Below are 53262 nucleotides of genomic sequence, written 5' to 3'. Positions count from 1 at the left end.
GATTGTTCGCGAACGGTCGGCATTCCGGCCTTCCAGCCAAAGCGGCCCAACATCGGCTGATCGAATTCGGTCGACCATACGATCTGGGCGCGCCCGGAAATACCATCGCCATCGGTGTCATCGGGGTCTTCGGCGCGCAGGATGTCGCTTGCCGGGATCGCCTCGATCAGGCCAAGCCCGATCATCGGTGGCGCGACACGCGGGCTAAGCTGCAAATCGTGCCGCAAGGCCCCATAGCCGGGCCCCGCGACACGATAGGTCGGGCGGCGCAGGGATACGGTGTCGCCGCCCGACAGATCGACTGCGATTTCCTCGTAGTCGATGTGCATTTGTCCTTCGGGTGCATGACCGGGCAGGGCCAGATCCTGAAGCTGGCCGCCCAGCATTGGGTCGGGCCGGGTGCGGTCGACCTGGCCATCCAGCGCCGCAAGGTAGCGTTCGATTTCGGTCATTTCGTCCTGCGGCGCGGCGGGAACCGACAGGCGCAGGAACATGGAAACGCGGCTGTCATCGGACGCCTCGGGGGGATGGCCGCGGCCGTCCTTCAGGTGGCACCGCTGGCACGAGCGCGCGTTGAACAAGGGCCCCAGCCCATCCGAGGCCAGAGTGGAGGACGGCGACGAGACCCAGAGCTTGCGGAACAGCCCGTTGCCCAGCTTGAAATTCAATTCACCCTCGAACGAGATATTGGCCGAGGACTGCGAAAAGGCGTCGGCATCGCTGCGGGCGCGGACGGTCGCGGCGCCGCCCTGATTGGCCTCGAAGGCTTCGGGCGTCGTGAAGTCGGTGGCGCGGGCCGTGGCGGCATCAATCCGGGCCGTTTCGGCCTGTGTGCGCGGCAGCACGTTCAGGTGATGGTCCGCCAGGTCGGGCGGCGCGGCCCCTGCGCTGGAACTGACAAGAACGGCAAAAAGGCAGAGGCTGCGGTACATCGGCGGGACCTTTGGTTGTCCGGGGCCGCGCGACACCGCCCCGGAGCTGGCTTTACTGGAAAACGGCGTTGGGATTGTCGAGGCTGTCCGACCCTTCAAAGCCGATCTGGTCCAGCCCAAGCGCCGTGACCGCGCGTTCGATCGACCGGGTCTGGGTGACCAGCGCATCGACTGCCGACAGGATCAGCTCTTCTCCGGCCTTGTTGCCGCGTTCCAGCATCTGGTCATAGGAAAAGCCGGCTTCGGCGGCGGCCTTGATCTGGCCCAGTTCGACCATCGTCTGGTTCAGGTTGGCGCGCAGTTCGGCGTCGACCTCGGGCGCGACCTCGGCCACCAGCGAAGACAGGCTTTCACCCGACACGGTGCTGCCGTCGGCGCGGACATATTCGCCGAAATAGACGTTGCGGATGCCCATGCCGTCGTAAAAGTGGCTGTTGTGGGTGTTGTCGGAAAAACAGTCATGTTCTTCCTCGGGGTCGTTCAGCATGACGCCCAGCTTCATCCGTTCGCCCGCCTGTTCGCCGTAGGACAGCGATCCCATACCGGTCAGCATGGCGACGATCCCGGCGTCCGGGTCTGCCATCAGCGCATCGCGCGCCGCGCCATCCGCCGCCCATTGCGCCGTCATGTACTGCAGGTCCGAAATCAGCAGATCGGTCGCGGCGGACAGGTATGCGCCCCGGCGGTCGCAATTGCCGTTGGTGCAGGCCTCTGCCTCGGCATAGTCGGTCCAGGGGCGGTTGCCTGCGCCATGCGCCGTGCCGTTCAGATCCTGCCCCCACAGCAGGAATTCGATGGCGTGATAGCCGGTGGCGACATTGGCCTCGACCGCGTCGGCCTCGTGCAGGGTATCGGCCAGCAGGGCAGGGGTGATCAGAGTTGCGTCCACCTCTTGGCCGGACAGGGTAAAGACCAGCGTTGCCACCACGTTCAGCGCGGCATAGTCGTTTTCATCGCTCGGCCCGCCATAAGAGGCGTCGACATAGTCGATCAGCCCTTCGTCCAGCGGCCAGGCGTTTACCTTGCCTTCCCAGTCGTCGACGATGGGGTTGCCAAAGCGGAATGCCTCGGACTGCTGATAGGGAACGCGGGCCTGCAGCCATGCGGTCCGGGCAGCGCCCAGAGTTTCGGGGCCGGGGTTGGCCAACAGCGCATCGACGGCGCCTTTCAGGTCGCGGGCTTTCAGCAGGCTGTCCTCATAGGTCGCCTGAGCAATGTTGGAATAGGTTTCAAGGACACCTGCCTTGTCCGCCAGCGCCGGGGCCGCGATGCCTATCAGTAGGGCCGTCGTTGAAATCATGCGTGTCATGCTCATCCTGTCCTTTCGTTCCAGAGCGCCCGATCCGGCGGCAAATCGCGCTTTGCCCTGCGATCCGAAGCGAGTCGCTGAATAACTGACAAAAACAGTCAGACGTGTCAATTCCGATAAAAATACTAAGGCAAGGGGCGTGGGCCCAAAAAAGGCGGCACCGGGGTGCCGCCATGGTTGCGCTGCCGTGCTGTCGTCAGCCCAGGGGGTCCGGGGCGATATTGCCGCCGCACAGCAGTACGGCCACCCGTTCGCCGGGGTCTGGGACATAGGCGCCCCATTGCAGGGCCGCCAGCGCGCAGGCGCCCGCCGGTTCGACCAAAACCCGATGGCTTTGCCACAGCGCCATCTGCGCCTGAAGGATGGCGCCATCGGGCACCAGTGCCACCTTGGTTTCCTTTTGCCGGGCCAAATCGAAACAGATCGACCCGATCCGCCGCGCCCCCAGCGCATTCGCCGCGACGCCCGACACCGGAACATCGACCGGTTCACCAGCCTCAAGTGCCTTGGCAAGGGCGCAGCAGCTCATGGGTTCGACGGCGACGATCTTGCGCGCGCCCTGCGCCCAGGCCAGCGCCCCGGCGATCAGCCCGCCGCCGCCGACGGCGATCAGCAGGGTGTCGGCCTCAAGGCCCTGTGCCTCCCATTCGCGAAGCACGGTGCCCTGTCCGGCAACGGTATGCGGCGCGTCATAGGCATGCACCTGCATCGCGCCCTGTTCTGCCTCGTAGCGTTGGGCCAGCGCCAGCGCGTCGGCATATTCGCCCGGAACCACCGTCAGATCGGCCCCGGTGCGTTCGATCAGCGCGATCTTGGAGGGGCCGGCGATTTCGGGCACGAAAATGCGCGCACGGTGTCCCAGACGGCTCGCGGCAAAGGCCACCGCGGCCCCGTGGTTCCCGCCCGAGGCCGCAACGACGCCGCCCGCGGGAACATCCAGCGCGGTCAGCGTGTTGAAGGCCCCGCGCGCCTTGAAACTGCCGGTGTGCTGAAGGTGTTCCAGCTTCAGCTCGATATCGCGGTCCCACAGGGCATCCGATCGCATGACGGGGGTTTGCACCACATGCCCTTTGATCCGCGCTGCGGCGCTTTCGATTTCTGATTTCCAGTCCATCCTGCCCTCACTGGCGCTTTGTCCGCCAAGGCTATAGTCGTGGGGCATGAGTAACAAGGACGCCGAACAATGACCGAAGACCGCCGAAGCCCTTTCCGCGATGCCCACCTGGACCGCGATACCGCCGAACATGTCCCGGTCACGCCGCAGACCCGTTCCCCCAGCTATCGGCTGGCCTTTGCGGACGAAGATTTCATGTGCCTGGATGAACTGCGCCCGGTCCGGCTTCAGCTGGAACTGCTCAAGTTCGACATGCTGCTGGACCAGCACAAGATCGATTCAACCATCGTCCTGTTTGGCGGCGCGCGCATTCCGTCCCCCGCGAACAAGGACACGGCCCGCACAAAGACTCTGGCCGAGCTGTCGCATTTCTACGACGAGGCGCGCAGCTTTGCCCGGCTGATGACACGCCGTTCCAAGGCGACGGGGAACCGTGACTATGTGATCTGCACCGGCGGCGGCCCCGGCGTGATGGAGGCCGGCAACCAGGGCGCCGAGGAAGAAGGCGGCGTTTCCATCGGGTTGAACATCGTGCTGCCGCACGAACAGGCGCCGAACCCCTATGTGACGCCTGAATTGTCCTTCAACTTTCACTACTTTGCGATCCGCAAGATGCATTTCCTGATGCGGGCGCGGGCGATCTGCGTGTTCCCGGGCGGTTTTGGCACCCTGGACGAGATGTTCGAATCGCTGACCCTGATCCAGACCGGCCGGATGAAGCGGGTGCCCTTCCTGCTGTTCGGACGCAAGTTCTGGGAAGGCATCATCAACTGGGACGCGCTGTCCGAAGCGGGCACCATCAGCCCCGAAGACCTGGACCTGTTCCGCTTTGTCGAAACCGCCGAAGAGGCGGACGAGATCATTGCCAACTGGGATCCGGCGCCGGCGCGCGACGACATTCCGGGGCGCTGAAAACCCCGGCCCGGCCGCTCAGGTGCTCTGGGCGGCCTCGGGCATTGCGCCCTGTTCGACCCAGCGCGAGATCACGGCACGCGCCGCGGCCTCGTCGCGGGTTTCCACCGCGTGGCGCAGGTCCTTGAGCGCGGTGGCGATTTCGAATTCCGACAGATACCCCTCTTGGGCGCGCAGGATCTTGGCGTGCGGGGTGGTCAGCATGTCAGGGGAAATCAACAGCTCTTCGTGCAGCTTTTCGCCCGGACGCAGGCCCGTCACGGCGATTTCGATGTCGCCATGCGGGTTTTCCGCGTCGCGCACGGTGTACCCAGCGCCTTCGATCATCTGGCGGGCCAGCTTGGCGATCGGCACCGGGTCGCCCATGTCGAGCACGAAGACATCGCCGCCGCGGGCAAAGGACCCGGCCAGAAGAACCAGCCGCGCCGCTTCGGAAATGGTCATGAAATAGCGCGTGACCTCGCCATGGGTCAGTGTCACGGGGCCGCCGCGGGCAATCTGTTCCTCGAACAGCGGGATCACCGATCCGCTGGACCCAAGGACGTTCCCGAAACGCACCATGGAAAACCGGGTACCCGAGCTGCGCGTCGCCAGATCCTGTACCAGCAGTTCGGCCAGACGCTTGGACGCGCCCATGACGTTGGTCGGGCGCACCGCCTTGTCCGAAGACACGAGGATGAACCGTTCCACCCCGGTTTCACGCGACACATCGGCCAGCACCTTGGTGCCCAGCACGTTGTTCTTGAGACCGGCAAGCGGGTTGCATTCCACCAGCGGCAGGTGCTTGTAGGCGGCGGCATGCAGGACGACGTCGACCTTGTGCGCAAGCAGGACGTCGCGCATCAGGTTTTCGTTCAGGACCGAGCCGAGGACCGGAACGATCTTCAGGCCGGCGCTGAGATCGCGCAGTTCCTTGTCGATGTTGTATAGCGCCAGTTCGGAATGTTCGACCAGCACGATGCAATCTGGTTTGCAGGCGATCAGCTGGCGGCACAGCTCGGATCCGATCGACCCGCCGGCCCCGGACACCAGGATGCGGCGACCGCTATAGGCATGGCTGACGCCGGGCAGTTCGTTTTCAAGCCGGTTGCGGCCCAGAAGATCGTCCAGCGACACCGGCGAGACGCGGCTTTCCAGATCATCCTTGCCGATCAGTTCGGCAAAGGACGGCAGTGCATGCACCTCGCAGCCGATGCTGCGCACCCGGTGGGCGATTCGCGCCAGCTGCGGCGGGCGCATCGAGGGCATCGCCAGAACAACGCGGTCGATGTCCTTTTCGACCACCAGATCCTTGATCCGGGCAGGGGAATGGATGCGCAGGCCGGAAATCATCGAGCTTTGCAGCGTCGGGTTGTCGTCGACAAAGGCGACGGCGTGAATCGAATTGTCCTGACGCAGCGCCGCGACAAGCTGCTGACCGGTCTGGCCCGCGCCGTAGATCAGCACGCGCATCCGGGTCTTGCCCCGGCGATAGATCTGGATCGTCACCTGCAAAAGCGCCATGCGCCAGGCGGCGGCCAGCACCACCAGAAGCAGGGTAAAGATCAGGAACACGGGGACAGGCAGGCGTGCGCCCATCGCCGCATCCATGGCGATCCCGGCCAGCCCCAAAAGGCCGGCATAGCCGCCGGTGCGCACGATGCCGCGTGTTTCATAGGCCGCCAGCTTGATCGTGGGCAGACCCAGCCACCACGAAATGGCGGTTCCGACGACCACAAGCCCGGCAATCAGCGGCAGGTTCGCGCTGGCCGTGGCCCAGTTGGCGTCGACCGAGGATTCAAGCGCAAGGGCAAGGAAAAAGGCGATCAGGATAAAGACCGCGTCGATGGCGCTGAACACGACTTGCTTCTGTTTGCGGGACAGGGCCGTGACGAGTTCGTAAAACATTTGCGCGAATGTCCCCAGCGACGCCACCTTTTCGGTGGTCGGACGCACCTTGTTCTTGTTTTTGTAAGACGGGTCCGCACCTGGCGCGACTCCCGCCAAGCGGGAAGCAGAAACTTCCACGACTGTTCTAATTGATCGCCCAATTATGAAGCAAGTCCGGATTTTCTGCACCTGCATAAACGGGCGGATTTCCACCGGAATTGATCAATTTTGCGCCAGTTTTGCCGCTTTGTTCCCACGCGTCGAAAAAATCGGCGCGCACAAGGCCGGGCCGAACCGGAAAAACACAGTGGCAAAGAGGTTGAAACACGCCCTTTCACCTGACGTCGCTTCCCTGTAAGGAGCGCGCCAGTCGTACGGGCATCGACGTCCGTGCGCAGACCAGAACCTAATGGAGGGCCAAATGGGCTATAGGGTCGTCGTCGTAGGCGCCACGGGCAACGTGGGCCGCGAAATGCTGAACATCCTCGCCGAGCGCGAGTTCCCCGTGGACGAGATCGCCGCGCTGGCATCGCGCAAATCCATCGGGACCGAAGTCTCTTTCGGCGACAAGACCCTCAAGACCAAGGATCTGGCCACCTTTGATTTCACCGGTTGGGACATGGCGCTTTTTGCCGTCGGGTCCGAAGCAACCAAGGAATACGCGCCCAAGGCCGCCAAATCCGGCTGCGTGGTGATCGACAACTCGTCGCTGTACCGCTACGACCCGGACGTTCCGCTGATCGTGCCCGAGGTGAACGGCGATGCGATCATGGGCTATACCAAGAAGAACATCATCGCGAACCCGAACTGTTCGACCGCGCAGATGGTTGTCGCGCTCAAGCCGCTGCATGACCGCGCCCGGATCAAGCGCGTCGTCGTGTCGACCTACCAGTCGGTTTCGGGCGCGGGCAAAGAGGGCATGGACGAGCTGTGGGAACAGACCAAGGCGGTCTACAACCCGATCAAGGACGTCCCGGCCTCGAAGTTCACCAAGGAAATCGCCTTTAACGTCATTCCGCATATCGACGTCTTCATGGAAGACGGGTCGACCAAGGAAGAATGGAAGATGGTTGCCGAAACCAAGAAGATCGTCGATCCGTCGATCAAGGTCACCGCAACCTGCGTGCGCGTGCCGGTCTTTGTCGGCCACTCCGAAGCGATCAACATCGAGACCGAGGATCATTTGGACGAAGACGAAGCGCGCGATATCCTGCGCGAAGCGCCGGGCATCGTGGTGATCGACAAGCGCGAGAACGGTGGCTACGTCACGCCCAAGGAATGCGTCGGCGATTTCGCCACCTTCATCAGCCGTATCCGTCAGGATTCGACCATCGACAACGGCCTGAACCTGTGGTGCGTGTCCGACAACCTGCGCAAGGGCGCGGCGCTGAACGCCGTGCAGATTGCCGAGCTTCTGGGCCAGCGCGCCCTCAAGAAAGGCTGACAGGTCCAGGACCTGGCTGAAATGCAACAGGGGACGGCGCGGGGCACCGCGTCGTCCTTTCCGCTTTCTTAAGGGACCCATTCGAAAGGCAAGGAGGGTTTGTCCATTTGCGGCAGATTTTACCTGTCCGGAAACTGGTCAGAATGCGGGGGCTGATGTATCAGTTGCGTCATCAAGCGGCAGAAGCCGCGGCACGGGCCAGAATGGCGGTTTCAACCAACAGGAGCCTGCCCTTGCAGATCGATCTTGCCGACATCGCGCGTGGTCGCAGAATCGTGGCGCTGGCGGCGCGGGATCTTGCCCCCGGGCGTCGTTCACCGCGTCCCCGCACTGGGTGGATCAGCCGCGCCCTGCGTCGCCTTGCTGCGCTGTACGGGGCCGTCGTTTCCTGAAATCTCTCTCTCTCCGTCTCTCTCTCTGGCGCGGCGTGCTTGCTCAGCTCTCTCTGGCACCGCCGCGCCGACCGGACGTCTTCCTTTTGGTCATGCTGATGCGACGGCGCGGGCCGATCCGGACCTTGCCACGGGCCTGCGTGGCCCAGGCATGTCACCCAGAAAACACCTTTTGCCTGTCCGCTTGCGGTCCTTCTTGCGCCATAGTTGCCGGGCAGGGTGGGCATCGTTGAAACGCTGCGACCCGCCCGGAAGGGCAGGTCAACAGACGGCGATTGGCAGATCGAGGAGTTCGGAAATGACAGACAATCTGAGTGAAATGGCCCGTGCCCGGCGCCTGCGCGCCCTGACCCGCATGCAGGCAGGCCCTCGGCGGTCGCGGCCCTTGCAGGCGCGTCTGTTCGGGCGTGCATCGCGCGGCTTTGTTGGTCTTGGCGGCGCGTCTCAGGCCTGCTGAGCCAAGGCTCAGGGCGATCGACGGACCGCTTTCCCAAGGAAGTATTCGGCAATACGGCGATGGGCGTGCCCGGGAAACGGCAGGCCGATCCGCCGGATCAGCGCGCTGTATGGATGCCCCAGGTCCGAGATCCGGCAAAGGCGCGTCCCGTTTGCGCGCGCATGCAGGGCAAGGCCACCGCCGGCAATGCGCAGCACGTACCCCTTAAGCAGCAGTCGCCCCTGCAATTCAGGCCAGCTTTTGGCATGGGCGAAATCGTCGTGCAGTTCACGGCGCAATGCGCCATGCGCGCCTTGTCTGGCTGGGGTGCCAATCGCGCGACCCGGCGGCGGCGCCCTGCCCAACGCCGGGGCCAGTCCCGCGCCCGGTGGATCGCTGTCGAAAGGCTGGCAGCCCGGAAGAAAGTGGATGGCCTTGTCGTGTCCCATCGCGCCAGCCTGCCTGACACTGGTTAAGGCATCGTTGCCACATCAGGCGCAATCCTAGGAAATTGGCCGCATTTCTGCCGTTTTCTGCTGGAATGCTTTCTGCACAGGCAAGGAGTTGAGCAATGCGTTATCAATCCGAAGACACGGCTGGCCGGGCCGCCGCCGACGCCCAAGGCGGGCTTCCTGCGCCACGGGACTGCGAAACATTGGTCCTGTTGCGCGCTTTTCTGAGGCCGATCCTGGAAACCGCTGCCAGCTGGCAGGACATCTTGGTCAAGCTGTCAGAAAAAGGCTATGGTCTCGCCTTTCGCGAAGGTCACCTGGTGATCCTGGACGAGGCGGGGCAGGGGCTTTGCACTGGCAGCAGCCTTGGCATCCCGCTGCGCGAGATCGCCGCCCGGATCGGCAGGCCCGCAGTGCGCGCCTCGGCCGACGGGCACGCGGGGGAACTGCATTAACCCCCGAGAGCCGTGGTTTTCCCGGGTTCAGACGGGCAGAAAGTCGCCCGTGGCGGGGTCAAGGTATTCCAGCCCGCCTTCGCCGATGTCCGTCCACAATCCGTGTAGGGTCATCTCGTTGCTCTGCACGGCCTTTTCCACGAAGGGAAAGGTCATCAGGTTCTGGATCGACACCACGACCGCCTCTTTTTCAAGCGCGCGGGTGGCCTGTTCGGGGGCGGTATCCTTGATCCGTTCATAGCCGGGGCGAAGGATGTCCATCCAGCGCCCGACAAAGGATGTGCTTTCCTCCAGCTCGGGGGCGCGCCCTTCGCACATGTCCAGACAGCCCTTGACGCCGCCGCACTGCGAATGGCCCAGCACGATTACATGCGCCACCTTCAGCGCGGTGACGGCGAATTCCACGGCGGCACTGGTGCCGTGCTGATTGCCGTCGGGCTGGTAGGGCGGCACGAGGTTGGCGATATTGCGGTGGATAAAGAACTCACCCTGGTCGGCCCCAAAGATCGAGGTCACATGCACGCGCGAGTCGCAGCACGAGATGACCATGGCGCGCGGGCGCTGCCCTTCGTCGGCCAATCTGCGATACCATGCACGGTTCTCTGAATAGGATGTGGCTTTCCAACCGTGGTAGCGCTGGACCAGATATCCAGGAAGCGGGCGTACGGGGTGCATGGTGTCCTCCAAGTGTTCTCGTTGAACTTGCCGTCCATTACGCGGAATTCAAAGTGAATTCGAGGGAAAAGAACCTGGGCGCCTAACGATTTGGGAAGGTCCTTTGCGCATGTTGCGTCATGCCGTGGGGGCAAAAACCAAATGGGGTGAGACGTGAAAGAGGTTACTTATCTGGCGCCAGCGGAAAGACCGCGCGTGGAGCAGGGGCAAATCGAAACGCTGCGCAACGACCTGGGGCTGCACGCCGCCGAGGATGTCGTCTGCCGCGCCATGGAAGATCTGGCGCAACGGTTGTGCCAGGTTCAGGAACAGTCCAATCGCGGGCCAAGGGTAGACCTGCACAAGGGGCTGCGCGCCCTCAGCGCGATCGCCGACCAGATCGGGCTGCAAAGCCTGTCCAAGGTGGCGCGTGACGTGATGATCTGCATCGAATTCGGCGATCGCGTGGCCGAGGCCGCGACCATGGCGCGACTGGCCCGGATGGGGGAAGGATCGCTTGCCATGCTGTGGGACCTGCAGGAGTTTTCGGTCTGACCCCTTGCGGTTGCCGATGGCCAGTCTAGGCTGGCGGCAACTGTTCATAGGATGACCGATGCCCCTGACTTTTGCCTCTTCCGACACCGATGCCTTGCCGCTGTTCGTGCTTGAACCGGACGGTTTAGAGCCCTGGCTGGAGGGGCAGGACGATCCTACCCGCCAGTGGGTCAAGGCCAGCGGATTTTCTGCAGGCATGGGCGCGACCCTGATGCTGCCGGGGCCGGACGGCACGCCCAGGGCGGCGCTTGCCGGTTATGGCACTGCGGCGCAGCGGGCGCGCCAACGGTTCGTCCTTGCGGCGGCGGCCACCGCGCTTGCGCCGGGGGACTATCGCCTGGCCAATGATCTGCCCGATGACCGGCTCGAGACCGAGGCGCTGGGCTGGCTTTTGGCCGGCTACGGCTTTTCCCGCTATCACGACAACGCGCCCAGCTGCGCGGGGCTTGTCGCCCCGGCGGGGGTCGATGCAGCGCGGCTGGAAATCCTTGCCGCGTCCGAGGCATTGACCCGCGATCTGGTGAACACCCCCACCAATGACATGGGCCCGGCCGAACTGGAAAAATCCGCACGGGAATTGGCCGGGGCCTTTGGTGCCGCGATCGAGGTCACGACGGGCGATTCCCTGCTTCAGGCAAACCTGCCGATGATCCATGCGGTCGGCCGCGCCGCCGAGCAGGCGCCGCGGCTGATCGACATGCGCTGGGGCAACAGCGGTCCGAAACTGACACTGGTCGGCAAGGGGGTCTGCTTTGACACGGGCGGGTTGAACCTGAAACCCGGTGCGTCGATGGGGTTGATGAAAAAGGACATGGGCGGCGCGGCCAACACGCTTGGCCTGGCCCGGATGATCATGGCGCTGGGCTTGCCGGTGCAACTGCGGGTCCTGATCCCCGCCGTCGAAAACGCCGTGTCCGGCAACAGTTTCCGGCCGCAGGACATCCTGACCGCGCGCAACGGCATGACGGTCGAGATCAACAACACCGACGCCGAAGGGCGGCTGGTGCTGGCCGATGCGCTGGTCTACGGCGCCGAGGAGGCGCCCGATCTGATGCTTTCGCTGGCCACGCTGACCGGTGCCGCCCGCGTCGCGGTGGGGCCGGATATCGCGCCTTTCTTTACCGATGACGAAACGCTGGCCCGGGCGCTGGCCGACGCCGCCGGTCAGGCGGCCGACCCGGTCTGGCGCCTGCCGTTCCACGACCCCTACGAGGCGTTGATCGAACCGGGCATCGCCGATCTGGACAACGCGCCCAAGGGCGGCTTTGCCGGTGCCATCACCGCCGCATTGTTCCTGCGCCGGTTCACGGCCGGGGCCAAATCCTATGCCCATTTCGACATCTATTCGTGGCAACCCAGCGCCGCTCCGGGGCGCAGCAAGGGTGGCTTTGGCCAGGGCGGGCGCGCCATCCTTGCGGCCTTGCCCAAAGTGTTGGGGCTATGACCGATCGCCGTTTGCTCTGGTCCAACGGGCAGGTCGCCCACAGCTCGCTTGAAGGGCAGGTTCAGGCGGCGCGGTTTACCGATGGCACCTGGGCGCAGGTGGCAGGCGGCAAGGTGCCGTTGCTGGACAAGCCGGGCGGCAAACGCGAAAGGGAGCTGCTGTTCGGAGAGCCCTTTTGCGTGCTGGACAGGGGGGATGACCACAGCTTTGGCTTTGCGCAAAAGGACGGCTACACCGGCTATATCGCCAATGATGCGCTGCATGCCGCCTTTCGCCAGCCGACCCACACGCTGGCGGCCATTCGCAGCTATCTCAAGGCAACGCCTGACCTGAAAACCTATGAGCCGATATTCGATCTGTCCTTTGGATCCTTCGTCGAGGTGATCGAAGAGCGCGAAGACTGGTCCGGCGTTGCCGTGCGGTTCCCGGAGGATCCGGGCAAACTCTGGACCAACTGGATGCCAAGCCGCCATTTGCGCCCCTTGCAACCCTTTCTGCCCGACCCGGTCCAGGTGGCGCGGATGTACCTGGGCACGCCCTATGTCTGGGGCGGCAATTCCGCCTTTGGGATCGACTGTTCCGGTCTGGTGCAGGCGGCGCTTTTGGCTTGTGGTCACCCCTGTCCCGGCGACAGCGACCTGCAAAAGGACGCCCTTGGCGAGACCATGCCACCCGATTCCCCCGCGCGGGCGGGCGACCTGTTCTTCTGGAAAGGCCATGTCGCGATGGCGGTGGACAGGGATACCCTGCTGCACGCCAACGCCCACCACATGGCGGTCGCCTACGAGCCGATCAGGGACGCCGTGGCCCGCATCGCCGTCCAGGGCGACGGCCCGGTGACACGCCATGCCCGCCTGCCGGCGCTGGGCTGACGCAGCTTGGTCGGACATTCCCGCATTCACAGCAACAAGGATCAGAACATGACGTCGGACAGCTTCTTTCACCCGGTTTCAGGCTTCGATCTGCCCCGTTTCGCGGGCGTTCCGACCTTTATGCGGTTGCCACATGTGCCGCCATCGCACCCGCGCTTTGCGGATGTGCAGATCGGCCTTGTCGGCGTGCCATGGGACAGCGGCACCACCAACCGCCCCGGCCCGCGCCACGGGCCGCGCCAGCTGCGCGATGCCTCGACCATGATCCGTGCGCAACATGCGGTGAATGGCATGCGCCCCTTTGAAATGGTCAATTGCGCCGATCTGGGGGACGTGGGGCCGAACCCGGCGGATATCCAGGATTCGATGACACGGATTACCGGGTTTTATGACGGGCTGGTTGCCGCCGGAATCCGGCCGCTGACCGCGGGCGGGGATCACCTGACATCGCTGCCGATCCTGCGGGCGCTGGCCAAACGGGGCCCGCTTGGCATGATCCATTTCGACAGCCACACCGACCTGTTCCATTCCTATTTTGGCGGCACGATGTACACCCATGGCACACCCTTCCGGCGCGCCGTCGAAGAGGGGTTGCTGGACCCCGGGCGGGTGATCCAGATCGGCATTCGCGGCACCATGTACGACACCGAAGATCGCGAGTTTGCCAAATCGGCCGGCATCCGCATCGTCACGATAGAAGAGCTGTTTGACCGCGGCATTCCCGATGTCATGGCCGAAGCGCGCAAGATCGTGGGCCAGGCCCCGACCTATGTCAGCTATGACATCGATTTCGTCGACCCGACCTTTGCCCCCGGCACAGGCACGCCCGAAGTGGGCGGGCCGAACAGCTTTCAGGCGCTTCAGGTCTGCCGCGAACTTTACGGGGTGGATATCGCGGGGGCCGACATGGTCGAAGTGTCGCCGCCCTTCGATGCCTCGGGCGGGACGGCCTTTCTGGGCGTGTCGATCATGTTCGAAATACTGTGCGCGATGCTGTCCCCGTCCCGGACGTGATCCGGAAGAACCTCGGGCGATGAGGCCCCGGAGCAGGTCCGGGGCAGGTCGCCCTAGTCGAACAGCCCTTCGGGCGGATCTGCGACGATGCGCCCCGCCGCTAGGTCGACGGTTGGCACCACCGCCATCGTAAAGGGCAGCAGCACGGTCTTGCTTTGCCCCGGGATGGCCAGCTCCAGCAGGTCGGCGGCGCCGTGGTTCTGGACCGATTTCACCGTGCCCAAAGGGGCGCCGCCCGCATCGAAAACCGCAACGCCGATCAGGTCGGCATGGTAATATTCATCGTCCGGCAGCGACGGCAGCCGGTCGCGCGGGGCGAACAGGCGCGTGCCGCGCAGGGCGTCCGCCTGTTCCTTGGTGGCGATGCCGGTCACGCGGGCGGCAAAACCGTTGTTGATTTCGCGTGTGATTTGAATGTCATAGCTGCCGCTGCCATCCTCAAGCGTGAGGGGGGCGTAGTCGGCAATCGCCAGGGGGTCGGCGGTAAAACTTTTCAGGCGGACTTCGCCGTGCACGCCGAACGCGCCCGAGAAGGCACCAACGCAGACCAGATCACTCATGTGCATCCCCTTTGACGGAACAGATCCCGATGCGCCAATCCCCGCCCAGTGCCGCGCAGGCTTCGGCCTGGGAATTGCGCTCAAAGAAGATGCCCGCAACAAAGGCGATCATCAAGAGAACGACAAGGCGGACGGGACGAAACATTTGGCCTCATCGGTCAGGTACCCCGGCGGACAGGTGGGCTGTCCGCCGGGGTGGGCCAATCGGTCAGATTATTCTGCCGAAGCCTCTTCATCGGCCGGAGCTTCTGCAGCTGCGGCGGCCTTGGCGGCCTTTTCTTCAGCGCGGTCCTGGGCTTTCTTGCCCGGTGCGCCCTTCTTGGGGTTGGCGCGCTCGGTCTTGGCGGTCACGCCAGCGGCCTCGAGGAAGCGTGCGACGCGGTCGGTGGTCTGCGCGCCCTGGCCCAGCCAGTACTGGATGCGCTCGACGTCCATCTTGACGCGGTCTTCGCTGTCTTTGGGCAGCAGCGGGCTGTAGGTGCCCAGCTTTTCGACGAAACGGCCGTCACGCGGCATGCGCGAATCGGCAGCAACGATGCGGTAGAAGGGGCGCTTTTTGGAGCCGCCACGGGCGAGACGGATTTTGATAGCCATTGGTTTTCTCCTTTGAATGGCAGGTTGACGGCAATGCCGTCAGGATTGGTGTTGCTTGTGGTGCTGGATGACTTCCTGAATGACGAAGTTCAGGAATTTCTTGGCGAATTCCGGGTCTAGGTCGGCCTGGAGAGCCAAATCCTGGAGCCGCGCGATCTGATTTTCCTCGCGCGCGGGGTCGGATGGGGGAAGATCGTGCTGCGCCTTGAGGACGCCCACGGCCTGTGTGTGTTTGAACCGCTCGGCCAGCGTAAAGACGAGGATCGCGTCCAGACGGTCGATCGACTCGCGGTGCTCTTTGAGCAGCTCGGCAGCACGGGAGACAGCGTTCTCAGTCAATTGCATAGCCTTTCGGTTTGAACAGCGGGTCCTGGTAGTGTGCGATTTCCATGTCGATCCCGTGGCCCAGCTGGCTTTGCAGCTGCGCCAGTGTCGGGTGGCGATAGACTGCGTCATTGCCGTCGACGGTCTTTGCCTCGGGGTCTTTCTTGCAGCCCAGGCGTTCGGCCAGCCGGATCGAATCGAGGTTCTTGGGGTCGATATAGCTGACGGCGGTTTCCCACCCGCGATCGTGAAAGAAAAAGCGGCGCACGCGGTCGGTCGCCTCCAGGGCATAGCCCTGTCCGACCTTGTCGGGCCAGATGATCCAGGCGATTTCGCGCTCGGGCCACATGGCGGGGAACCAGCCACCGGCCATGCCGACGGTTTCACCGGTCTGCTTGTCGTGCACCATCCACATGCCATAGCCGCGAATTTCCCAATGACCGATTTCGGCGGCATACAGCATCCAGGTCTCATAGGCATTCAGCGGCCCGCCCATGAAACGGGACCGATAGCTGGCAAAGGTTGCCTTGAAGGCCGAGTAATCCTCGGGCACGGGGCCGCGCAGGACCAGGCGCTTGGTTTCAAGGACGGGAATGTCGCGATGGCCCATTACACGGCCTCCTGCACAGGGGGATGGCGGCGGAGATCGCCAACGCCAACGCCAAGGTCAAAGGGAGCGTCCCCGCGCAGCAAGGCGCAAGGACCGCGCGCGGTCAGGTGGTCGGCGTGCTGGGGCCAAAGGCGGCTTACGGTGTCGGTCATGCCATGCCCCCCGCGTGATGCCGGTAGACCAGCGTGTCTTCTTCGTGAATCGCCTCGGCGGCGCTGTCACGCTTGGCGCCGACGCGTTCCATCAGGCGGATGCACCGATCATTGTCGGGCGCCACATAGGACACGACACTGTCCCATTTCAGCGCCTCAAAGGCATGGTCGCGCGCCGCCTCGAGCGCCTCTTGAGCATAGCCTTGCCCCTCGGCCTCTTCGGACAGGAAAATGCCCAGCTCGGCCTCGGGGTCGTCCCATTCATAGCCCAGCAGGACAAAGCCCGCCGACGGCGTCGTCAGCGCGTCGATGGTCCACAGCCCGTGGCCATGCAGCAGCCAGAGCGAGGTATAATTGGTGAACTCTTGCCAAGCCTCTTCGCGGGTAAAGGGGCCGCCCATCAGGATCGACCGGTCGGATTCATAGATCTTGGCGTAGACCTTGAAATCATAGATCCGCGGGCCGCGCAGTTGCAGGCGGCGGGTGTCGATCACCGGTACCTTGCCGCACAGCCGGGCGGCAGTGCGGGCGCCGGGGCCGGGGCGGTGCTGTTCGCAGGGCGTCAAGGTCATGCCAGCGCCTCCGGTCCCGGATGGCGCCACAGCTCGTCTTCGCCCATGTTTTCGTTGTGGTATGTCCGCTCGTAGGTTGCGCCAAGGCGGGTGGCCAGGGCTTTGGAGCGGGTGTTCGACGGCACGATGTTCGAGGTCAGCGTGGTGAATCCCAGATCGTCATAGGCCCACTGCCGCGCGCGCTGTGCCGCCTCAAAGGCAATGCCTTTGCCTTCGTAGCCGTCGAAAACCACCCAGCCCAGTTCAGGCTCGGGCCAGGATTCGGGGAACCAGATGCCGCTGATGCCAGCGGCCCCGCCGGTCGCCTTGTCCTCGATGGTGAAATAGCCATAGCCGTGCCAATGCCAGTGCCCGACGTTCAGATTGAACCAACGCCACGCATCGCCGCGATTGGGCGAGCTGCCGAAGCCGGCCGCGCGGTCGTGATCCAGCAGAAAACCCATGACCGCCTCGGCGTCACGCTTTTCGGGGCCGCGCAGGATCAGGCGGTCGGTTTCCAGACGGGGGGCTTGCGTAAGGCTCATGCGTAGGCCTCCGGACTGCCGTCGGTGTCGGGGCTGTGGCGATAGACCAGCGTTTCCGCCGCGGTTTCCCCGGTCGGCAATTCGGCCTGCGCATCGTGCTGCGCGCCCAGCCGCGTGGCCAGGGCAATGGAACGGGCGTTGTCCGGGTGGATATAAGAGACAAGGGTTTCAAACCCCTGACCCCAGGCCCAGGTCAGCGCTGCCGAAGCCGCCTCAAAGGCATATCCGCGGCCATCGACGCCATCGAACAGGGTCCAGCCGATTTCGCGTTCGGGGAAATGTGGGGGCTGGGTGATTGCCACCTGCCCAACGAACTGCCCGGCCTTTGTATCCACGCCCCAGCCGCCATGGCCCATCATGTCCCAGCTGCCCACCTCGGACGCCAGACCGTACCACTGATGGGTGCGGGTCTTGGGCGCGCCGACATAGCTCGCCCGGTCGCTCTGGTGAAATTCCCAGAACGGGTCCATGTCGCTCAGGACATGGGGGCGCAGCGTCAGGCGCGAGGTATGAAGCGTGGGCGCGGGCATTTACTTTTTCTTGCCAAAGCCCGACAGGCCCGGGGGCAGGGCTGCGCCGCCGCCAAGGCCGGGGATCTTGCCGCCCATGCCCAGCTGCTTGGCCGCCGCTTCCAGCGCCTTGGGGTCCATCTGCGACGGGTCCATGCCAGCCATGTCGGCAGGCATTCCGCCTTTGCCGAACATGCCTTTCATGGCCTGTTTCAGCATGCCGCCTTTGCCCATCTTGCCCATCTTCTTCATCATGTCGGACATCTGGCGCTGCATTTTCAGCAGCTTGTTGAGGTCGGCGACCTCCATGCCCGACCCGGCCGCGATGCGTTTCTTGCGGCTGGCCTGAAGCAGCTGCGGGTTGGCGCGCTCTTTCTTGGTCATCGAGTTGATCAGGGCGATCTGCTGTTTCAGCACCTTGTCGTCAAGACCCGCGTCGCCGACCTGCTTGGCCATTTTGCCCATGCCGGGCATCATCTGCATCATGCCCTCCATGCCGCCCATCTTGATCATCTGTTCAAGCTGCATCTTGAGGTCGTTCATGTTGAACTGACCCTTGGCGAAACGCTTCATCATGCGCTCGGCCTGCTCGGCTTCAAGCGTCTGTTGCGCCTTTTCGACCAGCGAAACGATGTCGCCCATCCCAAGGATACGGCCTGCGATCCGCTCGGGCTCGAAGGTTTCCAGTGCGTCCATCTTTTCGCCAAGGCCGACGAACTTGATCGGCTTGCCGGTGACGGCACGCATGGACAGGGCCGCACCGCCGCGTCCGTCGCCGTCCATCCGGGTCAGGACAACGCCGGTGATTCCGATGCGCTGGTCAAAGTTTTCCGCCGTGTGCACCGCGTCCTGGCCGGTCAGGCCATCGACCACCAGCAGCGTTTCGCGCGGATTGGCGACATCGCGGACCGCTTCGACCTGGGCCATCAGCTCTTCGTCGATGGAAAGGCGACCGGCGGTGTCCAGCATATAGACGTCATAGCCGCCCAGGGCCGCCTGCGTCTTGGCGCGTTTGGCGATGGCGACGGGGTTTTCGCCCTTGACGATGGGCAGGGTGTCGACGCCGATCTGCTTGCCAAGGATTTCCAGCTGTTCCATGGCCGCCGGGCGGTTCACGTCCAGCGAGGCCATCAACACCTTTTTGCCGTCCCGCTCTTTCAGGCGCTTGGCCAGCTTGGCGGTGGTCGTCGTCTTGCCGCCACCCTGAAGGCCGACCATCAGGATCGGGGCGGGGGCGGAATCGATTTTCAGCGTGCCGGGCTCGCCCTCGCCTGCCAGAACAGCGATCAATTCGTCATGGACGATCTTGACGACCTGCTGACCGGGGGTAACCGATTTGGTCACGGCCTGGCCGGTGGCCTTCTTTTCCACGGCCTTCACGAAGTCCCGGGCCACGGGCAGCGATACGTCCGCCTCAAGCAGCGCCACGCGCACTTCGCGCAGCGCGGTCTTGACGTCATCGGCCGACAGCGCGCCCTGTTTGGTCAGGCGATCAAAGACACCGCCAAGGCGTTCCGAGAGATTTTCAAACATGAGGGAAGCCCCTCCTTTTCTGATCCTGATGCGTCTTAGCTAGGGACGCGCGGCCTGTATCTCAAACCCCATCAGTCAACGCACGAGCGCCCCCGTGGGCGCAACGCGCTGACGGAGGGCGATCCCGGGCAAGGCCCATGGGACCGGAAGCACACAGAGACTCCCGGAAGGTTTGCGCGGGGGTACGGCGATCGGCGGGCAAAGTCAAGTTTGTCAGCCCGATCATGCTTGTTTCAAAGGCAGCGATGCGAAATCACCGGTGCGCGCGCGCTTAAAATGATGCAGTATGAGAACAATCTTGCCGGTTGTCCGGCATTGGCTGGATTTCCCGGTTTTACTTTTGTATTTTTTTGTGGAAGTTGCTAACTTGGCGACCAATCGTCTCTAACGGAGTTTTACCATGAACAAATTCATCCTGGCGACCGCAGCGGTCGCCCTGTCCGCAAGCACCGCAATGGCTGGCATGTACGGCGACACCGCCGAAACCGAAACCGACCCCTACGTTCCGGTTGAAGTTGCTGCTTCCAGCTCTTCCGCAGCCGGTGGCGTTGGCACGGCTCTGGCCGTGATCGGCGGCTTGGTTGTCGTCGGCGCTCTGGCAGCTGCCAACGATGGCGACTCGTCGTCCTCGACCGGCACCCCGTAAGCTCGGGCTACGGCCATAAGAATAAAGGGTTGCGGTCTTTCCTGACCGCGCCCAGCACTGTTGCCGGCAACCTGAAGAAGGTGGCCGGCAATTTTGTTTTCAGCCTCCGGCCTGTACCGCGGCGGCTGAAAGCGTGGACAGTCCCGCCATGCCGGATGGACTTGTATTCCCCCGCCCGGGGCGGCGATGATGCGCCGGTCATACAGCAGGGCGAGGCAGGCATATGGAAAACTGGGACGAGGTCAGGACGGCCTTTCACGTGGCGCGGCAGGGCACGGTCAGCGGGGCTGCCGACATCCTTGGCGTGCATCATGCGACGGTGATTCGTCATATTGATGCACTGGAGGCCCGGCTGGGCGTAAAGCTGTTCCAGCGCCACGCCCGTGGCTATACGGCAACAGAGGCCGGCCAGGATCTGCTGCGCGTCGCCCAGACCACGGACGAGCAGTTCCATCAGCTCGAAGGGCGAATCAAGGGGCGCGGCAGCGATGTGTCGGGCGAATTGCTGGTGACCTCGCTCGTGGCCTTTGCGCCGCTGATGGTCGGGGCGCTGACGTCCTTTCGGCAGGCCTATCCGGATGTGACCGTGCGCTACCTGACCGATGACCGGGTATTCCGCCTGGAATATGGCGAGGCCCACGTCGCCCTGCGCGCCGGGAAGCAGCCAGAAGAGCCCGACAACGTGGTCCAGCCCTTTGCCCGGCAGGACATCGCGATGTACGCCAGCAAGGACTATGTCGCCCGGCACGGTCTGCCCGAAACCGCCGAGGCTCTGCAGGACCACTTTTTCGTCGGACACGACAACCTGGACAATCGCGCACCCTTTCTGCGCTGGTTGCGCGATGCCGTGCCCACCGCGAATATCGTGTTCCGCACGACCGACAGCCGCGTGATGGAGCGCGCGATCCTCGCGGGGGCCGGGATCGGGTTCATGGGCGCACGCGAGGCGACACAGTTTCCCGAACTGGTCCAGGTCATGCCGCCGCGCGAGGAATGGACCTCGCCGCTGTGGTTGGTCACCCATGTCGATCTGCATCGCACGGCCAAGGTGCAGGCCTTTCTGAGCCATCTCAAGGATTACACCGGCGAAGGGTCCGCCAGATGACCGAGGCGGGAAAGGGGCATCTTGCGATGTTCTGTTTCTCGGCCCTGGTCGCAGGATCCTTTTCACTGGGCGGCCTGGCAGCGCCCTTCATCGACCCTGCGGTGATGAACGCTGTGCGCTTTGCCATTGCGGCGCTGTCGCTGTGGGGGCTGGCCTGGGCGGGAAACGGGATCACCCGGCAGGTGTTTCGGGCGCCCTGGCGCTATGGGCTGCTGGCTGGCCTGTTTGCGATCTATTTCGTCACCATGTTCGAGGGTCTCAAGACCGCGTCGCCGGTCAGCATGTCGGCGGTCTTTACCCTGAACCCGGCGCTGACGGCGGTCTTTGGCTATGTCGTCCTGCGGCAGATCACGACAGGATGGATGGCGCTGGCCATTGCCGTGGGCGGAGCGGGCGCGTTGTGGGTGATCTTTGACGGCAACGTGGCGGCGCTGCGCGGTTTTGAGGTTGGCCGGGGGGAAACGGTCTATTTCTGGGGCTGCATCGCCCATGCCCTGTATTCGCCGCTGCTGCGCAGGCTGAACCGGGGCGAACCCGCCCTGGGGTTCACGGCGGCGATCCTGACGGCCGGGGCGGTACTGCTGGGGATCTGGGCCTTTGGGCCCTTGCTGGCCACCGACTGGTCGGCGCTGCCGCCCATCGTCTGGGTGACGTTGGTCTATGTGGCCCTGCCGGCGACGGGGGTGACATTCCTGATCCTGCGCTATGCCACGCTGCGCCTGCCATCGGCCAAGGTCATGGCCTATACCTACCTGACACCCAGTTGGGTGATCCTTTGGGAAATCGGTCTGGGCAAGGGCGTGCCACCCGCGCTGGTGCTGCCCGGGGTCGGGCTGACGGTGCTGGCCCTGGTGATGCTGCTGCGTGAATAGGGGGCGCCGGGGTGGAACCCTGGCCTATGGATCGTCGGCGTGATCGGGCAGTTCCTGGGCCAGAAACCGTTCGAAGGCGTCCAGATTGACCGGCTCGAACTGACCAAAGCCCTGCATCCAGACAGAAGCGTCGCGCAGTGCGTCGGGTTCCAGTTTGCACCATTTCACCCGGCCGCGCTTTTCCTGGCTGATCAGCCCGGCGTTGGTCAGCACCGTCAGGTGTTTGGAAATCGCGGCCAGCGACATGTCAAAGGGTTCGGCCACGTCCGTGACGGCCATGTCATCCTCAAGCAGCATCGAAAGGATGCGGCGGCGGGTGGCATCGCCAAGGGCGGCAAAGACGGTGTCGAGGCGGTCGGTCATCACCGCTCATAAGGACGGTTGCGGGGCAGGGGTCAAGGGTGCTGCATGAAAACTCAACCAGATCGTTGAATATGCCAAAGCGGCGGATTGGGCCCAAATCCCCGCTGCGACGGAATGACCTTGCCTGGCGGCGTTGGAAGTGTTTCTTTTTAATTCAGTCACTTACGTTCTGTTCCGCGCCCCTTAACCTGTTGTTGACTCAGGCGCGCCCTCGGCTTAGCAACCACTCAACTCTCTGAAAGGGGTGTTTTGCGTGAGCGACGTTGATCCGAAGGACAAGCTGCAAGAGCTGGAAGCCCGGATTGCAGCGGTCAAGAAGGCCGGAGCGCAAGGCAAGGCACACCAGGAAGAGCACTACTCTCAGGCCAACCTGGCCTGGCGGATGGTGACGGAAATGGTGGCCGGTCTCGGGATCGGCTTTGGCATCGGATACGCGTTGGACATGGTGCTTGGCACCACCCCGTTCCTCATGGTGCTGTTCACATTGCTGGGGATCGCCGCAGGCATCAAGGTGATGCTGCGCAGCGCGGCCGAGATCCAGAAACAACAGATCGCCCAGCTGGGCGGAGACGTCGAAGGGGCCACCCGCAAGCCGGGGGCCAACGAAGGGGACAAGAATGGCGACTGAGACGCATGGTGCAGAGGCCGCAGAAAGCAGCAGCCTTGTTTTTCACCCGATGGACCAGTTCATCGTAAAGCCGCTTTTCGGTGACGGCCTTGTCGGCATGTTCACCATCACCAACGTCACGCTGTGGCTTTTCCTGGCCATTCTGGCGATCGTCGGCCTGATGGTGATCGGCACGTCGCGCCGCGCGGTCATCCCGACCCGCAGCCAATCGATTGCCGAACTCGCCTATGGCTTTGTCCACAAGATGGTCGAAGACGTCACCGGCAAGGACGGACTGAAGTATTTCCCCTACATCATGACCCTGTTCATGTTCATCGTCGTCGCCAACTTCCTTGGCCTGCTGCCGATGTCCTTTACCACCACGTCGCATTTCGCGGTGACCGTGGTTCTGGCCATGGCGGTGTTCCTGACCGTGACCATCCTTGGCTTTGTCAAGAACGGCGCGTCCTTCCTGGGCCTGTTCTGGGTGTCGTCGGCACCGCTGGCGCTGCGTCCGATCCTGGCGATCATCGAACTGATCTCGTACTTCGTGCGCCCCGTCAGCCACAGCATTCGTCTGGCCGGCAACGTCATGGCAGGCCATGCCGTCATCAAGGTTTTCGCAGGCTTTGCGGCCATTGCCGCCATCAGCCCGCTGTCCGTTGTCGCCATCACCGCGATGTACGGTCTGGAAATCCTCGTGGCCTTCATTCAGGCCTACGTTTTCACCATTCTGACCTGCGTCTACCTCAAGGACGCACTTCACCCGCATCACTAATGGAAGCGGTGGGGCTGGACCCCACCCTACCGCATCTACCTCAACTTCCAATCGTAAGGAGAATTCACATGGAAGGCGATCTCGCACACATCGGCGCAGGCCTGGCAGCAATCGGTTCCGGCGCAGCCGCAATCGGGGTTGGCAACGTTGCAGGCAACTTCCTTGCCGGCGCACTGCGCAACCCCTCGGCAGCTGCTTCGCAGACGGCCACCCTGTTCATCGGCATCGCATTCGCAGAAGCGCTGGGCATCTTCGCCTTCCTCGTTTCGCTGCTGCTGATGTTCGCCGTCTAATCCACGGAACACCGATCCTTACGCGCGGGCGGCTTGGCCATTGTTAGGCCGCCCGATGTAGAGACCACGTTTCGACGGAGAGCGACATGGCGACCGAAACCCACGGGGCAGAGCATGCAGCAGCAGCTGTAAGCGCCTGCACGGACTCTCATGGCTCCGCCATCGGGATGCCGCAGCTTTGCGGCGAATGGATTCCCAACCAGGTCTTCTGGCTGGTTATCACTCTTGTGGTGATCTTCTTTGTTCTTTCGCGTATCGCGCTTCCGAGGATTGCCTCGGTTCTGGCCGAACGTCAGGGGACAATCACCAACGATATCGCAGCCGCCGAAGAGCTGAAGCGCAAGGCACTTGATGCCGAAGCTGCTTATGAAAAGGCACTGGCGGATGCCAAGGCCGAGGCACAGGCCATCGCGCAAAAGACGCGTGATGAAATCAAGGGCGACCTTGATGCTGCTCTGGCCAAGGCTGACGAACAGATTTCTGCCAAGGCAGCCGAGTCTGCAAAGGCCATCGAAGACATCCGGGCATCTGCCATGGGTGCCGTCGAAGAGGTCGCCAAGGACACGGCCGAGGCCATCGTTGCTGCCCTGGGCGGCAAGGCCGATGCCAAGGCAATCGCAGCGGCTGTTGCCAGCCGGGTAAAGGGGTAAATCGAATGCGCAAGCTGATCCTTCCCGCCGCCCTCGCTGGCTTCACCGCGTCCCCGGCATTTGCCGCCAGCGGGCCGTTCTTCTCGCTGGGCAACACGGACTTTGTCGTGCTGCTGGGCTTCTTGCTGTTCATTGCGGTCCTGTTCTACTTCAAGGTTCCCGGCATGCTGGCCAAGTTGCTGGACAAACGGGCCGAGGACATCCGCAACGAACTGGACGAAGCGCGCGCCCTGCGCGAAGAGGCCCAGACCCTGCTGGCCAGCTACGAGCGCAAGTCGCACGAAGTCAAAGCGCAGGCAGACCGCATCGTGGCCCACGCCAAGGAAGAGGCCGAGCTGGCCGCTGTCCAGGCCAAGGCCGATATCGAAGCCTCGATCCAGCGTCGTCTTGCGGCTGCTGAATCGCAGATTGCCTCGGCTCAGGCCGGTGCCATCAAGGAAGTCCGCGATCGCGCTGCTTCGGTGGCCATTGCCGCCGCGCAGGATGTTGTTGCCGCTCAGATGACCGCCAAGGACGCGGGCAAGCTGATCGACGACGCCATTGGCGAAGTGGGCGCCAAGCTGCACTAAGCGGCCGCGACCACACTGGAATTCAAAGGGCCCGGCGCTTGCGTCGGGCCTTTTGCCGTGCGGCTGTCGGGACACGCAATTTGCCAAAGCATTTGCCCCATCCTTTTCTTGACGGCGCACACAAGATACTGTTTGAGCGATCTTCCACAGGCAGATATGTGGGATGAAAAAGGGGCACGACGTGGCACATATCATCGTTGTCGGGAACGAAAAGGGCGGCGCGGGGAAATCCACCGTGTCGATGCATGTGGCGACAGCCCTTGCGCGATTGGGCCACCGTGTCGGCACGCTTGACCTGGACCTGCGCCAGCGCAGCCTGGGCCGATACATGGAAAACCGCCGCGCGCATCTGGAAAAGATGGGCATGGATCTGCCCAGCCCCAACCACGTGGAACTGCCCGAAGTCGACAGCGCCACATTGGCCCCGGGCGAAAACGCCTTTGACCACCGGCTTAGCCAGGCCGTGGCCGAATTGGAGCCGAAATCGGATTTCATCCTGATCGACTGCCCCGGGTCGCACACGCGGCTTTCGCAGGTGGCGCATTCCTTGGCCGATACGTTGATCACGCCGCTGAACGACAGCTTTGTCGATTTTGACCTGCTGGCGCGGGTCGATGGCGATGGCGAAAAGATCCTTGGCCCGTCGGTCTATTCCGAAATGGTCTGGAGCGCCCGTCAGCTGCGCGCGCAGGCCGGGCTGAAGCCGATCGACTGGATCGTCTTGCGCAACCGACTGGGGGCGCAGCAGATGGTCAACAAGATGAAGATGGAAAACGCGCTGGTCCGCCTGTCCAAACGCATTGGTTTCCGCACCGCGCCGGGGTTTTCCGAGCGCGTGATCTTTCGCGAACTTTTCCCGCGCGGGTTGACCTTGCTGGATCTCAAGGATGTGGGTGTCAAGCAGTTGAACATCTCGAACGTCGCGGCGCGGCAGGAATTGCGCGATCTGATCAAGGCGCTGAAATTGCCGGGGGTCGAGGTCAGGTTCTGACCCCGCCCTTTGCGCGCATGAAAAAGGCCGGATCGTAGGATCCGGCCTTTGTTTTGTTCAGACAGAGGTACGGGGGTTACTCGGCCGGAACGGCGACAGCGGCGCTTTTGGAAAAGTGCTGCCGGTTCAGGCGAAGCACCAGCCAGACGGCGACCAGTTGCGACGCGATGGCAATGGCGGTCACGACCCAATAGGCGGTGCCGAACTTGGTCACAACATCCGCGGCCACCAGCCCCTTGTTGATGAAGAACTGCATCATCACCGAAAAGGCCACGAAGGGGCAGACCAGCGCATAGGACCCGGGCGAGGTTTTGGACCCGATGACGAAGTCGTTGAAATACCCCTGCGCCTTGAGAACCACGGCACCCAGCCCAAGAAAGGCGACCTGGATCGACAGCAGGCGGGCAAGGAAAACCATGGTTTCCCCGGCATTGCCATGCGCGTCAAAGGTGGTGTGCAGCCCGTGGTCCTGGCGAATGAACATGATGCCCAGCACGGTCACGATGGGAACGATGATCATCAGGGTCGGGCCTGCTTCGCGGGCGGTGCCATAGTGCAGCATCGAGGTGACGGCCGTGGTTGCCGCAAGGATCGTGTAAAGGATCGCGATGACGCCCAGCACGGTCGAGGCAATCAACGACACAGCCACGGTTGCGGGCGCCGTGCTCATGGCGGCGGGGGCCGAAAAACCGACAGCGACCATGGCGATGGCAAAGGCCGGGGTCAGCTGCGCAAAGGAATTGTGCGCGGTGACGTCGAACAGGCCCCCTTTGGACAGCACGCGGCCAAGGAATTCACCAATCAGGCGGAAGGCGATCCAGCCGATCAGGGCAAAGGCGACCATGGCCATCGGGAACAGGTATTCGACGATGCTCCACAATTTGGGCACAAAGACCAGGCCGACGATGAACAGGGCGTTCACGGTCATCGCCATGGCCAGCGGCATCGCCAGAAGGGTGCTTTCGGCGTTGGAATTGCGCAGCGTTTCATAGGCCGGGGTCCGTTTGAACGCGGCATAGGCGTTCAGGTTCCAGATCAGCGACTTGATGTTCAGAAAGGCGAAATAGGCGATGCCCACCACCGCGATGGCGATCCCGGCCTGCATAGGCAGGCTGCCGCTGCTCCAGGCTGCGGCGATGTCTTCGAAGACGGGCACCGGCGCGGCGGGGTGGGGAACCCAGAACATAAGGAACATGAAGAACGTCACGGTAATCCCCCCTGCGCCCAGCGAGGCGAGGAAGTAGATCGGCGAATAGCTGTCCGCCGGACGGGTTTGCGTTGCAGCCATTTTGGCCTCCGATATAAATATTCCAACTACGGAATGTTATATACATTCGATAGTTGGAATGTAAAGCAAAACTTTTGGGCCAGACCAAAGCGGTTAAACGTTTGGTAACCCTGATCGCGGGACACTAAGGGATGCGCTTTTTGACATTCCTCATGCTGTTGCCTCTGATGGCCTGCGACACCGCCGGGCCTGGCTTTCGTGGGGTCGACGCCCGCGAGGTCACTTACGAAGGGTCGCGGTTCACGCTGCGCCTGCGCGAAAACATGGCCGAGGTAATCCGGACATCGCCCGAGATGCTGCCGCGATTCGAAAATGTCGCGCGCCGGGCCGCCATTGCCACACAGATCGAAACCGGCTGTCATGCCGCCTGGGTCGAGGGCGATCCAGCGATGATGCTGATCGGCCTGTCGTGTGATGGCGAACGCCCCCCAAAACGCCCCAAACGGCCCAGAATGCTGTATTGCGACCTGATCGACCTGCAAGGCCGGGGCGGCCTGCTGCAAGGATCCATGACCTGTTTCAAGTCGTGACCCCAAGAAAAATCGCAATATCTTGTGGAGAAGTCAGTGCCCGAACCCATATGAAGCGGTTGGTCGGTTGACAGAACCCTGACCAAAGCGCCAGTCTTTCCCGCACCAATGGAATCGGGGCAGCGTTTTTGCGGTTTACCAAGCTCAGACTGACCGGCTTTAAAAGCTTTGTGGATCCGACGGACCTGACGATCGCCGACGGTCTGACCGGAGTCGTGGGTCCGAACGGCTGCGGCAAATCCAACCTGCTCGAAGCGCTGCGCTGGGTCATGGGCGAAACCCGCGCCAAGGCGATGCGCGGCGGCGGCATGGAGGACGTGATCTTTGCCGGTGCCGCGTCGCGGTCGGCCCGCAACTTTGCCGAGGTCTGCCTGACCATCGACAACAGTGACCGGCTTGCCCCCGCCGGGTTCAACGACAGCGACCAGCTGGAAATCGTCCGCCGCATCACCCGCGACGTCGGCAGCGCCTACAAGGTGAACTCAAAGGACACCCGCGCCCGCGACGTGCAGATGCTGTTTGCCGATGCATCGACCGGGGCGCATTCCCCCGCGCTGGTCCGGCAGGGGCAGATTTCGGAACTGATCAACGCCAAGCCCAAGAACCGCCGCAAGGTGCTTGAGGATGCGGCCGGGATCGGCGGTCTGTACCAGCGCCGTCACGAGGCCGAGCTGAAGCTGAAGAACACCGAGGCAAACCTGCTGCGCGTCGATGACGTGATCGAAGCGCTGGCCGGGCAGCTGGGCCAACTGGCCCGCCAGGCCCGCCAGGCCGCTCGCTATCGCGCCATCGGAGAAGAGCTTCGCCGCGCCGAGGGCATGTTGCTGTACCGCCGTTGGCGCGAAGCTGACGAAGCCCGCCAGACCGCCGACGAGCTGTTGCGCAGCCGGATCACCCAGGCCGCCAAGGCCGAGGCTTTGGCCCGCGATGGCGCGGCCGTCAGGCAATCGCGCGAGGACGCCCTGCCACCGCTGCGCGAGGAAGAGGCAATTGCCGCCGCGATCCTGCAACGGCTCAGCGTGCAGCGCGACACCCTTGCCGATCAGGAAACCCAGGCCGAGGACCGCATCAGGACCTTGACGGGCCGGATCGAACAGCTGACCCGCGACATGGAGCGCGAGGCTGGCCTGAACCGCGACGCCGGAGAAACAATCGAGCGCCTGGAATGGGAGGCCCGCGAACTGGCCAAGGCCGCCGAGGGCCATGACGACAAGCTGGCCGAGGCCGCCGAGGCCGCGCGCGAGGCCGCGACCGTCCTGCAGGAACGCGAGGCCGATCTGGGTCAACAGACCGAAGACGTTGCCCGCCTGGCCGCGCGCCACCAGTCAGCGCAGCGCTACCTGGCCGATTGTCGCAAGACCCTGGAACGCAGCGAAACCGAAGCGGCACGCGCCCGCGAAACCGTGGATGCCGCCAAGGCCGCGCTGGCCGAAAGCCGGCTGTCGTCAGAAACCGCGCAGGACCGCCAGGAACGCGCGCAGGCCATGGCCGAACGGGCCGAACGTGTCCTGGCCGATGCCGAAGCAGCGCGGGCCGAAACCCAGGCCCGCGAGGCAGACGCCCGCGCCGAGCGCTCGGAATCCGAAGGCGAGACCAATGCCCTGCGCGCCGAAGTCACGGCGCTGGCCCGGCTGCTGGACCGCGATACCGCCGAGGGTGGTCAGATTCTTGACCGGTTGCAGGTCGAGCAGGGCTTTGAAAAGGCGCTTGGCGCGGCGCTGGCCGACGATCTGCGCGCCCCCGAGGTCGAAGAAGACGGCCCCACCGGCTGGGCGGTGCTGCCGGCGTATGACAAGGATCAGCCGCTGCCGCAGGGGGTCACCGCGCTGTCGCAGCACGTTTCGGTGCCCGACGTGCTGAGCCGCCGCATGGGGCAGATCGGGCTTGTATCCTCGGACGAAGGCAACCGGCTGCAACCGCTGCTGCAACCGGGCCAACGGCTGGTCAGTCTTGAGGGCGACCTGTGGCGCTGGGACGGGTTCCGGGCCTGGGCCGAGGATCAACCCTCGGCCGCGGCGCTGCGGTTGGAGCAGTTGAACCGGCTTGAGGCGCTCAAGCAGGAAATGGCCGCCGCCACCGCCCGCCTGGACGGCACCCGCGCCGCGCACGAGGCACTGACCGCCCGGCTGGCCGACCTGACCCGCGCCGACAAAGCCGCGCGCGAGGCCCGCCGCGAGGCTGACCAGGAACTGACCCAGGCCGCCCGCGCCTTTAACCGGGCCGAGGCTGATCGCGACATGGCCGAGGCCAAGCTGGAAAGCGCCTCGCTTGCGGTCAAACGCCACGAGGACGAAGCTGGTGCCGCCCGTGGCCAACTGCTTGAGGCAGAGCGCGCACTGGCGGGGCTGGACGATCTGGAGACCGCGCGGCTTGAGGTCGAGGACGTCAAGATGACGGTCGAGGCGGCGCGTATGACGATGATGTCGCGGCGGTCGGCCCATGACGAACTGCGCCGCGAAGGCGAGGCCCGCAAGGGGCGCAGCCAGCAGGTGACCAAGGAATTGTCGGGCTGGCGTCACCGCCTTGAAACCGCCGAAAAGCGCGCCGGGGAACTGGCGGAACGCAAGGTGCAGGCGGAACAGGATCTGGCGCAGGCCTCGGAGGTTCCGGCCGAACTGGCAAGCAAGCGTGAAGAGCTGTCCTATCAGATCGAAAGCGCCGAGACCCGCCGCGCCGAGGCCGCCGACGCCCTGTCGAGCGCCGAAAGCGCCCTGCGCGAGGCGATTTCGAATGAACGTGACGCCGAGCGGCTGGCCGGCGAAGCCCGCGAGGCCCGCGCCGCCGCCGAAGCCCGCGCCGAGGCCGCCCGGGAAACCGTGACCGCCGCCGCCGAGCGCATTCAGGAAGACCAGGAAACCACCCCGGCCAAGCTGCTGGAAAGCCTTGCCACCGATCCCTCGGAGATGCCCGCCGCCGATCAGATGGAGGCCGAGGTCGGCCGGCTCAAACGCCAGCGCGACGCCTTGGGGGCGGTGAACCTGCGGGCCGAGGAAGACGCCAAGGAAGTCCAGGAGGAGCACGACGAGCTGGTCACCGAAAAAGCCGACCTGGAAGAGGCGATCAAGACCCTGCGCAACGGGATTTCCAGCCTGAACCGCGAGGGCCGCGAACGGCTGTTGACCGCCTTTGAGCAGGTGAACAGCAATTTTTCGATGTTGTTCACCCACCTGTTCGGGGGCGGCGAGGCGAACCTGGTCATGGTCGAAAGCGATGACCCGCTGGAAGCCGGGCTTGAGATCATGTGCCAGCCGCCGGGCAAGAAACTGTCGTCACTGTCGCTGCTGTCCGGCGGGGAACAGACGCTGACCGCGCTGGCGCTGATCTTTGCGGTGTTCCTGGCGAACCCGGCTCCGATCTGCGTTCTGGACGAGGTCGACGCCCCCCTGGACGATGCCAACGTCACGAGGTTCTGCGACATGCTGGACGAGATGTGCCGCCGCACCGACACGCGGTTCCTGTGCATCACCCACCATGCGGTCACCATGGCGCGCATGGACCGCCTGTTCGGCGTGACCATGCAGGAACAGGGTGTTTCGCAACTGGTGTCCGTTGACCTGAAAGTGGCCGAAAAGCTGGTGGCCTGAGGCCGCTGCACGGCGCTTGTTCCTGGCGGAACATCGCCCCGCCCACCGTCCCGTTGGCGCTTTCGTGATCGGGCGATGCTTGTGCTGGTCGCCGTCCGATTGCCGCGCTAGACAGGGCCCATGCGCCTGTTTGTCTTGACGACCCTGACCATGGTGGCCTTTGCCGCCAATTCCGTACTGACCCGGGCCGGTGTGGCCGGGGCGGGGCTGAGTGTCGAGCTGTTCGGCCTGATCCGCCTGGCCTCCGGCGCGCTGATCCTGTTGGGGCTTTGCCTTGCCACCGGCCGCAGGGTGGCTCTGTTCAGCCTGCGCCGCGCGGCCAGCGTTCTGGGACTTGTCCTGTACATCATCGGCTTTACCTACGCTTACCTGGGAATGGATGCCGGTCTGGGCGCGCTGGTTCTGTTCGGAACCGTGCAGGTGACGATGTTCGCCGGCGCGGTGCTGCTGCGCGAGGCCTTGCCAGCCTTGCGTGCTTTGGGTGCCGTCATGGCGCTGGCCGGGCTGATCTACCTGGTCTGGCCCTGGCAAGAGATCGCCCAGTCCCAGATCGCGCTGGCCATGATGGTCGTCGCGGGCCTTGGCTGGGGGCTGTATTCGCTGGTCGGGAAGGGCAGCGCCGATCCCCTCGCGGATACGGCGGCAAATTTTCTGCTGGCCAGTGTCGCCCTGCCGCTGATCTTTCTGGCCATGGGCAGCGCGCCGATCGCGACCGAACAGGTTCTGGCCGGCGGGCGCGGTGTCTGGCTTGCGGTGGCAAGCGGGGCTGTTGCCTCGGGGTTGGGCTATGCGCTTTGGTATCGGGTTCTGCCGGAGCTGCCGTCATCGGTGGCGGCGGTGGTGCAGCTGACCGTGCCGCCCATCGCGCTGTTGGGCGGTGTCGTGTTCCTGGGCGAAGCGTTGACGGCGAAGTTCGCCATTGCGGCGCTGGTGATCCTGGGCGGCGTGGCCCTGTCGGTGTTGGGGCCGCGCTATCTGACGATGGCTTCGAGGGGGTCATAGGCAAAGCCTGCGCCCCAGGCGATCCGCGGCAGGCTGTCCGGTTTCAGTTTCAGCCGCGCCGCCTCGGCGCGTGAAAAGAACCGCCGGCGGTCGACGATGCCTTCGGGATCTTTCCAATCGTCCGACAGCGTCCCGGCGGTGATGCTGGCGCGAAAGAACACTTCGACCTGGTGAAAGCTGCCCGCGGGATCGTGAAATTCGTTGACCAGGCAGGGTGCGCCGACCTTGATCCGCAACCCGGTTTCCTCAAAGACCTCGCGCGCGAGATTGTCGGACAGGCTGCTGCCGCGTTCGACCCCACCGCCGGGGGCGCACCACAGATCGCCTTTGGCGCCCGGCCAGGCGTTGACCAACAGCAACCGGTTTTCATGCAGGATCACGGCGCGGGCGGCAAGTCGCGGACTGGGCATGGGCCTCTTCCTTTTGGTCTTTTCTTACGGCGCTGCGACGGGCTATGCCAGCGGTATGAAAGCGCTGATCCTGACCCTAGCCTTGCTGATGTTTGCCGCGCCCGCCCGCGCAGGCGATTGCGTGATCATGCTGCACGGACTGGCGCGGACCGAATACTCCTTTGCCATCATGGCCAAGGTGTTCGAGGCGCGCGGCTATACGGTGGTCGTTCCGGGGTATCCATCGACCGAGGCGCGGGTGCAGGTGCTGGCAGACGAAGTCCTGCCCAAGGCCGTGGCCAGCTGCGGCGAGGCGCCCGTGCATTTCGTCACCCATTCGATGGGCGGCATCTTGCTGCGGTTCTGGCTGCGCGATCACCGGCCGGATCACCTGGGACGGGTCGTGATGCTGGCCCCGCCGAATCAGGGCAGCGAGATCGTCGATGAACTGGGCGGGCTGGAACTGTTCGAATGGATCAACGGTCCGGCGGGGCTGCAACTGGGCACGGGTCCGGCGGATCTGCCACACCTGTTGCCGCCGGTGGATTTCGAACTGGGCGTGATTGCCGGATCGCAATCCCTGAACCCTTTGTTTTCCGCCATGATCCCGGGGCTGGACGATGGCAAGGTGTCGGTCGAGGCAACCAAGGTCGAAGGCATGCATTGGCACATCACCCTGCCGGTCACCCATACCTTTATCATGCAATCGCCCGCCGTGATGGGGCAGACGGCGCTGTTCCTGGAAGAGGGCCATTTCGACCCGGACCTGGACTGGGCACGGCTTTTCGACGCGCGGCAGTTGTCCTGCCTTTTGGGGAAATGCAATGGCAATTGAATGCACGCTAGTCGGCGCGCGTGTGCTGAGACCCGAGGGTTTTGAGGTCGATGCGCTGAGCCTGTCGGGGGGCGCGATCAGAGAAACCGAGGTTGGCCGGCAGGTGGACCTGGCCGGGTATGACGTGCTTCCGGGCATCGTCGATGTACACGGGGATGGCTTTGAACGGCATATGGCGCCACGGCGCGGCGCGCTGCGCGAACGCGACGCCGGGATGGTGGCCTGCGCCGCCGAGCTGGCGGCCAATGGCATCACCACCGCAATGCTGGCGCAGTTCTGGTCCTGGGAGGGCGGCATGCGCGGGCCGGACTTTGCCGAAGAGGTGTTTGACAGCGTGGCGCAGGTGGCCGGATCGGTCCCTGTCGACCTGCGGCTGCAACTGCGGCTGGAAACCCACTACCTGGAGAGTTTCGAGCGTGCCGAGGCCGCGATTGAACGGTTCGGGATCGGCTATGTGGTGTTCAACGACCACCTGCCGCACAAACGCCTGTCAGAAGGGCGCAAGCCGCCCCGGCTGACCGGGCAGGCGTTGAAATCCGGGCGCAACCCCGAGGATCACCTGCGGTTGATGCGGGGGCTGCATGAGGCCTCGGCCAGGGTACCGCAGGCGTTGGATGCGCTTTGCGCGCGGCTGGCCGGGCAGGGCGTGCTGATGGGCAGCCATGACGACCATACCGCCGAGACCCGTGCCGCGTGGCGCGCGCGCGGCGTCTGCGTGTCGGAATTCCCCGAAACGATGGAGGCGGCAGAGGCCGCGCGGCAGGCCGGAGAGCCGATTGTTCTGGGGGCGCCGAACGTGGTGCGCGGGGCAAGCCATGCCGGGAATGTCTCGGCCATTGCGTTGATCGCCGAGGGGCTGTGCGATGCGCTGGCCTCGGACTATCACTATCCTGCGCCGGCGCGCGCGGCCTGGCGCTGTGTGGAACTGGGGCTTTTGGACGAGGTCGCGGCCTGGGGGCTGGTATCAGCCGGTCCGGCGCAGCTTTTGGGGTTGGAAGATCGCGGTGCGCTGGTGCCGGGCAAGCGGGCGGATCTGGTTGTCATGGAGCCCGAGAGCCGCCGGATCGTTGCGACGCTTGCAGGTGGGCAAGTGGCCTGGATGAGCGGCGCTGTGGCGGGGCGGTTCCTGGGATGAAAGCGCAGGCCGGGGGCGCTGCCCCCGGACCCCCGGGATATTTTTGGCACAAAGAAACCGGGGTCAGGGTTTCACGATGCGGTTGACGTGTCCCATCTTGCGGCCGGGTTTGGTTTCGGCCTTGCCATAAAGGTGCAGGGCGCAGCTGCCATCGCGGGCCAGCGCCGGGACGCGGTCCATGTCGTCGCCGATGAGGTTTTCCATGATCACGTCGGAGTGGCGGCTGCCATCGCCGAGCGGCCAGCCCGCGACCGCGCGGATGTGCTGTTCGAACTGGCAGATGGTGCAGCCGTTTTGCGTCCAATGGCCGGAATTATGTACGCGCGGGGCGATTTCGTTGACGACAAGCCCTTGGGGTGTAACGAAAAGTTCGACCCCCATGACGCCAACGTAATCCAGCGCATTCAGGATGCGACCTGCCAGCAATACGGCGTCGGTTTGCAGGCGCGACGGGATATTGGCGGGCACGGTGGTGGTGCTGAGGATGCCGTCCTTGTGGACGTTTTCGCCCGGGTCATAAGCCGAGACCTGGCCATCGGCGGCGCGGGCGGCGATGACTGAAATCTCGATCGAGAAGGTCACGAAACCTTCGAGGATTGCCGGGGCGCCGTTCATGTCGGCCAGGGCCTGGGGGGCCTCTGACGGGGTCATGATCCTTGCCTGCCCCTTGCCGTCATAGCCGAAACGGCGGGTTTTCAGGATGGCGGGGGTGCCGATGGTTTGCAGGGCCTGATCAAGGCTGGCAGCGTCGGTGATGTCCGCGAAGGGGGCGGTTTTCAGGCCGAGATCGGACAGGAATGTCTTTTCCGTCAGGCGGTCCTGGCTGATGCGCAGGGCCTCGCGGTTGGGGTGGAGAGGGCGCAGGGATTCGAGGATGTCGAGCGCAGAAGTCGGAATGTTTTCAAACTCATATGTGATGACGTCGACCGATTGGGCAAAGGCCCGCAGCGCGGTTTCATCCTCGTAGGCGGCGGTTGTGACGGCGTGCGCGACATCGGCGGCCGGCGGGTTGGCGCCCGGTTCAAAGATGTGGGTCTTGAACCCAAGGCGGCTGGCCGCGACGGACAGCATGCGGCCAAGTTGACCGCCGCCAAGGATTCCGATGGTCGATCCGGTGGGAAGAGGCGTGGTCATGGTCGGCTCCTGCAGGGATTCGGTACAAAACACGGCCTGTTTGGTACAGATTGCAGCCGTGGCTCAAGCGGCAATTTCACGGCTGCCGCGCGCCTTTGGTACAAAAATCAGCCGGTTTGGCACAGATTTCAAAACCAGAATGTCAAAGCGCGTCGCGATCCGGTTCATCCGCGATCGAGGCAGACAGATCGGCGCGCCACTGGTCCAGCCGCGCCGCCAGCGCGCCGTCCTGCAGGGCAAGGATGCCAGCCGCCATGAGGCCCGCGTTTTTCGCCCCGGCCGCGCCGATGGCCATGGTGGCGACGGGAAAGCCGCGCGGCATTTGCAGGATGGAATAGAGGCTGTCGACGCCGTTCAGCGCGCGGGTCTGAACCGGCACGCCAATCACCGGCACGCGGGTTTTCGACGCCATCATGCCGGGCAGGTGGGCGGCGCCGCCAGCCCCGGCGATGATCACCTGTAGACCGCGATCCACGGCGGTCTTGCCGTAGGTCCACAGGCGATCCGGGGTGCGGTGGGCCGACACGATCTTGACCTCGTGGGGAACGCCCAGTTCGTCCAGCACATCGGCGGCTTCTTTCATGGTGGGCCAGTCAGATTGACTGCCCATGATGATGCCGATTTTGACCTGGGCCATAGCGTTCTCCGTCACCCGAAAATGAAGCGCGGACTATAGCGGATTGCGACGCAGGGGCAATGCGGCCCCGGCCTGAATCCGGCGCGCGCGCAATGCAGCCAATGGTTGCGTGGTTAAGGAATTGCCCCTAGCCTCGGCCCTTTGATTTAAAAAGGATTGTTTTAATGCCCAAACGGACTTCTGTGCCCGAATTCTGCCTGCTGCTGCATAGCCCCTGGATGAAACACGGGGGCACCCATGTTGGGCGGCTTTTAGGTGACGACAAATTTCTGCAATGCGACAGGGAAAGCGAAATGGCCGGGGCAACGCCCACGGTGGCGGGGCGCTATCTGACCTGGACCGGCGATCTGGTGACCAAGTCGGATTTGCGGCAGGCGGATTTCACCGAACACCATCATGATCTGAGCCACGGCCACCTCTATGAGGCGCATCTGTTTTCCGTCAACAAGGCGGTGCAGATAGACGACGACAATGGCGGAGATAATTGGAGCGTGAGTGGCCCCTATCACCGGCATGAGGTCAGGTTGTCGGAAACCAAGCTGCGGGTGTTCGGGCTGGGCGCAGATGACAAGCCGATCATTCACGACCCGTTGCATCAAGAGGTCAACGCCTATTGGTGCGTCGGGCAGCCCAAGCCAGACGATCAGATTCCCTTGGGGTCGATCGTTTATTGTTATGTGCCGTATGGCGATCCTTTCCCCAACTATCCGGGCTGGCATCATCTGGCCTACAAGAACCGGACCGGCGGGCCGGGGTTGTGGCATGATCGATTGCTGAAAATCGTCGGGTGCTGGCCCGAAGAGGGGCAGCAGGGATCGCCAGTTCACCAGCACGAGGTGCTGGGCCGGGACGGCAAGCCCCATGGCCACCCGGAAGGGTCGGTTCTGCCGGATGGGTCGATCAATGTGACCATCGACGATGACAGAGACGAAACAGAGCGGGCGGCGACGCCGCAGCACACGCATCAAATCTCGGCCGAGATGATCGGACAGTCCGACGCGCGCATGACGGGCGAGGCCGACAACCGCCCGTATAACGTGGGCCTGTATGCCTATATGTCGGTCGAGGAAGACGCCGAATGGGGGGACGGCATGATGTTGCCCTTTGTCCCGCCGCAAGAAAGCGATTTCGATAATGACCGCCTGCCAGAAGGCTGGCGGCTGGCCCAGATGCCGGAAAACGTGCTTGCGGAATTTCCGCTGCACATGCGGATCGTGAACGGAGAGACCGAGCCATCGGGGTTGCTGAGTTCGCCGACGCATTTTCACGAATTCCGGCACAGCCACAGCGTCGAGATCGGCCCGTCGCATGGTGATCGGCACGAAGCCAAGGGTGAGGACGACGAGGATCCCTTTGCTGCGGCGGACGGGCATACGCACGAGGCGGATCTGACCGACGAAACCCCGGTCAGATCGTCCAGCGCGCCCAACGTGTTGCCACATCGCGAGGTAACGATGCTGGTCTACCGCGGCTGACCCGGTGGCCTGGCCGATGCCTTTGGGGGTCGGTCAGGCGGTGATGTCGGGCAGCAGCCGGTCTTCGATCAGGGCGATCATGTCCTTGAGGCGCAGCTTTTTCTTTTTCAGGCGTTGTAGCGTGATCTGATCGGCGGTTCCGGTCGCCTGCAGGGCCTGGATCGCCTGATCCAGGTCGCTGTGTTCGCGGCGAAATACCTCCAGCTCGACCCTCAATACATCGTCCGTCTTCATCGAGATATCGGTGGGTGCGTTCATGTCGGAACCCCGGAAATTTGATACAGACTGGCAATATAACGGGTCTTTGCCTGTCAGCAAAGCCCTTGCTTTACCGATCCCGGCTTCCCATATTTCCCCTGTCGGGGTCGCCATATCGGGGCCCTGGCGGACGGTCGCTTGTGCAAAGGACGTGTCGATGACCAAAATGACCTTGGGATCCTATCCCCACATGCTCGGGTTCGAGCAACTGGAACGCCTGCTGGAACGCACGGCGAAATCTTCGGAAGGCTATCCGCCGTTCAATATCGAACAGACCGCTGCTGATTCGTACCGGATTTCCCTGGCGGTGGCCGGGTTTTCCGAACGCGATCTGGCGATCACCGTGGAGGACCGGCAACTGGTCATCCGGGGACGCCAGCGCGACGAAGGCGAAGAACGCATTTTCCTGCATCGGGGCATCGCCTCGCGCCAGTTCCAGCGCAGTTTCGTGCTGGCCGATGGTGTCGAGGTTGGCGAAGCCGTGATGGAGAACGGCCTTTTGCACGTGGACCTGACCCTGCAGCGCCCCGAGACGGTGGTGCAGACCATCCAGATCAGAAAGGGGTAAGCCTATGTATACGAAACATGATCTGAGCCAGTTCGACGAAGGGCGGATCGTCTATGTGCGCCCCGTCAAGACTAAGGACCTGCCCGAGGACGTGCAGGCCGGACTGGTCGGGCTGGACGAAATCTATGCGGTGCACAATTCCGATGGCGAACGCCTGGCGTTGGTCAAGGACCGCGCCCTGGCCTTTGTGCTGGCGCGGCAGAACGATTTCGCACCGGTGACGGTGCACTGACACTGCGGCCAACGCGGGCGGTCTGTCCCGGGTTGGCTGCGTCAAACCGGCCCATGTCCGACGGAGGCGAATTGCGGGACCGTTTAAACGGTATCGCGCGATCCCACGACCTTCGAGGACATCATGACCAACCCTGTCAAATACGCCCGCATCCAGATCGCCTTGCACTGGGGCATCTTCCTGCTGTTCGCTTTCAACTATGTCGTTTCGGACGGCATGGGTAAGGCGCTGCGCACCAAGCTGGAGGGCGGCATCCCCGAAGGGCTGGTCGCCACCATCCATCCGCCCATCGGTGTCGCCGTTCTGGTGTTGACCCTGATCCGCATCGTGGCCCGGCTGAAACTGGGCGCGCCCGCGCTGCCCGAGGGCAACAACCCCCTGATGGACAAGGCGGCGCACCTGGCGCATCTGGCGCTGTATGGGCTGCTGGTCCTGATCCCGCTGTCGGGCATGGCGGCCTGGGGTGTGGGGATCGCGCCCGCAGGGGACGCGCATGAGATTTTGGTGAACCTGACGATGTTCATCGTCGTGGTCCATGCGGCCGCCGCGCTGTTCCACCAGTTCGTGCTGAAGGACAACCTGATGATGCGGATGCGGCCAAAGGGCTGAACCAGCCATTTGAAAAACGAAAAGCCGGGCACAGGGCCCGGCTTTTTTATTTGTTGTCACAAGGGGTTACTGACCGGCGATCAGTCCAAGGCTTTCCAGCTTGAGGATCACCTGATGGGCGCAGTTGTCGACATCGACGTTTTCGGTTTCGACGCTCAGTTCGGGGTTCACGGGCACGTCATAGGGGTCCGAGATGCCGGTGAATTCCTTGATCTTGCCTTCGCGGGCCAGCTTGTACAGGCCCTTGCGGTCGCGGCGTTCGCATTCTTCGATGCTGGTCGCGACGTGCACTTCGATGAAGGCGCCGAACTGTTCTATCTCTTCACGCACGGCGCGGCGGGTGGTGGCATAGGGCGCGATGGGCGCGCAGATGGCGATGCCGCCGTTCTTGGTGATCTCGGACGCGACATAGCCGATGCGGCGGATGTTCAGATCGCGGTGCTCTTTGCTGAAGCCCAGTTCGGACGACAGGTTCTTGCGCACGATGTCCCCATCCAGCAGCGTTACGGGACGACCGCCCATTTCCATCAGCTTGACCATAAGCGCGTTGGCGATGGTGGACTTGCCGGAGCCGGAGAAGCCGGTGAAGAACACGGTAAAGCCCTGCTGCGAGCGCGGCGGCTTGGTGCGGCGCAATTCGCGGACCACTTCGGGGAAGGAGAACCACTCGGGGATTTCCAGGCCTTCCTGAAGACGGCGGCGCAGTTCGGTGCCCGAGATGTTCAGGATGGTGATGTTGTCCTTGTCCTCGATTTCGTCGATGGCTTCGTACTGGGCGCGTTCCTGAACCCAGACCATGTGCTTGAAGTCCACCATTTCGCAGCCGATTTCCGACTGATATTCGCGGAACAGGTCCTGCGCGTCGTAGGGGCCATAGAAATCTTCGCCGGCCGAATTCTTGCCGGGGCCGGCGTGGTCGCGGCCAACGATGAAGTGGGTGCAGCCGTGGTTGGCGCGGATCAGACCGTGCCAGACCGCTTCGCGCGGGCCGGCCATGCGCATGGCAAGGTTCAGCAGCGACATGGTCGTGGTCGCGGCCGGGTACTTGTCCAGCACCGCTTCATAGCAGCGCACGCGGGTAAAGTGATCGACGTCACCGGGTTTGGTCATGCCGACGACCGGGTGGATCAGCAGGTTGGCCTGGGCTTCCCTTGCGGCGCGGAAGGTCAGTTCCTGGTGCGCGCGGTGCAGCGGGTTGCGGGTCTGGAACGCAACCACCTTGCGCCAGCCGAGCTTGCGGAAATAGGCGCGCAATTCGTTCGGCGTGTCGCGGCGGCCGCGGAAATCATAGTGCACGGGCTGCTGGATGCCGGTCACGGGACCGCCCAGATAGATCTTGCCGGCCTGATTGTGCAGGTAGTTCACCGCGGGGTGCGCATCGTCATCGGCGCCAAAGACCTTTTCGGCTTCGCGCGATTTGTTCGGCTCCCATTTGTCGGTGACGGTCATGGTGGCAAGGATTACGCCTTCCTGGTCGCGCAGGGCGATGTCCTGACCGATTTCGACGGTGTCGGCGAATTTCTCGGACACGTCCAGCGTGATGGGCATGGGCCATAGGGTGCCGTCGGCCAGGCGCATGTTTTCGACGACGCCGTTGTAATCTTCTTCCGACAGGAACCCCTTGAGCGGGTTGAAGCCGCCGTTCATCAGCAGTTCCAGGTCGCAGATCTGGCGCGGGGTCAGATCGTGCGAGGTCAGGTCGGCAGCTTCGACCTTCAGTTTCTGCGCGCTTTCGTAAGACACGTAGAGTTCGGGAATGGGGGCAAGATTGTTCTGCATGAGTTCGGTCCTATGCTTCAAGGGGACAAGGCCACTGGTCGAGCCGGTCAGTTCGGCGTGAAGTGCGTCATACTCGGCGAATTTGCGGGCCAGAAAGCGGTCGGCAAGCCGTGTCTTTTCGGTCGCTCCGCGCAGGGTCAGCGCATATGCGAAACGCTGGCGCCGGTCGGCCCCCTTGCGATCCGAAATATTGACAAGGCCCGCCTCGGCGGCAGCCCGCAAATAGGTGTTGAGCCGCCCGAGCGAAATTCCAAGCGCCTCGGCCGTGGCCCGCTGAGAGGCCTCGGGCGCGTGATCCAACTGACGAAGAAGACGAAAAAGATCGTCCTCGTCCGGCAGGTTGGATTTGGCTTGGGGCGTGGTCATCGCGGGCGACTCAAAAGTATGTTCAACGCTGAACACTTCACATGTTTCGCGATTGCAGAAAACCCCTTTTGTGGCGCAATGGCGGCTTGTTGCCGAAAAGCCGCGTTGCCGGGATTGCATGGCTGGCGGGCACGGCGGTGCGTTGGGTCAACCCGCGGTGGTTGCCGCGCGGGCTTGTGCGGCGGTCCGCGATGGATCAGGCTTCGGGGGCCAAAGCGGCAGGAGCCAGAAGGAGCGCGCAGCATGATTGCCTATGTCACCGTCGGTGCCGATGATATCGCCCGTGCGAAACGGTTCTACGGGGCCTTTCTGCCTGCCCTTGGCTATGGGCAAAAGGAGGGGCCAGAGGGGCTAAGCTATGCGCTGCCGGTGGCGCCGGGCCAGTCGGCAGCCTTGCCTGATTTCTACGTCAAACCGCCGTTCGACGGGCGTCCGGCCGCGGCGGGGAACGGCACCATGGTGGCGTTCGAGGCGTGCAATCAGCGCCAGGTCCGGGAACTGCACGCTGCGGCGCTGGCCGCTGGCGGTGTTGACGAAGGTGCGCCAGGGTTTCGCGCCTCGTATGGGCCGCGGTTCTACGTCGGCTATCTGCGCGATCCCCAAGGCAACAAGATCGCGCTGTTTTCCAGCAACCCGGACGAGCCGGGGCGCGACGGATAGCGGATTGTTGGCCATGAAAAAGCCCGGCGCCTTTCGGTGCCGGGCCTTGTGATCGTTGTGCGGCGCTTCAGGCGCTGGCCGGTTCGTTGGCGGCGGCCGGGTCGGGCTGGGCAGCTTCGCCCTGTTCGGCCAGCCAGCGTTCCGCTTCGAGCGCGGCCATGCAGCCCATGCCGGCGCTGGTGACGGCCTGCCGGTACTTGTGATCGGTCAGGTCACCGGCGGCAAAGACACCGGGGATCGAGGTTTCGGTGCTGTCGGGTTTGGTCACCACATAGCCGCCCATGTGGGTTTCCAGCACATCCTTGACCAGTTCGTTCGCGGGCGCGTGGCCGATGGCGATGAAGACACCGGCGCAGGGAATTTCGGTGATCTCGCCGGTCTTGACGTGTTTGACGCGCACGCCGGTGACGCCTTTGGGGTTGTCGTCGCCGACGACCTCTTCGAGTTGGTGGAACCAGAGCGGTTCGATCTTGGGGTTCTTGAACAGGCGGTCCTGAAGGATCTTTTCCGAGCGCAGTTCGTCGCGACGGTGGATCAGCGTGACCTTGCTGGCAAAGTTGGTCAGGAACAGCGCCTCTTCTACGGCGGTGTTGCCGCCACCGATCACGACGATTTCCTTGCCGCGATAGAAAAAGCCGTCACAGGTCGCGCAGGCGCTGACGCCAAAGCCCTTGAACGCGTCCTCGGACGGCAGGCCCAGCCATTTGGCGCGCGCGCCGGTGGCCAGGATCACCGCGTCGGCGGTGTAGGTCGTGCCACTGTCGCCGTGGGCGACAAAGGGGCGCTGGCCCAGGTCCAGTTTGTTGATGATGTCGCCGATGATCTCGGTGCCCATGGCGCGGGCGTGCGCCTCCATGTTGACCATCAGGTCGGGGCCCTGGATCTCGGTTTCGCCGGGCCAGTTTTCGACCTCGGTCGTGGTGGTCAGCTGGCCGCCAGGTTCGATCCCCTGAACAAGGATCGGTTCCAACATGGCGCGGCTGGCATAGACACCGGCCGTATAGCCCGCGGGGCCAGAGCCGATGATCAGGACCTTGGTGTGACGGGTGTCGGACATGTTGCTGGCTCCATTCTGATGACCCCCGCGATATAGGGCGCTTTGGCTGCCGACGGAAGGGGGCGCACCATGCGGCGGCAAAGGGCGGAAGATAATTGCGCTTTTGTGAAATAATATTGCGCAGCCCATGCGGAATGCTATAATAATCGCGAAAACCAGGAGGGTTGTATGGCTGGGCATCGGCTGGATCCGATTGATCGGAAAATTCTTGCGGAACTGCAGGCCGACGGCCGCATGACCAACGTCGAACTGGCCAAACGCGTCGGGATTTCCGCGCCGCCCTGCCTGCGCCGGGTGCGCGCGCTTGAGGAACAGGGGTTCATCAAGGGCTATCACGCCGATGTCGACGCCCGCGAACTGGGGTTCGAGGTGCAGGTGTTCGTGATGGTCGGGCTGCAAAGCCAGGCGGAATCCGACCTGCGCGCCTTTGAGGGGCGCTGCCGCGACTGGCCGCTTGTCCGTGAATGCCACATGCTGAACGGCGAGGTGGACTTTATCCTGAAATGCGCGGCGCCCGACCTGTCGACCTTTCAAAGCTTCCTGACCGGGCAATTGCTGACGGCGCCGAACGTCGCCAGCGTCAAGACGTCCCTGGTGATCCGCGGCGCCAAGGACGAACCCGGGGTGCCCTTTGACGTGCTTGAGGAACGGCTGAGCCGCTCTGCCTGAGCAGGCATGAAAAAAGGTGCGCAGTCAGACCGCGCACCTTTTCGGAGAGTGAGAGAGAGTAAAAGCGGTTTCGCGTCAGCAGTCGATCAGGTTGTCGATGACGTCGCGGCTGGTGCGGGTCATGCTGACCTGCCCGAAATCCTCAAGCTGCGAGATATTCGGGAACATCGACAGGAACAGCGCGCGCAGGTTCTGCCCCAGCGCCTGACCGACGGATTTGCCGGGGTGATAGGTTTCCATTTCGATGCCGCCGATCATCAGCGTGGTGTGGCGGCGCATCATCAGGTGATACATCTGCACGGTGCCTGCCGGGGTGACGGTGAACAGACGGTCGCCATCGGCATAGTCCATGACCGGGGCCAGCACCGAATCCTGCCCCAGCAGCGTCGCCAGCTTGGGGTGCCTTACCACCATGCGCGCCGCCGGCCCGACCAGCAGGTCGAAATCCGGGCGGCCCAGACCGTATGACCCGGAGGTGACACGCGTCAGCGAGGTCAGCGACGTCGACTGATCCGCGCAGGACGGCACATAGCTGGTCGATCCGATCCACATCACCGGTTCGGCGCCTCCGGCGGTTTCGACATAGTCGCCGGGCAGCAGGTCCTCGATGGCGACGGGGCCGCGCACAGTGGGAATCAGCGTGCCCCGCGCAAAGGCCGAGGAGGTTTCCTCGAACAGCGGGGTGGCCGGGGCGACATGGCTTTTGAACGAGATGGTCAGATCCGGCAGCAGCGCCGCCGCTTCGTATTTGCGCATCAGCGCCACGTTGCGCCGGGGCTGGTTTTCCAGGGATGGGACGCGATCGGCCGGCACCGGCATGGAATAGGCTGCTGCGGCGGGCGAGATATTGTGGCGGAGGCTTGTCATGTGATCCCCTCGGAAGGTTCGTCACATCCGTGCTGGCCCCCACCAACAACGACAAATGGACAGTTTCAATTGCGATTTCCTGACCATGAATAAGTCGCAATCCGTCCGATTCGTCAAAATTGAACCGAATTTGGGGATGTTCCAAATGATAATCCCGCCCAATCGGGCGGGATTGTTAAGATTTGAGGGACATCTTCGCCACATTTGACCCAATCGGGCCTTGGGCCGCGTGGCTCAGGCGCGCCGGGCCTGCGGTGCGGCCTGTTTGCGCCCGGCGACAAAAGCCGCGCGGGTCGCGCCGCGATGCCAGGGCATGGCGGGCTGCTGCTGTTTCGAGGTGGCGATGATGGATTTGATGAATCGGCTTTGCGGTTTCATGCGCGTCGTCCTTGCCTGTCGTCTTTGTCACAAATTGTCTGCAAACCATCCTGATGCCGGATTGGGGCGGCTGTGTGACATGTCCGCGATAATATGGCGACAGCGGCGGCATTGTTTCCGCCGCGCCGGGGTCACATGCGGATGACCGAAATCAGGCGGCCGTAATCCGCCTCTTTGGCGTGGGTGGCGCGGCGATAGGAATAGAAGCGATCCGCGTCGGAATAAGTGCAATGGCGGGTCCACTCGGCCTGCACCCCGACCTCGCGCAGGCGATGCAGGCCAAAGGCGGGCAGGTCGAAATGCACCCGGTCATCGGCGCCGCCCGCGAAAAAGCGGGCATTGGTCGGATCGTCTGCCAGGAAATCCTCGAGGAACTCGGGGCCGACTTCGTAGGCGCGCTGCGAGATTGTCGGTCCGATGACGGCGCGGATCGATTCGCGTTCGGCGCCAAGGGCGATCATGGCGTCGACCGTTGCCTCGAGCACACCATCGCGCGCCCCGCGCCACCCGGCATGCGCCCCGCCAATGACGCCGTTTGCGGAATCGGCGAACAGCACCGGCTGGCAATCCGCGGTCAGGATCGCCAGCGCCAGCCCCGGGGTCGCAGTGACCAGCGCGTCGGCCTTTGGCCGCGGGTCGTCCAGCGGGCCGGCAACGGTGACCACGTCGGGCGAATGCACCTGGTGGACGGTCAGCAGGTTGTCGGGCGACACCTCCATCGCGTCGGCGACGCGGGCGCGGTTGATCGCGACCATTTCCGTCTGGTCGGTCGATCCCGCGCCGCAGTTCAATCCGGAAAACACCCCCGAGGACGCCCCTCCGCGGCGGGTAAAGAACCCGTGGCGAAACGGGGCCAGGCTGTCGGCGGTGATGATTTCAAGCGTCATGGTTCCAGTCCCGGCGGCGGAGTCGCGCCCTGAGGATAGAGCGCGAGGGTTTTGAACAGCGAACCCATTTCGGTGGGGTGCGTCAACCGTCGATGTGCGGCAACATGCGAAGACAGCGCGGCCTCGCCCATTCCGGTGGCAAGGGCCTGCGCGCGGGCGGTGATGCCCAGGCGTTCCAGGAACACGCCCTGCGGGGTCAGCCGGGAATGGGCGGCGGGGGCGGCGGCGCGGGCCAGTGCCTCAAAGTCGACATGGGCGGTCAGGTCCGCCTCGCCCGGCTGGGCAAAGGGATCGACGGGCAGGTGCTGGCGCAGCGCCTGAAGCGTGTCGCCCAGCGAATGCCAGTCGCCATAGTCGATGATCAGCGCGGCGCCACCATGCTGCGCGATCCTGGCTCCGATCTGACCGGCGATGGCGCAGGCCGGGGCGCAGGTTTCGACGATGTCGCCGTCGTGGGTGTCGGCCAGCCGGTCGTCCAGCGCGGATTGCGCGGCGGCGTCGGTGAGCCCGGGGATCAGCAGGCCGTCCTGCACGCCCACGACCTTTTCCCGCCAACCCTGGCCTTCGCGGCAGAATTGCCGGATCGGCAGGGCGTCAAAGAATTCGTTGGCGATCAGGAACAGCGGGGCATCGGGCAGGCTGTCGATCGTGTCGTGCCATTGCGGGGCAAAGGCAGCAAGGCGCTGGGCCTGCGCGGCGCGCAGGATGGGCGAGGCTTCGACCAGGTGCAGCGACAGGGCGTCGTGAAAGCCCGGGACCGCGCGGGTGGCGCGCAGGGCGTCCTGCATCAGGGTGCCGCGTCCGGGGCCAAGTTCGGCCAGCACAAAGGGGGTGGGGCTGCCCTGGTCGATCCAGCTTTGGGCCAGGGACAGCCCGATCAGTTCACCGAACATCTGGCTGATCTCGGGGGCGGTGGTGAAATCGCCCGCGGTGCCCAACGGGTCACGGGTGCTGTAGTAGCCGTGCTGGGGGTGCATCAGGCACAGCGCCATGTATTCGGACAGCGACATCGGGCCGCTGGCCGCGATCTGCTGGCCAAGAAGTTTCGCCAGCGGGGTCATCGGCCGTGCCTTGCGGTCCAAAGGGCAACGGCAAGACCGCCGAAGATCATCGGCAGGGTCAGCAGCTGCCCCATGGTCAGGCCATGGCTGCCCAGTTGCAGGGCCAGCCCCAGCGGGTTGGTGTCTGTGACGAACTGGGCATCGGGTTGGCGGACGAATTCCACCAAAAAGCGGGCAAGGCCATAGCCGGCAAAGAAGACCGCCGCGATCCGGCCGGGATGGCGCAGTGCGCCGCGCCGTGCCAGGACCAGCAGAACAAGCCCCAGCACCAGCCCTTCGAGCCCGGCCTCGTACAGCTGCGAGGGGTGGCGCGCGCAAAGCGTGCCCGCGGCCTGCCCGCAGTCCTGCGCGGCGGCGCCGGGAAAGACCACCGCCCAAGGCAGATCAGAGGGGCGGCCCCAAAGCTCGGCGTTGATGAAGTTGGCAAGACGTCCCAGCAGCAGGCCCGTGGGCGCGGCCAGGGCGACGATGTCGGCGGTCGAGGCCAGAGGCGCCTTGCTGCGCCAGCAAAAGTGCAAGACCGCCGCCATGACGCCCAGCAACCCGCCGTGAAAGGACATGCCCCCGGTCCAGACCATCGGGATTTCCAGCGGATGCGCCAGGTAATAGGCGGGCTGGTAGAACAGCACATAGCCCAGCCGCCCGCCGATGATGATGCCAAGAATGGCCGAGGTCAGCAGGTCTTCGATTTCCGAGGCGGTCATGGGGGCGGTGTTGTTGCGCCAAAGCTGCGGGCGGCGCACGGCCCAAAGCGCGATTCGCCAGCCGATCAGGATGCCGGCGATATAGGCCAGCGCGTACCAGCGCAGCGCGAACTCCATGCCGAAAAGCGAGATCGAGAAAAGCTCGGGCGAGAGATCGGGAAAGGTGATGACGGCGTGCATGCGTCCTGTTGCCTCTGCTTCTTTGGTCAGGTCAACCTTGTGACCGGTGCCTTTGGAGACCATATATGGGGGGAAATGCAACGCCGGAGTGTCCCAATGCAATCGCGCAACAAGGTTTTCGAAGATATTTCGCAACTCATGACCAATGCCATGGGCGTTGCGCAGGGGGCGAAGAACGAGGCCGAGACGGCCATGAAGTCGATGATGGACCGCTGGCTGGCGGACCGCGATTTCGTCACCCGCGAGGAATTCGACGCGGTGCGCGCCATGGCGCAGAAGGCGCGCGAGGAAAACGAAGCGCTGAAAGCGCGCATCGAGGCGCTTGAAAAAGGCAGCTGACCAGGGCGCTGGTCGGCGCTGGTTCCTGCGGAACGGCGCCCCGCCCACCGTCCCATAGACCGCCAAGCCGCGTCTGTCGCGGCTGGCCTTGGGCCTTGGCGCCCGGAATGCTGTTTGACAGTTGGATCCCCCCTGCCGCAAATGCACCCGGACTGAAGACGCCGATCAAAGGGGGACGCCATGTTTCTAGGACTGGATCTGGGCACATCGGGGCTGCGCGCCCTGTTGGTGAGCGATGCGGGCGTGCCGATTGCCTCGGAGAGCGAAGGCTATGATGTCTCGCATCCGCGCGCGGGATGGAGCGAGCAGGACCCGGCGCATTGGGTCAAGGCGCTGGATGCCGCCGTTGCGCGGCTGAGGGCCTTGCATCCTGGGGAAATGGCGGCGGTGCGCGGGATTGGCGTGTCGGGGCACATGCATGGCGCGGTTCTTTTGGACGCGCAGGGCGCGGTGATCCGCCCTTGCATCCTGTGGAACGACACGCGCAGCCATGCCGAGGCGCGCGGCCTGGACGCCGCGCCGGGTGTGCGTGATCTTTCCGGAAACATCGTCTTTCCCGGCTTTACCGCGCCCAAGCTGCTGTGGGTCGCCAAGCATGAGCCCGAAGCCTTTGCGCGGGTGGCCAAGGTTTTGCTGCCGGCGACCTTTCTGAACCACCATCTGACCGGTGATTTTTTCGCCGACATGTCCGACAGTGCCGGGACATCCTGGCTGGATACCGGGGCGCGGGGCTGGTCGGATGATCTGCTGGCCGCTGGGGGCATGCGCGCCGATCAGATGCCGCGCCTGGTCGAAGGCAGCGAGGTGGGCGGGACGCTGCGCCCTGCGCTGGCCAGCGCCTGGGGCATGAGCAGCCAGGTGATCGTCGTGGGCGGCGCCGGGGACAACGCCGCCGCCGCCTGCGGTGTGGGGGCGATGCGCGACGGGCAGGGATTCGTATCGCTGGGCACCTCGGGGGTGTTGCTGACCGGGCGGGATGGCTATGCGCCTTTGCCCGCCTCGGCGGTCCACACCTTTTGCCACGCGGTGCCGGGGCAATGGTACCAGATGGGCGTGATCCTGGCGGCGACGGACAGTCTGAACTGGTTGTCGCGGGTGACAGGCACCAGGCCCGCCGATCTGGCGCGAGAGCTGGGCGCACAGATCAGCGGGCCGCAAAGCCTGCGGTTCCTGCCCTACCTGTCCGGCGAACGGACCCCCCACAATGACAGCAAGATCCGCGGCGCTTTCCTGAACCTGGGGGTCGAACATGACCGCAAGGCGATGACGCAGGCGGTGATGGAGGGCGTCTCCTTTGCCCTGCGCGATTGCGCCGAGGCGATTGGCCAGACCGGCGCGCAGCTGGGCGGGCTGTTGGCGATTGGTGGCGGGGCGGCCTCGGATTTCTGGGTGGAAACGATTGCCACGGTGCTGGGTCTGCCGCTGGACCTGCCCGAGGCTGGCGATTTCGGCGCGGCGCTGGGCGCGGCGCGGCTGGCCATGGTGGGGGCGGGCGAGGGAACGGTGGATCAGGTCATGACGCGCCCGGCTGTGGCCCGGACCATCGCGCCAAGGGCCGAACTGGTCGCGGCCTACCAGGACGCCTATGAGGCCTATCGCGCCAGCTATCCGGCCATCAAGACGCTGGGCTAGGCGCGCGGCGGCACAAGCTGCTGCACGATGCCGACGCCGATCAGGTAAAGCGAGGTCGCGATCAGCCCCCAAAGCGCCCAGCTTTCGGGGTGGAAATTGATCCAGGCCGCCCATCCGGCGAAAAAGGTCCAGGCCAGCGCGATGGGCAGCGACAGGCTGCGCCAGCGCTCGGTGCGCACCGGGTGGATGAATTTCAGCGGCAGGAACATGGCGAGAGAAAGCACCGCCACCAGCGCCAGGATGATCCAGAAGCTGGGCTTGATGGCGAACAACACCAGCACCAGCATGTTCCAGCAGCCGGGAAAGCCGTGGAACGAATTGTCTTCGGTCTTCATGCGGCTGTCGGCGAAATACATCGCGCTGGCAAAGGTGATCACGATGATCGCGAACCAACCTGTCCAGCCGGGCAAAAGCCCGCTTTGGAACAGGGCAAAGGCCGGAATGAACACATAGGTCAGGTAGTCGATGATCAGGTCAAGCAGCACGCCGTCAAAGCGCGGTGCGTTGGTTTTGACATCGTATTTGCGCGCCAGAGGTCCGTCGATTCCATCGACAAAGAACGCCACGACCAACCAAAGGAACATGATCGCCCATTCGTCCTTGGCGGCGGCGAGCAGGGCCAGCATGGCGAACACCGCCCCCGAGGCGGTCAGAAGGTGAACGCAAAGCGCGCGCTGTTGAATGTTCATCCTTCCCTCATGCGGGAAATTTCGGGCGTTTGCAATTGGTCTGGCGGGCTAGCCGACGTCCGGCGGGCTGTCCATCTGCGCCGCAAGCGCTGCAAGGTCCGACCCAAAGCCATCGGTCAGCCGTGCGGCAGCGCGTTTGCGCACGTCATCGGGTTTGTTCTGCCCCAGTTTCCAGGTGCTTTGCACGTCGTCGACATGCAGGCGGAATGGCAGGATCATGCGCAGGAACCGCCGTGTGGTGTCGTCGGTCATCTTGTCCATGGTCCAGGGGGCCTTGGGCAACAGGCGGGTTTCGAAAAAGGCGGATTGGCGCGCCAGCATGTCAGGCAGGGTTTCCTGCGGCAGCGGCTCCAGCGTGCCGATCAGGTGCACGGCGATGTAATTCCAGGTCGGCACCTGGTCATCGACGCCGTACCAATCGGGCGAGATATAGGCATCGGGGCCGGTGACAGACAGCCGGGCAGGGCCAGTCGCCTTGCAGATCGGGTTGGAGCGTACAAGATGCAGGTCGGCGTGGCCGCCATCCTGCGCCAGCAGGAACGGGATGTGCGACAGCAGCGGCACGGGGTCGCCGTTGACACAAAGCGTGCCAAAGGCGCGGGTGCGCGCAAAGTCCAGCGCCAGTGTTTCGGGCGTCTTGCGAAAGGCCGTGTTGGGGTGCATCAGGCCTCCAGCTGCGTGCCGCGGTGGCCCGTGATGCGGGCCGTGACGATCTGGCCAACCGGCTGCTGCATGCCGAACGTGACCTCGGTGAATTGTTCGGTTCGGCCCATGTCGGGCGCCTCCATCAGAACCTTGTGAGTCTGGCCTGTCTGGGCGGCAAGGTGGCGTTGCACCTGTTCATCCCCGGCGGCGCGCAGGCGGGCAGCGCGGTCCTTGATCGTCGCGCCGTTCACCTTGCTGGGAATCTTGGCGGCGGGCGTGCCGGGGCGTGCCGAATAGGGAAAGACGTGCAACCAGGTCAGGTCGCAATCGGTCACCAGTTTCAGCGAGTTTTCGAATTGCGCGTCGGTTTCGGTGGGGAAACCAGCGATGATATCGGCGCCAAAGGTCATGTCGGGGCGCAGTTTGCGCGCCTCTTGGCAGAAACGGATGGCGTCGTCGCGCAGGTGCCGGCGCTTCATCCGTTTCAGGATCAGATCGTCGCCGTGTTGCAGCGACAGGTGCAGGTGGGGCATCAGGCGTGGTTCCGATGCGATGGCCAGCATCAGGTTGTCATCCGCTTCGATCGAATCGATCGAGGAAATGCGCAGGCGCGGCAGATCGGGGATCAGGCGCAGGATGCGCATGACCAGATCACCAAGGCGCGGCGTCCCGGGCAGGTCAGCGCCCCAGCTGGTCAGATCGACACCGGTCAGCACGACCTCGTTGTAACCCTGCTGGACCAGCCGCTTGATCTGGTCGACGACAACGCCCGCAGGCACGCTGCGCGAATTGCCCCGGCCATAGGGAATGATGCAAAAGGTGCAGCGGTGGTCACAGCCGTTCTGGACCTGCACATAGGCGCGGCTGCGGGTGCCGAACCCGTCGATCAGGTGGCCAGCGGTTTCGGTCACCGACATGATATCGTTGACCATGACGCTTTCGGTTTCGCCGATGAAGTCGGGGCCGAGTTTGGACCAGGTCTCGGGGGCCATTTTTTCGGTGTTGCCGATGACCGCGTCGACTTCTTCCATCGCGGCAAAGCTGCCCGGGTCGATCTGCGCGGCGCAGCCGGTGACGATGACCTTGGCATTCGGGTTTTCACGCCGAAGGCGGCGGATTTCCTTGCGGGCCTTGGCCACGGCTTCGTTCGTGACGGCGCAGGTGTTGACGATCACCGCGTCCTGAACGCCGGCCTGTTCGGCCAAGGCCTTCATCGCCTCGGTTTCATAGGCATTCAGCCGGCAGCCCAGCGTCGTGAACTTGGGCGGGTTCATAGCGCGGCCATAAAGGCAGGGGTGAACACGCCGTCAAAGACGTGGGCGGTGGCGCCGGTCATCCAGACGCCATCCTCGCGCCAGTCGATCCACAGCGTGCCGCCGTCCAGATCGATCTGCACCTTGCGCCCCGTCAGACCCCGGCGCGCCGCTGCCACGGCCGTGGCGCAAGAGGACGAGCCAGAGGCCATGGTGATCCCCACGCCGCGTTCCCAGACCCGCATGCGCAGGTGGTCGGGGGCGATCAGGCTGGCGACCTGAACATTGGTGCGCTGCGGGAACATCGGGTGATG

General features: G+C 64.0%; 63 protein-coding genes (2 of these 63 only partly in view). 30 read left to right on the top strand and 33 right to left on the bottom strand.

Annotated elements, in window-relative coordinates:
• From QF118_RS01700 to QF118_RS01690, 3 genes are all read right to left on the bottom strand, one after another.
• Positions 1-932: the 5' portion of a di-heme oxidoreductase family protein gene (locus QF118_RS01700; RefSeq protein ID WP_282300909.1), read on the bottom strand. It extends 610 nt beyond the left edge of the window; 932 of the gene's 1542 nt are visible here — the first part of the coding sequence; it begins with the start codon at positions 930-932; its stop codon lies off the left edge, out of view.
• A gap of 52 nt (positions 933-984) precedes the next feature.
• Positions 985-2241: an imelysin family protein gene (locus QF118_RS01695; RefSeq protein WP_282300908.1), complete on the bottom strand. Its 1257-nt coding sequence runs from the start codon at positions 2239-2241 to the stop codon at positions 985-987.
• Positions 2242-2437: 196 nt separating this feature from the next.
• Positions 2438-3355: a threonine/serine dehydratase gene (locus tag QF118_RS01690; protein WP_282300907.1), complete on the bottom strand. Its 918-nt coding sequence runs from the start codon at positions 3353-3355 to the stop codon at positions 2438-2440.
• A gap of 69 nt (positions 3356-3424) precedes the next feature.
• Between QF118_RS01690 and QF118_RS01685 the strand changes: the two genes are divergently transcribed.
• Positions 3425-4267 carry an LOG family protein gene (locus QF118_RS01685; protein ID WP_282300906.1) on the top strand — a complete coding sequence of 281 codons (843 nt, stop codon included), beginning with the start codon at positions 3425-3427 and terminating at the stop codon, positions 4265-4267.
• Between the two features lie 18 nt (positions 4268-4285).
• Here QF118_RS01685 and QF118_RS01680 read toward each other — a convergent pair whose 3' ends face one another.
• On the bottom strand, positions 4286-6154 hold the full coding sequence (locus tag QF118_RS01680) for a nucleoside-diphosphate sugar epimerase/dehydratase (RefSeq protein WP_282300905.1): 1869 nt from the start codon (positions 6152-6154) through the stop codon (positions 4286-4288).
• 403 nt (positions 6155-6557) lie between these two features.
• Between QF118_RS01680 and QF118_RS01675 the strand changes: the two genes are divergently transcribed.
• On the top strand, positions 6558-7580 hold the full coding sequence (locus tag QF118_RS01675; RefSeq protein WP_282300904.1) for an aspartate-semialdehyde dehydrogenase: 1023 nt from the start codon (positions 6558-6560) through the stop codon (positions 7578-7580).
• A 690-nt stretch (positions 7581-8270) separates the two neighbouring features.
• On the top strand, positions 8271-8429 hold the full coding sequence (locus tag QF118_RS01670) for a hypothetical protein (protein WP_282300903.1): 159 nt from the start codon (positions 8271-8273) through the stop codon (positions 8427-8429).
• An 8-nt stretch (positions 8430-8437) separates the two neighbouring features.
• On the opposite strand, the gene QF118_RS01665 is transcribed toward QF118_RS01670, so the two are convergent.
• Positions 8438-8857 carry a hypothetical protein gene (locus QF118_RS01665; RefSeq protein ID WP_282300902.1) on the bottom strand — a complete coding sequence of 140 codons (420 nt, stop codon included), beginning with the start codon at positions 8855-8857 and terminating at the stop codon, positions 8438-8440.
• 122 nt (positions 8858-8979) lie between these two features.
• On the opposite strand from QF118_RS01665, the gene QF118_RS01660 reads away from it, so the two are divergent.
• Entirely contained in the window at positions 8980-9315 is a 336-nt protein-coding gene (locus QF118_RS01660; protein ID WP_282300901.1) for a hypothetical protein, read from the top strand.
• Between the two features lie 27 nt (positions 9316-9342).
• Here the strand turns inward: QF118_RS01660 and QF118_RS01655 are convergent, their stop codons facing one another.
• Positions 9343-9990, bottom strand: a complete 648-nt coding sequence (locus QF118_RS01655) for a carbonic anhydrase (protein WP_282300900.1) — start codon at positions 9988-9990, stop codon at positions 9343-9345.
• 195 nt (positions 9991-10185) lie between these two features.
• On the opposite strand from QF118_RS01655, the gene QF118_RS01650 reads away from it, so the two are divergent.
• From QF118_RS01650 to speB, 4 genes are read left to right on the top strand one after another with little or no spacing between them, the layout of a single operon-like run.
• Positions 10186-10524, top strand: a complete 339-nt coding sequence (locus QF118_RS01650) for a hypothetical protein (protein ID WP_282300899.1) — start codon at positions 10186-10188, stop codon at positions 10522-10524.
• Between the two features lie 58 nt (positions 10525-10582).
• Positions 10583-11968 (top strand): leucyl aminopeptidase family protein, encoded by a 1386-nt coding sequence (locus QF118_RS01645; protein ID WP_282300898.1) that lies wholly within the window; start codon positions 10583-10585, stop codon positions 11966-11968.
• Positions 11965-12840 carry a C40 family peptidase gene (locus QF118_RS01640; RefSeq protein WP_282300897.1) on the top strand — a complete coding sequence of 292 codons (876 nt, stop codon included), beginning with the start codon at positions 11965-11967 and terminating at the stop codon, positions 12838-12840. Before QF118_RS01645 ends, QF118_RS01640 begins: the two co-directional genes overlap by 4 nt.
• A gap of 48 nt (positions 12841-12888) precedes the next feature.
• The gene (gene speB, locus QF118_RS01635; protein ID WP_282300896.1) at positions 12889-13854 is read left to right on the top strand and encodes an agmatinase; all 966 of its coding nucleotides are present in this window, start codon (positions 12889-12891) and stop codon (positions 13852-13854) included.
• Positions 13855-13907: 53 nt separating this feature from the next.
• On the opposite strand, the gene rimM is transcribed toward speB, so the two are convergent.
• From rimM to ffh, 10 genes are all read right to left on the bottom strand, one after another.
• On the bottom strand, positions 13908-14414 hold the full coding sequence (rimM, locus tag QF118_RS01630) for a ribosome maturation factor RimM (RefSeq protein WP_282300895.1): 507 nt from the start codon (positions 14412-14414) through the stop codon (positions 13908-13910).
• A complete protein-coding gene (locus QF118_RS01625; protein WP_282300894.1) occupies positions 14407-14559 on the bottom strand; it encodes a hypothetical protein in 153 nt (50 codons plus the stop codon). The genes rimM and QF118_RS01625 overlap by 8 nt, the downstream gene beginning before the upstream one ends.
• 68 nt (positions 14560-14627) lie before the next feature.
• A complete protein-coding gene (gene rpsP / locus QF118_RS01620; RefSeq protein WP_282300893.1) occupies positions 14628-15008 on the bottom strand; it encodes a 30S ribosomal protein S16 in 381 nt (126 codons plus the stop codon).
• A 39-nt stretch (positions 15009-15047) separates the two neighbouring features.
• Positions 15048-15353, bottom strand: coding sequence for a chorismate mutase (locus tag QF118_RS01615; RefSeq protein ID WP_282300892.1), 306 nt, complete (start codon positions 15351-15353; stop codon positions 15048-15050).
• Positions 15340-15942 carry a GNAT family N-acetyltransferase gene (locus QF118_RS01610; RefSeq protein ID WP_282300891.1) on the bottom strand — a complete coding sequence of 201 codons (603 nt, stop codon included), beginning with the start codon at positions 15940-15942 and terminating at the stop codon, positions 15340-15342. The genes QF118_RS01615 and QF118_RS01610 overlap by 14 nt, the downstream gene beginning before the upstream one ends.
• Complete coding sequence (locus tag QF118_RS01605; RefSeq protein ID WP_282300890.1) at positions 15942-16094, bottom strand: hypothetical protein; 153 nt, start codon at positions 16092-16094, stop codon at positions 15942-15944. Before QF118_RS01605 ends, QF118_RS01610 begins: the two co-directional genes overlap by 1 nt.
• Positions 16091-16666, bottom strand: a complete 576-nt coding sequence (locus QF118_RS01600; protein WP_282300889.1) for a GNAT family N-acetyltransferase — start codon at positions 16664-16666, stop codon at positions 16091-16093. The genes QF118_RS01605 and QF118_RS01600 overlap by 4 nt, the downstream gene beginning before the upstream one ends.
• Positions 16663-17190, bottom strand: coding sequence for a GNAT family N-acetyltransferase (locus tag QF118_RS01595; RefSeq protein WP_282300888.1), 528 nt, complete (start codon positions 17188-17190; stop codon positions 16663-16665). The genes QF118_RS01600 and QF118_RS01595 overlap by 4 nt, the downstream gene beginning before the upstream one ends.
• Positions 17187-17720: a GNAT family N-acetyltransferase gene (locus tag QF118_RS01590; protein ID WP_282300887.1), complete on the bottom strand. Its 534-nt coding sequence runs from the start codon at positions 17718-17720 to the stop codon at positions 17187-17189. Before QF118_RS01590 ends, QF118_RS01595 begins: the two co-directional genes overlap by 4 nt.
• Positions 17721-19232, bottom strand: a complete 1512-nt coding sequence (gene ffh / locus QF118_RS01585) for a signal recognition particle protein (protein ID WP_282300886.1) — start codon at positions 19230-19232, stop codon at positions 17721-17723.
• A gap of 400 nt (positions 19233-19632) precedes the next feature.
• Between ffh and QF118_RS01580 the strand changes: the two genes are divergently transcribed.
• The 3 genes from QF118_RS01580 to QF118_RS01570 all read left to right on the top strand — a co-directional run bounded on the left by QF118_RS01580 (position 19633) and on the right by QF118_RS01570 (position 21855).
• A complete protein-coding gene (locus QF118_RS01580) occupies positions 19633-19878 on the top strand; it encodes a hypothetical protein (protein ID WP_282300885.1) in 246 nt (81 codons plus the stop codon).
• Positions 19879-20101: 223 nt separating this feature from the next.
• A complete protein-coding gene (locus QF118_RS01575) occupies positions 20102-20983 on the top strand; it encodes a LysR family transcriptional regulator (RefSeq protein WP_282300884.1) in 882 nt (293 codons plus the stop codon).
• Positions 20980-21855, top strand: a complete 876-nt coding sequence (locus tag QF118_RS01570) for a DMT family transporter (RefSeq protein WP_282300883.1) — start codon at positions 20980-20982, stop codon at positions 21853-21855. Before QF118_RS01575 ends, QF118_RS01570 begins: the two co-directional genes overlap by 4 nt.
• 24 nt (positions 21856-21879) lie before the next feature.
• On the opposite strand, the gene QF118_RS01565 is transcribed toward QF118_RS01570, so the two are convergent.
• Positions 21880-22218, bottom strand: a complete 339-nt coding sequence (locus tag QF118_RS01565) for an ArsR/SmtB family transcription factor (RefSeq protein ID WP_282300882.1) — start codon at positions 22216-22218, stop codon at positions 21880-21882.
• A 253-nt stretch (positions 22219-22471) separates the two neighbouring features.
• Here QF118_RS01565 and QF118_RS01560 point away from each other — a divergent pair, with 253 nt between their 5' ends.
• The 6 genes from QF118_RS01560 (at position 22472) to QF118_RS01535 (ending at position 26106) form a co-directional block, all read left to right on the top strand.
• Entirely contained in the window at positions 22472-22846 is a 375-nt protein-coding gene (locus QF118_RS01560) for an AtpZ/AtpI family protein (protein ID WP_282300881.1), read from the top strand.
• On the top strand, positions 22836-23603 hold the full coding sequence (locus QF118_RS01555) for a F0F1 ATP synthase subunit A (RefSeq protein WP_282300880.1): 768 nt from the start codon (positions 22836-22838) through the stop codon (positions 23601-23603). Before QF118_RS01560 ends, QF118_RS01555 begins: the two co-directional genes overlap by 11 nt.
• A gap of 68 nt (positions 23604-23671) precedes the next feature.
• A complete protein-coding gene (locus tag QF118_RS01550; RefSeq protein ID WP_005981269.1) occupies positions 23672-23896 on the top strand; it encodes a F0F1 ATP synthase subunit C in 225 nt (74 codons plus the stop codon).
• A gap of 86 nt (positions 23897-23982) precedes the next feature.
• Positions 23983-24546 (top strand): F0F1 ATP synthase subunit B', encoded by a 564-nt coding sequence (locus QF118_RS01545; protein WP_282300879.1) that lies wholly within the window; start codon positions 23983-23985, stop codon positions 24544-24546.
• A gap of 5 nt (positions 24547-24551) precedes the next feature.
• Positions 24552-25115 (top strand): F0F1 ATP synthase subunit B, encoded by a 564-nt coding sequence (locus tag QF118_RS01540; protein ID WP_282300878.1) that lies wholly within the window; start codon positions 24552-24554, stop codon positions 25113-25115.
• A gap of 181 nt (positions 25116-25296) precedes the next feature.
• A complete protein-coding gene (locus tag QF118_RS01535; RefSeq protein WP_282300877.1) occupies positions 25297-26106 on the top strand; it encodes a division plane positioning ATPase MipZ in 810 nt (269 codons plus the stop codon).
• A 76-nt stretch (positions 26107-26182) separates the two neighbouring features.
• Here the strand turns inward: QF118_RS01535 and QF118_RS01530 are convergent, their stop codons facing one another.
• The gene (locus QF118_RS01530) at positions 26183-27394 is read right to left on the bottom strand and encodes a TsoY family (seleno)protein (RefSeq protein ID WP_282300876.1); all 1212 of its coding nucleotides are present in this window, start codon (positions 27392-27394) and stop codon (positions 26183-26185) included.
• Positions 27395-27546: 152 nt separating this feature from the next.
• Between QF118_RS01530 and QF118_RS01525 the strand changes: the two genes are divergently transcribed.
• From QF118_RS01525 to QF118_RS01515, 3 genes are all read left to right on the top strand, one after another.
• A complete protein-coding gene (locus QF118_RS01525) occupies positions 27547-27924 on the top strand; it encodes a hypothetical protein (protein WP_282300875.1) in 378 nt (125 codons plus the stop codon).
• Between the two features lie 128 nt (positions 27925-28052).
• Positions 28053-31508, top strand: a complete 3456-nt coding sequence (gene smc / locus QF118_RS01520; protein WP_282300874.1) for a chromosome segregation protein SMC — start codon at positions 28053-28055, stop codon at positions 31506-31508.
• Positions 31509-31628: 120 nt separating this feature from the next.
• Complete coding sequence (locus tag QF118_RS01515) at positions 31629-32510, top strand: DMT family transporter (protein WP_282300873.1); 882 nt, start codon at positions 31629-31631, stop codon at positions 32508-32510.
• Here the strand turns inward: QF118_RS01515 and QF118_RS01510 are convergent.
• Positions 32480-32920 (bottom strand): NUDIX domain-containing protein, encoded by a 441-nt coding sequence (locus tag QF118_RS01510; protein WP_282300872.1) that lies wholly within the window; start codon positions 32918-32920, stop codon positions 32480-32482. The genes QF118_RS01515 and QF118_RS01510 overlap by 31 nt on opposite strands.
• A 55-nt stretch (positions 32921-32975) precedes the next feature.
• On the opposite strand from QF118_RS01510, the gene QF118_RS01505 reads away from it, so the two are divergent.
• Together QF118_RS01505 and QF118_RS01500 are read left to right on the top strand one after the other, a co-directional pair.
• Complete coding sequence (locus QF118_RS01505; RefSeq protein WP_282300871.1) at positions 32976-33734, top strand: esterase/lipase family protein; 759 nt, start codon at positions 32976-32978, stop codon at positions 33732-33734.
• The gene (locus QF118_RS01500; RefSeq protein ID WP_282300870.1) at positions 33724-34869 is read left to right on the top strand and encodes an alpha-D-ribose 1-methylphosphonate 5-triphosphate diphosphatase; all 1146 of its coding nucleotides are present in this window, start codon (positions 33724-33726) and stop codon (positions 34867-34869) included. The genes QF118_RS01505 and QF118_RS01500 overlap by 11 nt, the downstream gene beginning before the upstream one ends.
• A 63-nt stretch (positions 34870-34932) precedes the next feature.
• Here QF118_RS01500 and QF118_RS01495 read toward each other — a convergent pair whose 3' ends face one another.
• Both QF118_RS01495 and purE read right to left on the bottom strand, forming a co-directional pair.
• Positions 34933-36003 carry a 5-(carboxyamino)imidazole ribonucleotide synthase gene (locus QF118_RS01495; protein ID WP_282300869.1) on the bottom strand — a complete coding sequence of 357 codons (1071 nt, stop codon included), beginning with the start codon at positions 36001-36003 and terminating at the stop codon, positions 34933-34935.
• A gap of 142 nt (positions 36004-36145) precedes the next feature.
• The gene (gene purE, locus QF118_RS01490; protein ID WP_282300868.1) at positions 36146-36640 is read right to left on the bottom strand and encodes a 5-(carboxyamino)imidazole ribonucleotide mutase; all 495 of its coding nucleotides are present in this window, start codon (positions 36638-36640) and stop codon (positions 36146-36148) included.
• Between the two features lie 293 nt (positions 36641-36933).
• Between purE and QF118_RS01485 the strand changes: the two genes are divergently transcribed.
• Complete coding sequence (locus QF118_RS01485; protein WP_282300867.1) at positions 36934-38115, top strand: hypothetical protein; 1182 nt, start codon at positions 36934-36936, stop codon at positions 38113-38115.
• A gap of 33 nt (positions 38116-38148) precedes the next feature.
• Here QF118_RS01485 and QF118_RS01480 read toward each other — a convergent pair whose 3' ends face one another.
• A complete protein-coding gene (locus QF118_RS01480) occupies positions 38149-38373 on the bottom strand; it encodes a YdcH family protein (protein ID WP_282300866.1) in 225 nt (74 codons plus the stop codon).
• Positions 38374-38530: 157 nt separating this feature from the next.
• On the opposite strand from QF118_RS01480, the gene QF118_RS01475 reads away from it, so the two are divergent.
• The 3 genes from QF118_RS01475 to QF118_RS01465 all read left to right on the top strand — a co-directional run bounded on the left by QF118_RS01475 (position 38531) and on the right by QF118_RS01465 (position 39782).
• Positions 38531-38941: an Hsp20 family protein gene (locus tag QF118_RS01475; protein ID WP_282300865.1), complete on the top strand. Its 411-nt coding sequence runs from the start codon at positions 38531-38533 to the stop codon at positions 38939-38941.
• Positions 38942-38945: 4 nt separating this feature from the next.
• Positions 38946-39173, top strand: a complete 228-nt coding sequence (locus QF118_RS01470; protein ID WP_282300864.1) for a DUF1150 family protein — start codon at positions 38946-38948, stop codon at positions 39171-39173.
• A 123-nt stretch (positions 39174-39296) separates the two neighbouring features.
• Complete coding sequence (locus QF118_RS01465) at positions 39297-39782, top strand: cytochrome b (protein ID WP_282300863.1); 486 nt, start codon at positions 39297-39299, stop codon at positions 39780-39782.
• A gap of 66 nt (positions 39783-39848) precedes the next feature.
• On the opposite strand, the gene QF118_RS01460 is transcribed toward QF118_RS01465, so the two are convergent.
• Entirely contained in the window at positions 39849-41927 is a 2079-nt protein-coding gene (locus QF118_RS01460) for a bifunctional sulfate adenylyltransferase/adenylylsulfate kinase (RefSeq protein WP_282300862.1), read from the bottom strand.
• A 243-nt stretch (positions 41928-42170) separates the two neighbouring features.
• Here QF118_RS01460 and QF118_RS01455 point away from each other — a divergent pair, with 243 nt between their 5' ends.
• A complete protein-coding gene (locus QF118_RS01455; RefSeq protein ID WP_282300861.1) occupies positions 42171-42587 on the top strand; it encodes a VOC family protein in 417 nt (138 codons plus the stop codon).
• A gap of 67 nt (positions 42588-42654) precedes the next feature.
• Here the strand turns inward: QF118_RS01455 and trxB are convergent, their stop codons facing one another.
• Positions 42655-43644 (bottom strand): thioredoxin-disulfide reductase, encoded by a 990-nt coding sequence (trxB, locus tag QF118_RS01450; protein ID WP_282300860.1) that lies wholly within the window; start codon positions 43642-43644, stop codon positions 42655-42657.
• Positions 43645-43812: 168 nt separating this feature from the next.
• On the opposite strand from trxB, the gene QF118_RS01445 reads away from it, so the two are divergent.
• The gene (locus tag QF118_RS01445; protein WP_282300859.1) at positions 43813-44313 is read left to right on the top strand and encodes an Lrp/AsnC family transcriptional regulator; all 501 of its coding nucleotides are present in this window, start codon (positions 43813-43815) and stop codon (positions 44311-44313) included.
• Positions 44314-44388: 75 nt separating this feature from the next.
• Here the strand turns inward: QF118_RS01445 and QF118_RS01440 are convergent, their stop codons facing one another.
• The 5 genes from QF118_RS01440 to lgt all read right to left on the bottom strand — a co-directional run bounded on the left by QF118_RS01440 (position 44389) and on the right by lgt (position 48390).
• A complete protein-coding gene (locus QF118_RS01440; protein WP_282300858.1) occupies positions 44389-45180 on the bottom strand; it encodes a Hint domain-containing protein in 792 nt (263 codons plus the stop codon).
• Between the two features lie 234 nt (positions 45181-45414).
• The gene (locus QF118_RS01435; protein WP_282300857.1) at positions 45415-45558 is read right to left on the bottom strand and encodes a hypothetical protein; all 144 of its coding nucleotides are present in this window, start codon (positions 45556-45558) and stop codon (positions 45415-45417) included.
• Positions 45559-45689: 131 nt separating this feature from the next.
• On the bottom strand, positions 45690-46445 hold the full coding sequence (pgeF, locus tag QF118_RS01430) for a peptidoglycan editing factor PgeF (protein WP_282300856.1): 756 nt from the start codon (positions 46443-46445) through the stop codon (positions 45690-45692).
• A complete protein-coding gene (locus QF118_RS01425) occupies positions 46442-47506 on the bottom strand; it encodes a class I SAM-dependent methyltransferase (RefSeq protein WP_282300855.1) in 1065 nt (354 codons plus the stop codon). The genes pgeF and QF118_RS01425 overlap by 4 nt, the downstream gene beginning before the upstream one ends.
• Complete coding sequence (gene lgt / locus QF118_RS01420; protein WP_282300854.1) at positions 47503-48390, bottom strand: prolipoprotein diacylglyceryl transferase; 888 nt, start codon at positions 48388-48390, stop codon at positions 47503-47505. The genes QF118_RS01425 and lgt overlap by 4 nt, the downstream gene beginning before the upstream one ends.
• Before the next feature lie 96 nt (positions 48391-48486).
• Here lgt and QF118_RS01415 point away from each other — a divergent pair, with 96 nt between their 5' ends.
• Together QF118_RS01415 and xylB are read left to right on the top strand one after the other, a co-directional pair.
• Positions 48487-48729, top strand: a complete 243-nt coding sequence (locus tag QF118_RS01415; protein ID WP_282300853.1) for an accessory factor UbiK family protein — start codon at positions 48487-48489, stop codon at positions 48727-48729.
• A gap of 180 nt (positions 48730-48909) precedes the next feature.
• Positions 48910-50361 (top strand): xylulokinase, encoded by a 1452-nt coding sequence (gene xylB / locus QF118_RS01410; protein ID WP_282300852.1) that lies wholly within the window; start codon positions 48910-48912, stop codon positions 50359-50361.
• Here xylB and QF118_RS01405 read toward each other — a convergent pair.
• The 4 genes in view from QF118_RS01405 to dapF are tightly spaced (at most 48 nt apart) and all read right to left on the bottom strand, a layout consistent with a single transcriptional unit that may run on beyond the window.
• Positions 50358-51050 carry a CDP-alcohol phosphatidyltransferase family protein gene (locus QF118_RS01405; protein WP_282300851.1) on the bottom strand — a complete coding sequence of 231 codons (693 nt, stop codon included), beginning with the start codon at positions 51048-51050 and terminating at the stop codon, positions 50358-50360. The two genes, xylB and QF118_RS01405, sit on opposite strands and share 4 nt — an antisense overlap.
• 48 nt (positions 51051-51098) lie before the next feature.
• A complete protein-coding gene (locus tag QF118_RS01400) occupies positions 51099-51713 on the bottom strand; it encodes an FMN-binding negative transcriptional regulator (RefSeq protein ID WP_282300850.1) in 615 nt (204 codons plus the stop codon).
• Complete coding sequence (gene mtaB, locus QF118_RS01395) at positions 51713-52969, bottom strand: tRNA (N(6)-L-threonylcarbamoyladenosine(37)-C(2))-methylthiotransferase MtaB (protein WP_282300849.1); 1257 nt, start codon at positions 52967-52969, stop codon at positions 51713-51715. Before mtaB ends, QF118_RS01400 begins: the two co-directional genes overlap by 1 nt.
• On the bottom strand, positions 52966-53262 hold the 3' portion of the coding sequence (gene dapF / locus QF118_RS01390; protein WP_282300848.1) for a diaminopimelate epimerase. 537 nt of this gene lie beyond the right edge of the window; the window shows 297 of its 834 coding nt (coding positions 538-834); its start codon lies beyond the right edge, outside the window; it ends in the stop codon at positions 52966-52968. The genes mtaB and dapF overlap by 4 nt, the downstream gene beginning before the upstream one ends.

Source organism: Tropicibacter oceani, from assembly GCF_029958925.1.
Taxonomy (GTDB): domain Bacteria; phylum Pseudomonadota; class Alphaproteobacteria; order Rhodobacterales; family Rhodobacteraceae; genus Pacificoceanicola; species Pacificoceanicola oceani.
This window is presented reverse-complemented; position numbering and strand designations above follow the sequence as displayed.

What these genes read in the sequence shown, in the direction of transcription:
- QF118_RS01565 (WP_282300882.1), bottom strand. Translation starts at nt 22,218, where the DNA reads ATGACCGACCGCCTCGACACCGTCTTTGCCGCCCTTGGCGATGCCACC.
- QF118_RS01615 (WP_282300892.1), bottom strand. Translation starts at nt 15,353, where the DNA reads ATGCAATTGACTGAGAACGCTGTCTCCCGTGCTGCCGAGCTGCTCAAA.
- lgt (WP_282300854.1), bottom strand. Translation starts at nt 48,390, where the DNA reads ATGCACGCCGTCATCACCTTTCCCGATCTCTCGCCCGAGCTTTTCTCG.
- QF118_RS01500 (WP_282300870.1), top strand. Translation starts at nt 33,724, where the DNA reads ATGGCAATTGAATGCACGCTAGTCGGCGCGCGTGTGCTGAGACCCGAG.
- QF118_RS01440 (WP_282300858.1), bottom strand. Translation starts at nt 45,180, where the DNA reads ATGACAAGCCTCCGCCACAATATCTCGCCCGCCGCAGCAGCCTATTCC.
- QF118_RS01670 (WP_282300903.1), top strand. Translation starts at nt 8,271, where the DNA reads ATGACAGACAATCTGAGTGAAATGGCCCGTGCCCGGCGCCTGCGCGCC.
- purE (WP_282300868.1), bottom strand. Translation starts at nt 36,640, where the DNA reads ATGGCCCAGGTCAAAATCGGCATCATCATGGGCAGTCAATCTGACTGG.
- QF118_RS01460 (WP_282300862.1), bottom strand. Translation starts at nt 41,927, where the DNA reads ATGACCACGCCCCAAGCCAAATCCAACCTGCCGGACGAGGACGATCTT.
- QF118_RS01590 (WP_282300887.1), bottom strand. Translation starts at nt 17,720, where the DNA reads ATGCCCGCGCCCACGCTTCATACCTCGCGCCTGACGCTGCGCCCCCAT.
- QF118_RS01610 (WP_282300891.1), bottom strand. Translation starts at nt 15,942, where the DNA reads ATGGGCCATCGCGACATTCCCGTCCTTGAAACCAAGCGCCTGGTCCTG.
- QF118_RS01550 (WP_005981269.1), top strand. Translation starts at nt 23,672, where the DNA reads ATGGAAGGCGATCTCGCACACATCGGCGCAGGCCTGGCAGCAATCGGT.
- QF118_RS01515 (WP_282300873.1), top strand. Translation starts at nt 31,629, where the DNA reads ATGCGCCTGTTTGTCTTGACGACCCTGACCATGGTGGCCTTTGCCGCC.
- QF118_RS01465 (WP_282300863.1), top strand. Translation starts at nt 39,297, where the DNA reads ATGACCAACCCTGTCAAATACGCCCGCATCCAGATCGCCTTGCACTGG.
- ffh (WP_282300886.1), bottom strand. Translation starts at nt 19,232, where the DNA reads ATGTTTGAAAATCTCTCGGAACGCCTTGGCGGTGTCTTTGATCGCCTG.
- QF118_RS01530 (WP_282300876.1), bottom strand. Translation starts at nt 27,394, where the DNA reads ATGGCTGCAACGCAAACCCGTCCGGCGGACAGCTATTCGCCGATCTAC.
- QF118_RS01415 (WP_282300853.1), top strand. Translation starts at nt 48,487, where the DNA reads ATGCAATCGCGCAACAAGGTTTTCGAAGATATTTCGCAACTCATGACC.
- QF118_RS01595 (WP_282300888.1), bottom strand. Translation starts at nt 17,190, where the DNA reads ATGAGCCTTACGCAAGCCCCCCGTCTGGAAACCGACCGCCTGATCCTG.
- QF118_RS01545 (WP_282300879.1), top strand. Translation starts at nt 23,983, where the DNA reads ATGGCGACCGAAACCCACGGGGCAGAGCATGCAGCAGCAGCTGTAAGC.
- QF118_RS01655 (WP_282300900.1), bottom strand. Translation starts at nt 9,990, where the DNA reads ATGCACCCCGTACGCCCGCTTCCTGGATATCTGGTCCAGCGCTACCAC.
- trxB (WP_282300860.1), bottom strand. Translation starts at nt 43,644, where the DNA reads ATGTCCGACACCCGTCACACCAAGGTCCTGATCATCGGCTCTGGCCCC.
- QF118_RS01405 (WP_282300851.1), bottom strand. Translation starts at nt 51,050, where the DNA reads ATGAACATTCAACAGCGCGCGCTTTGCGTTCACCTTCTGACCGCCTCG.
- QF118_RS01425 (WP_282300855.1), bottom strand. Translation starts at nt 47,506, where the DNA reads ATGACCCCGCTGGCGAAACTTCTTGGCCAGCAGATCGCGGCCAGCGGC.
- QF118_RS01435 (WP_282300857.1), bottom strand. Translation starts at nt 45,558, where the DNA reads ATGAAACCGCAAAGCCGATTCATCAAATCCATCATCGCCACCTCGAAA.
- QF118_RS01605 (WP_282300890.1), bottom strand. Translation starts at nt 16,094, where the DNA reads ATGACCGACACCGTAAGCCGCCTTTGGCCCCAGCACGCCGACCACCTG.
- QF118_RS01680 (WP_282300905.1), bottom strand. Translation starts at nt 6,154, where the DNA reads ATGTTTTACGAACTCGTCACGGCCCTGTCCCGCAAACAGAAGCAAGTC.
- QF118_RS01675 (WP_282300904.1), top strand. Translation starts at nt 6,558, where the DNA reads ATGGGCTATAGGGTCGTCGTCGTAGGCGCCACGGGCAACGTGGGCCGC.
- rimM (WP_282300895.1), bottom strand. Translation starts at nt 14,414, where the DNA reads ATGAGTGATCTGGTCTGCGTTGGTGCCTTCTCGGGCGCGTTCGGCGTG.
- QF118_RS01690 (WP_282300907.1), bottom strand. Translation starts at nt 3,355, where the DNA reads ATGGACTGGAAATCAGAAATCGAAAGCGCCGCAGCGCGGATCAAAGGG.
- QF118_RS01400 (WP_282300850.1), bottom strand. Translation starts at nt 51,713, where the DNA reads ATGCACCCCAACACGGCCTTTCGCAAGACGCCCGAAACACTGGCGCTG.
- QF118_RS01640 (WP_282300897.1), top strand. Translation starts at nt 11,965, where the DNA reads ATGACCGATCGCCGTTTGCTCTGGTCCAACGGGCAGGTCGCCCACAGC.
- QF118_RS01685 (WP_282300906.1), top strand. Translation starts at nt 3,425, where the DNA reads ATGACCGAAGACCGCCGAAGCCCTTTCCGCGATGCCCACCTGGACCGC.
- QF118_RS01695 (WP_282300908.1), bottom strand. Translation starts at nt 2,241, where the DNA reads ATGACACGCATGATTTCAACGACGGCCCTACTGATAGGCATCGCGGCC.
- QF118_RS01470 (WP_282300864.1), top strand. Translation starts at nt 38,946, where the DNA reads ATGTATACGAAACATGATCTGAGCCAGTTCGACGAAGGGCGGATCGTC.
- QF118_RS01580 (WP_282300885.1), top strand. Translation starts at nt 19,633, where the DNA reads ATGAACAAATTCATCCTGGCGACCGCAGCGGTCGCCCTGTCCGCAAGC.
- speB (WP_282300896.1), top strand. Translation starts at nt 12,889, where the DNA reads ATGACGTCGGACAGCTTCTTTCACCCGGTTTCAGGCTTCGATCTGCCC.
- pgeF (WP_282300856.1), bottom strand. Translation starts at nt 46,445, where the DNA reads ATGACGCTTGAAATCATCACCGCCGACAGCCTGGCCCCGTTTCGCCAC.
- QF118_RS01485 (WP_282300867.1), top strand. Translation starts at nt 36,934, where the DNA reads ATGGCCGGGGCAACGCCCACGGTGGCGGGGCGCTATCTGACCTGGACC.
- QF118_RS01600 (WP_282300889.1), bottom strand. Translation starts at nt 16,666, where the DNA reads ATGACCTTGACGCCCTGCGAACAGCACCGCCCCGGCCCCGGCGCCCGC.
- QF118_RS01575 (WP_282300884.1), top strand. Translation starts at nt 20,102, where the DNA reads ATGGAAAACTGGGACGAGGTCAGGACGGCCTTTCACGTGGCGCGGCAG.
- QF118_RS01510 (WP_282300872.1), bottom strand. Translation starts at nt 32,920, where the DNA reads ATGCCCAGTCCGCGACTTGCCGCCCGCGCCGTGATCCTGCATGAAAAC.
- QF118_RS01475 (WP_282300865.1), top strand. Translation starts at nt 38,531, where the DNA reads ATGACCAAAATGACCTTGGGATCCTATCCCCACATGCTCGGGTTCGAG.
- QF118_RS01525 (WP_282300875.1), top strand. Translation starts at nt 27,547, where the DNA reads ATGCTGTTGCCTCTGATGGCCTGCGACACCGCCGGGCCTGGCTTTCGT.
- QF118_RS01445 (WP_282300859.1), top strand. Translation starts at nt 43,813, where the DNA reads ATGGCTGGGCATCGGCTGGATCCGATTGATCGGAAAATTCTTGCGGAA.
- QF118_RS01495 (WP_282300869.1), bottom strand. Translation starts at nt 36,003, where the DNA reads ATGACCACGCCTCTTCCCACCGGATCGACCATCGGAATCCTTGGCGGC.
- QF118_RS01555 (WP_282300880.1), top strand. Translation starts at nt 22,836, where the DNA reads ATGGCGACTGAGACGCATGGTGCAGAGGCCGCAGAAAGCAGCAGCCTT.
- rpsP (WP_282300893.1), bottom strand. Translation starts at nt 15,008, where the DNA reads ATGGCTATCAAAATCCGTCTCGCCCGTGGCGGCTCCAAAAAGCGCCCC.
- QF118_RS01665 (WP_282300902.1), bottom strand. Translation starts at nt 8,857, where the DNA reads ATGGGACACGACAAGGCCATCCACTTTCTTCCGGGCTGCCAGCCTTTC.
- QF118_RS01570 (WP_282300883.1), top strand. Translation starts at nt 20,980, where the DNA reads ATGACCGAGGCGGGAAAGGGGCATCTTGCGATGTTCTGTTTCTCGGCC.
- QF118_RS01455 (WP_282300861.1), top strand. Translation starts at nt 42,171, where the DNA reads ATGATTGCCTATGTCACCGTCGGTGCCGATGATATCGCCCGTGCGAAA.
- QF118_RS01660 (WP_282300901.1), top strand. Translation starts at nt 8,980, where the DNA reads ATGCGTTATCAATCCGAAGACACGGCTGGCCGGGCCGCCGCCGACGCC.
- QF118_RS01540 (WP_282300878.1), top strand. Translation starts at nt 24,552, where the DNA reads ATGCGCAAGCTGATCCTTCCCGCCGCCCTCGCTGGCTTCACCGCGTCC.
- QF118_RS01645 (WP_282300898.1), top strand. Translation starts at nt 10,583, where the DNA reads ATGCCCCTGACTTTTGCCTCTTCCGACACCGATGCCTTGCCGCTGTTC.
- QF118_RS01505 (WP_282300871.1), top strand. Translation starts at nt 32,976, where the DNA reads ATGAAAGCGCTGATCCTGACCCTAGCCTTGCTGATGTTTGCCGCGCCC.
- QF118_RS01480 (WP_282300866.1), bottom strand. Translation starts at nt 38,373, where the DNA reads ATGAACGCACCCACCGATATCTCGATGAAGACGGACGATGTATTGAGG.
- mtaB (WP_282300849.1), bottom strand. Translation starts at nt 52,969, where the DNA reads ATGAACCCGCCCAAGTTCACGACGCTGGGCTGCCGGCTGAATGCCTAT.
- xylB (WP_282300852.1), top strand. Translation starts at nt 48,910, where the DNA reads ATGTTTCTAGGACTGGATCTGGGCACATCGGGGCTGCGCGCCCTGTTG.
- QF118_RS01625 (WP_282300894.1), bottom strand. Translation starts at nt 14,559, where the DNA reads ATGTTTCGTCCCGTCCGCCTTGTCGTTCTCTTGATGATCGCCTTTGTT.